This is a genomic window from Streptomyces sp. NPDC006365, from assembly GCF_042870755.1.
Taxonomy (GTDB): Bacteria; Actinomycetota; Actinomycetes; order Streptomycetales; family Streptomycetaceae; genus Streptomyces; species Streptomyces xiangluensis.
The window spans coordinates 171,135-228,332 of record NZ_JBIAHS010000017.1 but is presented as its reverse complement, the minus strand read 5'-3'; the positions used below and the strand labels follow the sequence as shown (position 1 = coordinate 228,332).

45 protein-coding genes and 3 pseudogenes are annotated in these 57,198 nt (G+C 69.1%); 24 read left to right on the top strand and 24 right to left on the bottom strand.

Features of this window, described 5'->3' with window-relative positions:
* From ACFYO0_RS35330 to mshA, 3 genes and pseudogenes are all read left to right on the top strand, one after another.
* Positions 1 to 233, top strand: a 233-nt coding sequence (locus ACFYO0_RS35330) for an L-serine ammonia-lyase, iron-sulfur-dependent, subunit alpha (protein WP_388684445.1), incomplete at its 5' end; no start/stop codon positions are given.
* A gap of 127 nt (positions 234 to 360) precedes the next feature.
* Positions 361 to 477 (top strand): annotated as a pseudogene (locus tag ACFYO0_RS35325) (formate dehydrogenase accessory sulfurtransferase FdhD); the annotation flags it as partial.
* A gap of 104 nt (positions 478 to 581) precedes the next feature.
* Positions 582 to 1,950, top strand: a pseudogene (gene mshA / locus ACFYO0_RS35320) (D-inositol-3-phosphate glycosyltransferase).
* A gap of 125 nt (positions 1,951 to 2,075) precedes the next feature.
* Here the strand turns inward: mshA and ACFYO0_RS35315 are convergent.
* The 3 genes from ACFYO0_RS35315 to ACFYO0_RS35305 are packed head-to-tail and all read right to left on the bottom strand — an operon-like array spanning position 2,076 to position 3,452.
* On the bottom strand, positions 2,076 to 2,219 hold the full coding sequence (locus ACFYO0_RS35315; RefSeq protein WP_388684442.1) for a hypothetical protein: 144 nt from the start codon (positions 2,217 to 2,219) through the stop codon (positions 2,076 to 2,078).
* Between the two features lie 34 nt (positions 2,220 to 2,253).
* Positions 2,254 to 3,114, bottom strand: coding sequence for a bifunctional methylenetetrahydrofolate dehydrogenase/methenyltetrahydrofolate cyclohydrolase (locus ACFYO0_RS35310; protein ID WP_388684462.1), 861 nt, complete (start codon positions 3,112 to 3,114; stop codon positions 2,254 to 2,256).
* A gap of 59 nt (positions 3,115 to 3,173) precedes the next feature.
* On the bottom strand, positions 3,174 to 3,452 hold the full coding sequence (locus ACFYO0_RS35305) for a glycine cleavage T C-terminal barrel domain-containing protein (RefSeq protein ID WP_388684440.1): 279 nt from the start codon (positions 3,450 to 3,452) through the stop codon (positions 3,174 to 3,176).
* 281 nt (positions 3,453 to 3,733) lie between these two features.
* On the opposite strand from ACFYO0_RS35305, the gene ACFYO0_RS35300 reads away from it, so the two are divergent.
* The 4 genes from ACFYO0_RS35300 to ACFYO0_RS35285 all read left to right on the top strand — a co-directional run bounded on the left by ACFYO0_RS35300 (position 3,734) and on the right by ACFYO0_RS35285 (position 11,303).
* On the top strand, positions 3,734 to 6,238 hold the full coding sequence (locus tag ACFYO0_RS35300) for an FAD-dependent oxidoreductase (protein WP_388684437.1): 2,505 nt from the start codon (positions 3,734 to 3,736) through the stop codon (positions 6,236 to 6,238).
* Between the two features lie 49 nt (positions 6,239 to 6,287).
* Positions 6,288 to 7,058 (top strand): electron transfer flavoprotein subunit beta/FixA family protein, encoded by a 771-nt coding sequence (locus ACFYO0_RS35295; RefSeq protein ID WP_388684434.1) that lies wholly within the window; start codon positions 6,288 to 6,290, stop codon positions 7,056 to 7,058.
* Positions 7,055 to 8,044: an electron transfer flavoprotein subunit alpha/FixB family protein gene (locus ACFYO0_RS35290; RefSeq protein ID WP_388684432.1), complete on the top strand. Its 990-nt coding sequence runs from the start codon at positions 7,055 to 7,057 to the stop codon at positions 8,042 to 8,044. Before ACFYO0_RS35295 ends, ACFYO0_RS35290 begins: the two co-directional genes overlap by 4 nt.
* Positions 8,045 to 8,414: 370 nt before the next feature.
* Positions 8,415 to 11,303, top strand: coding sequence for a (Fe-S)-binding protein (locus tag ACFYO0_RS35285; RefSeq protein WP_388684430.1), 2,889 nt, complete (start codon positions 8,415 to 8,417; stop codon positions 11,301 to 11,303).
* A 135-nt stretch (positions 11,304 to 11,438) separates the two neighbouring features.
* Here the strand turns inward: ACFYO0_RS35285 and ACFYO0_RS35280 are convergent, their stop codons facing one another.
* The 8 genes and pseudogenes from ACFYO0_RS35280 to betA all read right to left on the bottom strand — a co-directional run bounded on the left by ACFYO0_RS35280 (position 11,439) and on the right by betA (position 21,349).
* Positions 11,439 to 11,570: a hypothetical protein gene (locus ACFYO0_RS35280; protein ID WP_388684428.1), complete on the bottom strand. Its 132-nt coding sequence runs from the start codon at positions 11,568 to 11,570 to the stop codon at positions 11,439 to 11,441.
* Between the two features lie 192 nt (positions 11,571 to 11,762).
* A complete protein-coding gene (locus ACFYO0_RS35275; RefSeq protein ID WP_388684427.1) occupies positions 11,763 to 12,434 on the bottom strand; it encodes a GntR family transcriptional regulator in 672 nt (223 codons plus the stop codon).
* 619 nt (positions 12,435 to 13,053) lie between these two features.
* Positions 13,054 to 14,031 (bottom strand): ABC transporter substrate-binding protein, encoded by a 978-nt coding sequence (locus ACFYO0_RS35270; RefSeq protein ID WP_388684424.1) that lies wholly within the window; start codon positions 14,029 to 14,031, stop codon positions 13,054 to 13,056.
* A 13-nt stretch (positions 14,032 to 14,044) separates the two neighbouring features.
* Entirely contained in the window at positions 14,045 to 15,574 is a 1,530-nt protein-coding gene (locus ACFYO0_RS35265) for an ABC transporter permease (protein WP_388684459.1), read from the bottom strand.
* Between the two features lie 485 nt (positions 15,575 to 16,059).
* Positions 16,060 to 17,148 carry a glycine betaine/L-proline ABC transporter ATP-binding protein gene (locus ACFYO0_RS35260; RefSeq protein WP_388684423.1) on the bottom strand — a complete coding sequence of 363 codons (1,089 nt, stop codon included), beginning with the start codon at positions 17,146 to 17,148 and terminating at the stop codon, positions 16,060 to 16,062.
* Positions 17,149 to 17,168: 20 nt separating this feature from the next.
* Positions 17,169 to 18,638 (bottom strand): aldehyde dehydrogenase family protein, encoded by a 1,470-nt coding sequence (locus tag ACFYO0_RS35255; RefSeq protein WP_388684420.1) that lies wholly within the window; start codon positions 18,636 to 18,638, stop codon positions 17,169 to 17,171.
* Between the two features lie 242 nt (positions 18,639 to 18,880).
* Positions 18,881 to 19,339: pseudogene (locus tag ACFYO0_RS35250) on the bottom strand (5,10-methylenetetrahydrofolate reductase); the annotation flags it as partial.
* A gap of 339 nt (positions 19,340 to 19,678) precedes the next feature.
* Positions 19,679 to 21,349 (bottom strand): choline dehydrogenase, encoded by a 1,671-nt coding sequence (betA, locus tag ACFYO0_RS35245; protein WP_388684417.1) that lies wholly within the window; start codon positions 21,347 to 21,349, stop codon positions 19,679 to 19,681.
* A gap of 191 nt (positions 21,350 to 21,540) precedes the next feature.
* Between betA and ACFYO0_RS35240 the strand changes: the two genes are divergently transcribed.
* Complete coding sequence (locus ACFYO0_RS35240; RefSeq protein WP_388684416.1) at positions 21,541 to 22,287, top strand: IclR family transcriptional regulator; 747 nt, start codon at positions 21,541 to 21,543, stop codon at positions 22,285 to 22,287.
* Between the two features lie 69 nt (positions 22,288 to 22,356).
* On the opposite strand, the gene ACFYO0_RS35235 is transcribed toward ACFYO0_RS35240, so the two are convergent.
* From ACFYO0_RS35235 to ACFYO0_RS35215, 5 genes are all read right to left on the bottom strand, one after another.
* A complete protein-coding gene (locus ACFYO0_RS35235) occupies positions 22,357 to 23,490 on the bottom strand; it encodes an aromatic ring-hydroxylating dioxygenase subunit alpha (protein ID WP_388684413.1) in 1,134 nt (377 codons plus the stop codon).
* A gap of 129 nt (positions 23,491 to 23,619) precedes the next feature.
* Positions 23,620 to 24,783, bottom strand: coding sequence for an NAD(P)/FAD-dependent oxidoreductase (locus ACFYO0_RS35230; protein WP_388684411.1), 1,164 nt, complete (start codon positions 24,781 to 24,783; stop codon positions 23,620 to 23,622).
* Positions 24,780 to 25,142: a bifunctional 3-phenylpropionate/cinnamic acid dioxygenase ferredoxin subunit gene (locus ACFYO0_RS35225; protein ID WP_388684410.1), complete on the bottom strand. Its 363-nt coding sequence runs from the start codon at positions 25,140 to 25,142 to the stop codon at positions 24,780 to 24,782. The genes ACFYO0_RS35230 and ACFYO0_RS35225 overlap by 4 nt, the downstream gene beginning before the upstream one ends.
* 306 nt (positions 25,143 to 25,448) lie before the next feature.
* On the bottom strand, positions 25,449 to 26,084 hold the full coding sequence (locus ACFYO0_RS35220; protein ID WP_388684408.1) for an MBL fold metallo-hydrolase: 636 nt from the start codon (positions 26,082 to 26,084) through the stop codon (positions 25,449 to 25,451).
* Positions 26,081 to 27,166 carry an S-(hydroxymethyl)mycothiol dehydrogenase gene (locus ACFYO0_RS35215; protein WP_388684407.1) on the bottom strand — a complete coding sequence of 362 codons (1,086 nt, stop codon included), beginning with the start codon at positions 27,164 to 27,166 and terminating at the stop codon, positions 26,081 to 26,083. Before ACFYO0_RS35215 ends, ACFYO0_RS35220 begins: the two co-directional genes overlap by 4 nt.
* A 127-nt stretch (positions 27,167 to 27,293) precedes the next feature.
* On the opposite strand from ACFYO0_RS35215, the gene ACFYO0_RS35210 reads away from it, so the two are divergent.
* From ACFYO0_RS35210 to ACFYO0_RS35195, 4 genes are all read left to right on the top strand, one after another.
* Positions 27,294 to 28,397, top strand: coding sequence for a LysR family transcriptional regulator (locus ACFYO0_RS35210; protein ID WP_388684405.1), 1,104 nt, complete (start codon positions 27,294 to 27,296; stop codon positions 28,395 to 28,397).
* A gap of 147 nt (positions 28,398 to 28,544) precedes the next feature.
* Positions 28,545 to 30,905 carry an arylsulfatase gene (locus tag ACFYO0_RS35205; protein ID WP_388684402.1) on the top strand — a complete coding sequence of 787 codons (2,361 nt, stop codon included), beginning with the start codon at positions 28,545 to 28,547 and terminating at the stop codon, positions 30,903 to 30,905.
* Positions 30,906 to 30,991: 86 nt separating this feature from the next.
* Positions 30,992 to 31,795, top strand: coding sequence for a formylglycine-generating enzyme family protein (locus tag ACFYO0_RS35200; RefSeq protein ID WP_388684457.1), 804 nt, complete (start codon positions 30,992 to 30,994; stop codon positions 31,793 to 31,795).
* A 71-nt stretch (positions 31,796 to 31,866) separates the two neighbouring features.
* Positions 31,867 to 32,838 carry an ABC transporter substrate-binding protein gene (locus ACFYO0_RS35195; protein ID WP_388684399.1) on the top strand — a complete coding sequence of 324 codons (972 nt, stop codon included), beginning with the start codon at positions 31,867 to 31,869 and terminating at the stop codon, positions 32,836 to 32,838.
* A 138-nt stretch (positions 32,839 to 32,976) separates the two neighbouring features.
* Here ACFYO0_RS35195 and ACFYO0_RS35190 read toward each other — a convergent pair whose 3' ends face one another.
* Both ACFYO0_RS35190 and ACFYO0_RS35185 read right to left on the bottom strand, forming a co-directional pair.
* The gene (locus ACFYO0_RS35190) at positions 32,977 to 34,554 is read right to left on the bottom strand and encodes a multicopper oxidase family protein (protein WP_388684397.1); all 1,578 of its coding nucleotides are present in this window, start codon (positions 34,552 to 34,554) and stop codon (positions 32,977 to 32,979) included.
* A gap of 75 nt (positions 34,555 to 34,629) precedes the next feature.
* Positions 34,630 to 35,082 carry a hypothetical protein gene (locus ACFYO0_RS35185; protein WP_388684394.1) on the bottom strand — a complete coding sequence of 151 codons (453 nt, stop codon included), beginning with the start codon at positions 35,080 to 35,082 and terminating at the stop codon, positions 34,630 to 34,632.
* A gap of 538 nt (positions 35,083 to 35,620) precedes the next feature.
* Here ACFYO0_RS35185 and ACFYO0_RS35180 point away from each other — a divergent pair.
* The 3 genes from ACFYO0_RS35180 to ACFYO0_RS35170 all read left to right on the top strand — a co-directional run bounded on the left by ACFYO0_RS35180 (position 35,621) and on the right by ACFYO0_RS35170 (position 38,762).
* On the top strand, positions 35,621 to 35,914 hold the full coding sequence (locus ACFYO0_RS35180) for a heavy-metal-associated domain-containing protein (protein ID WP_388684391.1): 294 nt from the start codon (positions 35,621 to 35,623) through the stop codon (positions 35,912 to 35,914).
* Positions 35,915 to 36,480: 566 nt separating this feature from the next.
* A complete protein-coding gene (locus ACFYO0_RS35175) occupies positions 36,481 to 37,926 on the top strand; it encodes an MFS transporter (RefSeq protein WP_388684389.1) in 1,446 nt (481 codons plus the stop codon).
* A gap of 479 nt (positions 37,927 to 38,405) precedes the next feature.
* Positions 38,406 to 38,762: an NADH-quinone oxidoreductase subunit A gene (locus ACFYO0_RS35170; RefSeq protein WP_388684386.1), complete on the top strand. Its 357-nt coding sequence runs from the start codon at positions 38,406 to 38,408 to the stop codon at positions 38,760 to 38,762.
* A 41-nt stretch (positions 38,763 to 38,803) separates the two neighbouring features.
* Here the strand turns inward: ACFYO0_RS35170 and ACFYO0_RS35165 are convergent, their stop codons facing one another.
* Positions 38,804 to 39,340, bottom strand: a complete 537-nt coding sequence (locus ACFYO0_RS35165) for a hypothetical protein (RefSeq protein WP_388684385.1) — start codon at positions 39,338 to 39,340, stop codon at positions 38,804 to 38,806.
* Here ACFYO0_RS35165 and ACFYO0_RS35160 point away from each other — a divergent pair.
* From ACFYO0_RS35160 to ACFYO0_RS35130, 7 genes are read left to right on the top strand one after another with little or no spacing between them, the layout of a single operon-like run.
* On the top strand, positions 39,326 to 40,150 hold the full coding sequence (locus ACFYO0_RS35160; protein WP_388684383.1) for a hypothetical protein: 825 nt from the start codon (positions 39,326 to 39,328) through the stop codon (positions 40,148 to 40,150). The two genes, ACFYO0_RS35165 and ACFYO0_RS35160, sit on opposite strands and share 15 nt — an antisense overlap.
* Complete coding sequence (locus ACFYO0_RS35155) at positions 40,143 to 41,087, top strand: complex I subunit 1 family protein (protein ID WP_388684380.1); 945 nt, start codon at positions 40,143 to 40,145, stop codon at positions 41,085 to 41,087. Before ACFYO0_RS35160 ends, ACFYO0_RS35155 begins: the two co-directional genes overlap by 8 nt.
* Positions 41,088 to 41,137: 50 nt before the next feature.
* Positions 41,138 to 41,698, top strand: coding sequence for an NADH-quinone oxidoreductase subunit J (locus ACFYO0_RS35150; protein ID WP_388684377.1), 561 nt, complete (start codon positions 41,138 to 41,140; stop codon positions 41,696 to 41,698).
* Entirely contained in the window at positions 41,698 to 41,997 is a 300-nt protein-coding gene (locus ACFYO0_RS35145) for an NADH-quinone oxidoreductase subunit NuoK (RefSeq protein ID WP_388684455.1), read from the top strand. The genes ACFYO0_RS35150 and ACFYO0_RS35145 overlap by 1 nt, the downstream gene beginning before the upstream one ends.
* Positions 41,994 to 43,841: an NADH-quinone oxidoreductase subunit L gene (locus tag ACFYO0_RS35140; protein ID WP_388684375.1), complete on the top strand. Its 1,848-nt coding sequence runs from the start codon at positions 41,994 to 41,996 to the stop codon at positions 43,839 to 43,841. The genes ACFYO0_RS35145 and ACFYO0_RS35140 overlap by 4 nt, the downstream gene beginning before the upstream one ends.
* Before the next feature lie 5 nt (positions 43,842 to 43,846).
* The gene (locus ACFYO0_RS35135) at positions 43,847 to 45,352 is read left to right on the top strand and encodes a NuoM family protein (RefSeq protein ID WP_388684453.1); all 1,506 of its coding nucleotides are present in this window, start codon (positions 43,847 to 43,849) and stop codon (positions 45,350 to 45,352) included.
* Complete coding sequence (locus ACFYO0_RS35130) at positions 45,349 to 46,767, top strand: NADH-quinone oxidoreductase subunit N (RefSeq protein ID WP_388684374.1); 1,419 nt, start codon at positions 45,349 to 45,351, stop codon at positions 46,765 to 46,767. Before ACFYO0_RS35135 ends, ACFYO0_RS35130 begins: the two co-directional genes overlap by 4 nt.
* 64 nt (positions 46,768 to 46,831) lie before the next feature.
* On the opposite strand, the gene ACFYO0_RS35125 is transcribed toward ACFYO0_RS35130, so the two are convergent.
* Entirely contained in the window at positions 46,832 to 48,313 is a 1,482-nt protein-coding gene (locus ACFYO0_RS35125) for an MFS transporter (protein WP_388684372.1), read from the bottom strand.
* Positions 48,314 to 48,422: 109 nt separating this feature from the next.
* Here ACFYO0_RS35125 and ACFYO0_RS35120 point away from each other — a divergent pair, with 109 nt between their 5' ends.
* Complete coding sequence (locus ACFYO0_RS35120) at positions 48,423 to 49,088, top strand: TetR/AcrR family transcriptional regulator (RefSeq protein WP_388684370.1); 666 nt, start codon at positions 48,423 to 48,425, stop codon at positions 49,086 to 49,088.
* 81 nt (positions 49,089 to 49,169) lie between these two features.
* Here the strand turns inward: ACFYO0_RS35120 and ACFYO0_RS35115 are convergent, their stop codons facing one another.
* The 4 genes from ACFYO0_RS35115 to ACFYO0_RS35100 all read right to left on the bottom strand — a co-directional run bounded on the left by ACFYO0_RS35115 (position 49,170) and on the right by ACFYO0_RS35100 (position 54,092).
* A complete protein-coding gene (locus ACFYO0_RS35115) occupies positions 49,170 to 50,585 on the bottom strand; it encodes an acyl-CoA reductase (protein ID WP_388684368.1) in 1,416 nt (471 codons plus the stop codon).
* Positions 50,582 to 51,925 carry a hypothetical protein gene (locus ACFYO0_RS35110; RefSeq protein WP_388684365.1) on the bottom strand — a complete coding sequence of 448 codons (1,344 nt, stop codon included), beginning with the start codon at positions 51,923 to 51,925 and terminating at the stop codon, positions 50,582 to 50,584. Before ACFYO0_RS35110 ends, ACFYO0_RS35115 begins: the two co-directional genes overlap by 4 nt.
* A gap of 10 nt (positions 51,926 to 51,935) precedes the next feature.
* Positions 51,936 to 52,685: an ABC transporter ATP-binding protein gene (locus ACFYO0_RS35105; RefSeq protein ID WP_388684363.1), complete on the bottom strand. Its 750-nt coding sequence runs from the start codon at positions 52,683 to 52,685 to the stop codon at positions 51,936 to 51,938.
* 168 nt (positions 52,686 to 52,853) lie between these two features.
* Positions 52,854 to 54,092 carry an ABC transporter substrate-binding protein gene (locus ACFYO0_RS35100; protein ID WP_388684361.1) on the bottom strand — a complete coding sequence of 413 codons (1,239 nt, stop codon included), beginning with the start codon at positions 54,090 to 54,092 and terminating at the stop codon, positions 52,854 to 52,856.
* 143 nt (positions 54,093 to 54,235) lie between these two features.
* Between ACFYO0_RS35100 and ACFYO0_RS35095 the strand changes: the two genes are divergently transcribed.
* Positions 54,236 to 57,061: an ATP-binding cassette domain-containing protein gene (locus ACFYO0_RS35095; protein WP_388684358.1), complete on the top strand. Its 2,826-nt coding sequence runs from the start codon at positions 54,236 to 54,238 to the stop codon at positions 57,059 to 57,061.
* The last annotated feature ends 137 nt before the right edge of the window (positions 57,062 to 57,198 follow it).

The following is a 57,198-nucleotide window of genomic DNA, read 5'->3' as shown; positions in this document are numbered from 1 at the left end:
GCCTCACCTGCGACCCCGTCGGCGGCCTCGTCCAGATCCCCTGCATCGAACGCAACGGCATGGCCGCCGTCAAGGCGGTCACGGCCGCGAAGATGTCCATGCGCGGCGACGGCTCCCACAAGGTGTCCCTCGACAAGGTCATCAAGACCATGAAGGACACCGGCGCCGACATGTCGGTCAAGTACAAGGAGACCGCCCGCGGGGGCCTCGCCGTCAACATCATCGAATGCTGAGCGGGTCGGCGAACGCAGCCGATCCATCGGCAGGAAGGCAACCGGGAGTAACGGCATGGGACGAGTCACCGAACGTCGGCAAGTGCGGCGGATCCGGGACGGTGCTTTCGGCGTCCGGCCGGACACGCTGGTCGCCGATGGCTCGGCCCCGTCCTCCCTCGCCGTGGACCTGGCGGCGGAGACCGGACTCACACTCATCGGCTTCCTGCGTGGCAAGCCCATGAACGTCTACGCGGGCGAGTAGCGCGTGGTCCAGCCGTCGGCGCCACCACGGACGTCGGATGTCACACTCCCGGCGTCCCGACGACCTCACCGACGCGCGCAGCGAGCACAAGGAGGGCTCACGAGGTGAGCCAGTACGTTCCCTGGCCCGGAGGGCTCCACGACCGTACCCACACCGGCCCCCTCGTCGGTCCGCCCCGGCCGCGGCCGCCGACGGCCCAGCGCCGCCCCCGTCGCATCGCGATGCTCAGCGTGCACACCTCGCCGCTGCACCAGCCCGGCACCGGGGACGCGGGCGGGATGAACGTCTACATCGTCGAGCTGGCCAGGCGCCTGGCCGCTGCCGACCTGGAGGTGGAGATCTTCACCCGGGCCACCTCCGCCGCGCTTCCGCCGGTCGTCGATCTCGCGCCCGGCGTTCTCGTGCGGCATGTGGACGCGGGCCCTTACGAGGGCTCGGCCAAGGAAGACCTGCCCGCTCACCTCTGCGCCTTCACACACGGTCTGATGCAGACGTGGGCCGACCGGCGCCCCGGGCACTACGACCTGCTCCACTCGCACTACTGGCTGTCCGGCCACGTCGGGCGGCTCGCCGCCGAGCGCTGGGGCGTCCCGCTCGTGCACACCATGCACACCATGGCCAAGGTCAAGAACGCCTCCCTCGCCGCGGGGGACAGACCCGAGCCGGCAGCCCGCGTGGCAGGTGAGGCGCAGATCGTGGCAGACGCCGATCGGCAATACCGGCGCCGAGGCGGCCGAGCTGATCCGTCACTACGACGCCGACGCCGCGCGGGTCACCGTCGTCCACCCGGGCGTGAACCTTGACCGCTTCCGGCCGGATGCCTCCGGCGTCGAAGCCGGCCGGACGGCGGCCCGTGTGCGCCTAGGGCTGCCACCCGACGCGCTGGTCCCGCTGTTCGCGGGCCGCATTCAGCCCCTCAAGGCGCCGGACGTGCTGCTGCTCGCGGTCGCCCGGCTCCTTCAAGAGCGGCCACAGCTGCGCGAGCGGCTCGTTGTGCCGGTGGTGGGCGGACCGAGCGGATCCGGCCTGGCCGAGCCGGAGGGCCTGCAGAAGCTGGCGGCACGGCTCGGCATCTCCGATGTGGTTCTGTTCCGTCCACCTGTCGAACAGGCTCAGCTCGTGGACTGGTACCGGGCGGCGTCCGTCCTCGTCATGCCGTCATACAGCGAGTCCTTCGGCCTGGTGGCGCTCGAGGCGCAGGCCTGCGGCACACCGGTGATCGCGGCCGAAGTGGGCGGCCTGCCGGTGGCCGTGCGGAACGAGGTCAGCGGCGTGCTCGTGCCGGGTCACCACCCGGCCGACTACGCGCGGGCGCTGGGCCGCTTCGCCGACGATCCGGCGCTCTCGACACGGATGGGAGAGGCCGCCGCCCGGCACGCCCGGTCCTTCGGCTGGGAGACCGCGGCCTCCGCGACCGTGGACGTGTACACAACGGCGATGGACCAACGGCAGTATTCACGCCCTCTGTTCTGAGCGGCCGGCTCACCTCACACTGACAGGATTCGAGCGCACTGAGCGCTGTGGGAGCCTCTGAGAGGCTCACACAGCACGGACCACGGCCACGGCCATCCGCATCGAGGGCGTTCAATCGAGGGCGTTCAGACGTATTCCGTCGCCGCGTCGAGCAGCCAGTCCGCCAGACAGCCGACGATGACGAAGTCGTACGAGCGCTTGGGCTCGGGCGTGCGCCACAACCAGTCGGGATGCCCGGGGAGCTCGGCGCCGGGGGTGCGGGGCCTCATCGGACGTCGCCGGCCAGGGGGATGCCCAGCGCGTTCATGCGGTGTTCGCGTTCCTCTCCGCGGCCTCGACGACATTGGCGAGCAGCATGGCCCGCGTCATGGGCCCCACGCCCCCGGGCATGGGCGCGAGCCATCCCGCGACCTGGGCGGCCTCCGGATGCACATCGCCGACCAGCCCGTTGTCGGTGCGTGTGATCCCGACGTCCAGGACCGCCGCGCCGGGGCGCAGCATGTCCTTGGTGATCAGACCGGGCGAACCGGCGGCCGCGACGACGATGTCCGCCTCGCGTACGTGCCAGGCCAGGCCTTTGGTACCGGTGTGGCAGAGGGTGACGGTGGCGTTCTCGGAGCGCCGGGTGAACAGCAGTCCGATGGGGCGGCCGACGGTGATACCCCTGCCGATCACGCACACACGCGCTCCGGCGAGCGGCACCTCGTACCGGCGGAGCAGTTCGACGATGCCGCGCGGGGTGCACGGCAGCGGGGCCTCGACGCCGAGGACGAGTCGGCCGAGGTTGACGGGGTGCAGGCCGTCGGCGTCCTTGGCCGGGTCCATGCGTTCCAGTACGGCGTTGGCGTCGAGGTGGCGCGGAAGCGGAAGCTGGACGATGTAGCCGGTGCAGGCCGGGTCGGCGTTGAGTTCGTCGATGACGTCCTCGACCTGCCGCTGGGTGGCGTCGGCAGGCAGTTCGCGGCGGAAAGAGGCGATGCCCACCTGTGCGCAGTCCCGGTGCTTTCCGGAGACATAGGCGTGGCTGCCGGGATCGTCACCGACCAGGACGGTGCCGAGCCCGGGCGGGCCGCCGACACCGGCGGTCAACTTGGCCACGCGCTCGGCCAGTTCGCGACGGATGTCGGCGGCGGTCGCCTTGCCGTCGAGCAGCTGTGCTTTCACCGGCGGTGTTCCTTCCCTCGAAGTCGACACTGTGAGCTGGCCACGGAGGCGGGACATGGTCAGGCCGAACAGGGGTTCCGCGGCGACGACCGTCTCGACGCTCTGGTCGAAGTAGCCGATGTGCACGGTGGTGCCGGAGGCGGCGAGTTCAACCACGCGCAGGCGATGTCCTTGGCGATCGTGCGGCCGTAGACGGCGCTGGTGACGTAGCCCACCACGCAGTCGCCGTACACCGGCTCCTTGCCCGTGACGACCGCCCGTAGGTCGTCGATGCCGGGACTACGCCCGGAACACGGCGCCTCGGAGCTGGTCGCACCTCGATGTACAACACCGCTCATCAGCGGCTGACATCTAACTGATATACAAGTGAAGTGAAGCCTGGCAGATCACACCTGTCAAGGACCGCCGGCTCCCTTTTCTCGCTCCGCCGGAATGGGCCCGACTCGCCCCGGGACGCGACGACGGGGAGCCGCATGGCCGGTCGTCGGGCGCGGCCAGTCCACCGCGTGAGGGCTGCTCGAGGAAGTTCGGCAGATTGCCCCTTGACCCATCGACTGCCTGCCATATAGCGTGCTTACAACTAGTATATCAGTTGCGTGTCACCTCGAGGGAGGTCATCATGGCAGAGGTCCCACAACAGGCGAAATGCGTCGTGATCGGCGCCGGCATCGTCGGCAACAGCCTGGTCCACCACCTGGCCCGGCTCGGCTGGCGCGACATCGTGCAGATCGACAAGGGCCCGCTGCCCAACCCTGGTGGCTCGACGGGTCACGCCTCCAACTTCATCTTCCCCGTCGACCACTCCCGCGAGATCACCGACATCACGCTGGACTCGATGCGGCAGTACAAGGAGTTGGGCGTCTTCACCGAGTCCGGCGGCTTCGAAATCGCGCGCACCGAGGAGCGCATGGAGGAGCTGCGCCGCCGGATGTCCAGCGCCAAGGCCTGGGGGATCGAGTCCCAGCTGGTCGACCCCGCCTTCGTCAAGGAGAAGGTGCCGTTCATCGAGGCCGACCAGTTCATCGGCGCCTTCTGGACCCCGAGTGTCGGCGTCGTCGACTCACTGCGCGCGGGCACGATCATGCGCGACGGCGCCCTCGCGAGCGGCGCGCTGACGAGCGTGCCCAACGTCGAGGTCGTCGGCATGGACGTCGAGGACGGGCGGATCCGCCGGGTGCGCACGAACAAGGGCGACATCGAGGCCGAGTACGTCGTGATCGCCTGTGGCGTGTGGAGCCCGAAGATCGGCGACATGGCCGGCATCAGCATCCCGCTGACCCCCGCCGTCCACCAGATGATCTCCGTCGGCCCCTGCCCACAGCTGAGCGGGCTGCCTGGCGAGATCAACTTCCCGATCGTCCGGGACATGGACACCTTCTGCTATGAGCGCCAGCACGGCGCGGACATGGAGGTGGGGTCCTACGCCCACCGGGCGATCCTGCACGAGCCGGAGGAGATCCCGAGCATCGAGCAGTCCAAGCTCAGCCCCACCGAGATGCCGTTCACCTCCGACGACTTCGACCCGCAGCTGGAGCAGGCCTACGAGCTGATGCCGGAGTTGCTGGGCGCCGAGGGCGCGGAGATGCGGTACGCGATCAACGGCCTGCTGTCGCTGACCTGCGACGGCAACCCGATCCTCGGTGAGAGCCAGGTGAAGGGGCTGTGGACGGCGGCCGCGGTGTGGATCAAGGAGGGCCCGGGCGTCGGCCGCGCGGTCGCGGAGTGGATGACCCACGGCCACAGCGAGATCGACCTCGCGCACAGCGACATCGCCCGGTTCTACCCCCACCAGATGCGCCGCGAGCACACCCGGCTGCGCACCACCGAGTCGTTCATCAAGACCTACGGGATCGTCCACCCCGCCGAGCAGTACGAGTCCGACCGCGGGCAGCGGCTCTCCCCGATGCACGCGTCGCAGAAGAAGCTCGACGCGGTCTTCTTCGAGGCCGTCGGCTGGGAGCGGCCGCAGTGGTACGAGTCCAACGCCGACCTCCTCGAGGTGTACGGCGACCGCGTGATGCCGCGAGAGCACGAGTGGGACGCGCGTTGGTGGAGCCCGATCGTCAACGCCGAGCACCTGCGGATGCGTGAGGCCGCGGGCGTCATCGACCTGACCGCCTTCGCGATCTTCGACATCACCGGTCCCGGCGCTCTGGACGCCGTGCAGCGCACCTGTGTCGCGCAGTGCAACGTGCCGGTCGGCAAGGTGATCTACACCCCGGTGCTCGACGCCAAGGGCGGGTTCCGCTCCGACCTCACCGTCATGCGCCTGGGGGAGGACCACTTCAGGGTCGTCACCGGCGGCGCGCACGGCATGGCGGACAAGAAGTGGTTCGCCGACCAGCTCGGCGACGACGCGTCCCTGGAAGACCTCACCGACCAGGTCTCCACGATCGGGCTGTGGGGCCCGCGGGCCCGCGACATCCTGTCGCGGCTGACCGATGCGGACGTGTCCAACGAGGGCTTCGGCTTCCTCGGCTGCCGCGAGATCGACCTCGACGGCATCACCGTGCTGGCCTCCCGGATCTCCTACGTCGGCGAACTCGGCTGGGAGCTGTACGTCCCCTTCGACCAGGCCGCCGCGGTATGGGACAAGCTCCTCGCTACGGGCGCGCCGTACGGCGCCCGCCCGGTCGGCATCGGCGTCTACGTGACCACCGGGCGCATCGAGAAGGGCTACCGGGCCTTCGGCCACGAGCTCGACGCCGAGCGCACCATCGTCGAGGCGGGCATGCAGCGGCCGAAGGTGAAGGGCGCCGACTTCGTCGGCAAGGAGGCCTACCTCGAGCAGCGCGCCGGTGAGCCCGCGGCAGTGCTGTGCACGTTGGCCGTCGACGACCACACGTCGGCGTCCGGGGTGAAGCGATACATGCTCGGCGGCGAGCCGATCACGACCCGCTCCGGCGAGGCACTCGTCGACGGGCACGGCCACCACCCCTATGTCACCACCGCCGGCTCGGCCCCGTCACTGGGCAAGCACCTGCTGCTGGCGTACCTGTCGCCCGAGCAGGCGCGGGTCGGCAACGAGCTCGCGGTCTCCTACATGGAGGAGCTCTACCCCGTGACCGTCATCTGCAACGACGCGACGCCCCCCTTCGACCCGGACAACGAGCGGATCCGCTGATGGCAGGGCTGTCAGTGGTCGAGCCTGTCGAGACCCCGAGAGGTGAACGATGACGAACGTACTGGTCTGCATCAAGCGGGTCCCTGACTCCTCCGGTGAGATCCTGCTCACCGACGACCAGCAGGGGGTCGACGGGAGGTACGTCGGCTTCACCGTGAGCAACCACGAGAGCTGTGCGGTCGAGCTGGCGGTCCAGACCGCCGAGGCGACCGGCGGTACGGTCACGCTGCTCACGATCGGCCCTCCCGAGGCCACCGAGCAGCTGCGGGACACACTGGCACTCGGCTGCCACGCCGCCGTACTCGTGGAGGCGGAGCCGGCCCGGCTGGGACCGGCCGACGTGGCCCGGGAGATCGCCTACGTCGTGCGCGAGAAGGAGACCGCGGGCACGACGTACGACCTGATCCTGCTCGGCAACGACGCCGCCGACAGCGGCGACTTCCAGGTGGGCATCCGGCTGGCCCACGCGCTCGGCCGGCCGGTGGTCAACGGCGTGTCGACGGTCGAGGTGGCCGACGGCAACCTGACCGCCCGCAGCGACGGCCCCGACGGCGAGGAGACCTACTCGCCGCCACTGCCCGCGGTCGCCACCGTACTCGAGGGCGGGGTGGAGCCGCGCTATCCGACGCTGCGGGGCCGGATGGCGGCCAAGAAGGTCGAGATCGAGACCCGGCCCCTGTCGGCCGAGCCCGCCGGAGCGAACCGGGTGCAGTTGCTCCTTCCCCCGCCGGCGCCGTCGACGGTCGAGGTGCTGGGCGAGGGCACGGATGCGGCCACGACGGTCGCGGACCTCTTTGAGAAGCTGGGGGTGACCCGATGATTCTGGTACTGGTCGAGACCGAGAACGGCACCGCGAGCGAGATCTCTCTGGAGACGCTCGCCTTCGCCCGGTCGCTGTCGGCCGAGGGCGGCGGCATCGCCGTCCGCGCGGTCGTGGTCGGCGAGGTCGAGGACCGCGACGCCCTGGCAGCCGAACTCGGCGCCCACGGCGCGGCCGAGGTCCACCAGGCGCTGGGCGAGGGGTTCGCGTCGTATGCCGGGGCTGCCTGGGCGGCGGCACTGCAGGCGATCCGCGAGTCGACCCGCTCCGTCGTGGTCACCGCCGCGGGCTCGCCCCGGGGCAACGAGGTGCTGGCGCACCTGGCTGCCCGGCTCAGCGTGCCCATGGCCGCCAACGTGGTCGCGTTCCACGGCCTGGCGCCGTTCGTGGTGACTCGGCAGGTGGTCGGCGGGGCGGCCCTGGAGGAGATGAAGCTCGACCAGCGGCCCGCGGTCTTCTCCGTCGCCGGCCACTCGTGGACCGCGTCGCCGGTGGCGGACGCGTCGCCCGCCGCTTGGGTGGAGGTGACCCCGGAGGTGACCGAGTCCGACCTCCTGGCGCGGGTCGTGTCGACAGGCACCAAGGAAGTTGACCACTCCGGCTCGCTGAAGTCCGCCAGGGTCGTCGTGGGTGCCGGGCGCGGGGCGGGTGGTCCGGACGGCTTCGGCGCGGTCGCCGAGCTCGCCGAGCTGCTCGGCGGCGTGGTCGGGGTGTCCCGGGTGGTCACCTCACTGGGCTGGCGGCCGCACCACGAGCAGGTCGGCCAGACCGGCTCCCGGATCAGCCCGGACCTGTACGTCCCCTGCGGGATCTCCGGTGCCATCCAGCACTGGGCCGGCTGCGCGTCGTCGAAGACGATCCTCGCGATCAACACCGATCCCGAGGCGCCGATGATGACCAAGGCGAACTACGCCGTCGTGGGGGACATGCACGAAGTCCTCCCCGCGATCGTCGAAGAGCTCAAGTCACGTGGGGTTACCGGGTGAGGCGCGTGACCGACGGCTGCTGAGTGACCGGCCGCAGCGGGAACCGAGGATCTCGCCGCCGCCACGAAGCAGTTCATCGCCCTGGAGCGAGGCTGCGGCGCCTGCAAGGGATGCCGCAGCCTCCTCCGCTCTGTCACCACGGGAGGGCCGGATCAGCGTCCACGGATCCGTGCCCACGTGGAGTTGCGCCGGCCGGCGCAACTCCACGTCCGGTCGCCGAGACCGCGTCGGCGGCACCTGGCGACACCTGGCGTAACCTGCGCCACGAGCTGGACCGCATGCACCTGGTCACCCTGGCCACCCCCTGCGGGCGGGTCGCGCAACGCTCCGCCGACCCCCGGCCAGAAGACCATCCTTGAGGAGCCCTGTTATGCAGATCTTCGCCCTGGTGGCGTCGCTGGCGCTCACGCTGGCCGCCCTGTTCGTCCTGGTCCCCGCTGTCCGGAGCATGCTCCGGGTGATCCGGATGGGCCAGCCCGTGAGCCCGAGCCGCACCGACGATCCGGTCGCTCGTACGGTCACCATGCTCAAGGAGACCGTGCTGCACACCCGGATGCTCCAGTGGACCTGGGTCGGCATCATGCACTGGTTCGTGTTCGCGGCGTTCCTCTTTCTGAGCACCGCGGTGGTGGGCGCCTACTTCCAGCTGTTCGACCCCGAGTGGGCATGGCCGATCGTGGGCCACTGGTATCCCTTCGAGTGGTTCAGCGAGTTCATCGGCGCGCTGAGCACGGTCGGCATCATCTGGCTGATCGTCTACCGGCAGAAGCACCACCCCCGCAGCGAGGGCCGTGGGAGCCGGTTCTTCGGCTCGACGTTCTGGCAGGCCTACTTCGTGGAGTACCTGGCCCTGCTCGAAGGTGCGGCGATCCTGTTCATCCGGGGCGCGGAATACCACCTCGTCGACCCCGAGCACGCGACCCGCGCCCACTTCCCCCTCTCTTCCTGGATCGGTGAGGCGCTCTACCCGGCCGGCCAGGGCGCCAACGAGAACCTCGTCTACTTCATCGCGTTCTTCAAGATCGCGCTGGCGATGGTCTGGCTGATCGTCATCGGCCGCAACCTGACGATGGGCATCGCCTGGCACCGGTTCACCGCCTGGTTCAACATCTGGTTCAAGCGTGAGTCCTCGGGCGGTACGGCGCTGGGCGCGGTCAAGCCGCTCACCGTCGGCGGCAAGGCCGTCACCCTGGACGACATCGACGATCTCGACGAGGAGACCACGCTCGGCGTCGGAGCGATCGAGGACTTCTCCTGGAAGGGCCTCCTCGACTTCACCACCTGCACCGAGTGCGGTCGCTGCCAGTCGCAGTGTCCGGCCTGGAACACCCAGAAGCCGCTCTCGCCCAAGCTGCTGATCAAGGGCCTGCGCGAGCACACCTACCTCAAGGCCGCGGCCCAGGCCGGACACGCCGAGCGGGCGCTCATCGGCAAGGGCGACGCGGGCGAGGGGTCCTACAACCCCGATGGCGGCGACTTCGTCATCGACGCGGACGCGCTCTGGTCGTGCACGACGTGCGGCGCCTGCGTCGAGCAGTGCCCGGTCGACATCGAGCATGTCGACCACATCGTCGACATGCGCCGCTACCAGGTACTGATCGAGTCGAACTTCCCCGCCGAGCTCAACCAGCTCTTCAAGGGCCTTGAGAACCGGGGTAACCCCTGGAACATGGCGGCGAGCGCGCGCATGGACTGGGCCAAGGGCCTGCCGTTCGAGGTCAAGGAGGTCGGCAAGGACCTGGAGTCGCTGGAGTCGGTCGACTGGCTGTTCTGGGTCGGCTGCGCCGGCGCCTACGAGGACCGGGCCAAGAAGACCACCCGGGCGGTCGCCGAGCTGCTGCACATGGCCGGCGTTTCCTTCGGCGTACTCGGCAACCGCGAGACCTGCACCGGCGACTCGGCCCGCCGCTCCGGCAACGAGTTCGTCTACCAGGCCCTGGCCCAGGAGAACGTCGAGACCTTCAAGGAGTTCAAGGTCAAGAAGGTCGTCGCGACCTGCGCCCACTGCTTCAACACGCTGAAGAACGAGTACAAGGCCTTCGGCATCGAGCTCGAGGTCGTCCACCACACCCAGCTGCTCAACCGGCTCGTACGCGAGGGCAGGCTGACCCCGGTCGCCACCGGGAACGGCGCGAACCAGCGGTCGATCACTTACCACGACCCGTGCTACCTCGGCCGGCACAACCAGGTCTACAGCCCGCCGCGCGAGCTGCTGTCGGCGCTGCCGGGCGCTTCGTACGTCGAGATGGAACGCAACTCGGAGCGGTCCTTCTGCTGCGGGGCGGGCGGCGCCCGCATGTGGATGGAGGAAAGCCTCGGAGAGCGGATCAACATGAACCGCACCACGGAGGCCGTCGACACCGGTGCCGACCAGATCGTGGTCGGCTGCCCGTTCTGCCGGGTGATGCTCTCCGACGGAGTGTCTGCGCTCCAGGCCAAGGACGGGGCCCGCGAGGAGGTCGAGGTCCTCGACGTCGCACAGATGCTGCTCGCCTCGGTCAAGGGTGAGGCCGCGGCCAAGGCCGAGAGGCCGCCCGCCGGTGCTCCCGCCGCCCCGGCTGCCCCGGCTGCCCCAGCCGCTGCTCCTGCCGAGCCCGCCGCCTCCGGCGCCGCCGGGGCGTCGCTGTTCGACGAGTCACCCGCCGAACCACCCACGAAGCCGATCTCCGCCGGGTCACTGTTCGACGAACCCACCACCGCACCCACCACTCCCCCCACCACAGGCGGCTCACTCTTCGACGAAGCACCCACCGAACCACCCACGCAACCCGCCTCCAGCAGGTCACTGTTCGACGAACCCACCACCGCACCCACCACTCCCCCCACCACGGGAGGGTCGCTCTTCGACATCGAGGAGAAGCCGGCCACCGCCGGCACGGCCGACGCCGATGAGACCATCCTGACCGGCGGCGGGTCGCTCTTCGACATCCCGGCCGACGAGGCGCCTGCGCCCGCGACCACCGGGACACCGGAGCCGGCAACCCAAGCAACCGCGACACCCACGCCGCCAGGCTCCCTCTTCGACATCGAGGAGAAGCCGACCACCGCCGACACGACCAACCCCGATGAGACCATCCTGACCGGCGGCGGGTCACTCTTCGACATCCCGGCCGAGGAGGCGCCTGCGGCTCCGGCGCCGACCCCGGAGCCCATCGAGGAGCCGGTGGCACAGCCCGAGCGGAAGGCCGAGGCTGCGCCGGAGGCCGAGCCGGAGCAGCACGAGGCCCCGGAGGAGCCAAAGGGCCTCTTCGACGACTGATCGCTCCGACCCGACCAGAGACCGCGTGCCCCCATGCCGGATTCCGGGCATGGGGGCATTGCTCTTCCTGGACTTACGCGGCAGCCGAGCGGCTGACCAGGTCCTGGACCCGGCGGCCCGGCTGGCGCTCAGCGGTCAGCGGTCAGCAGCCAGGCCGGTGGTGACGAAGAAGTCGTCGGGCTCGTTGCCTTCCGGGTGGCGGACGATGACCAGCCGGAGCAGGTCGTGTTTGTTGACCTGGTACGAAAGCGCGTCACGGACCAGCACCAGCCACCCCCAGTACACCCGCGCAGGTCGTCGCCCTGGTGCGGGGCCGACCGCGTTTCCAGGTGCGAGGCGGCGTGCCTGCGCAGAGAGCAGCGGGTGCCCGGCAGGGCGGCGCCGCACGGCGTGGCATAGGCGCCCGCCCGCACAAGTGGAAGTCTCGGTCCGGCGGCCAACCCGCGAGCTCGCGGACGGTCAGAGCACTCCGCGGATCTCACGCGCAAAGCCGGCGATGTGCTCGCGGGTGAGGCGCTCGGCGCGGTCGGCGTCGCCGTCAGCGACGGCGTCGAGCAGGTCCGCGTGCTCGGTGATGTGGTGTGCAAGGTCAGGAAGCCGATCGATGACCAGACACCAGATGCGGGTGGCGAGGTTGTCGTAGCGGATCAGCACGTCCTCGAGGTGTGGGTTCCCGGCCGCCTTGTAGATGAGCCGGTGCAGCGACATGTCCATCCGCATCATTGTGGTGCGATCACCGCGAGGGCTCTCGAGGCTCCTCACCTCGTCCGCTTTGGCTCGCAGCGCGTCGCGCATGGCGCCACTGGCGTGGACGGCGGCCCGCCGTGCCGCGAACGGCATGAGCTGCTCGCGGATGTCGGCGATCGCGCCGAGCTCGGTCACGTCGATGATGGTGGCGAATGTGCCCCGGCGCGGATAGGACACCACAAGATGGTCGGTCTCAAGTCGCTTGAGCGCCTCGCGAACGGGTGTGCGTCCGACGCCGATCTCAGCAGCAAGCTGGCTGTCGTTGATCGGCTCGCCGGGCCGGATGTTGAGCATGACCAATCGATCCTGAAGGCGCTCGTAGGCCAGGTCGGCCAATGACATCGGCGCCGAATCAGTCACGGGGGAGACCTCGGGGCTGCTCATCTTTTCGGCCGTCTCTTCCTTCGCGTGGGCTGCTGGCATCAGCATCCTACTCTGACATACTTCAAATATATCAGCCTGCCGCGGCGGTCGGTGTTGGCCAGCACATACACGGAGGGCTACCCGGGCCGCCTACTGCGGCTGCTGTGGGCACATGGCAGCGCTCGCTCCAGAACCTTGCACAGGCCGCCCCTGCGGCGGAGGTTGCCTGTGCTGCCGGACGAGGACCTGGTCACTGCCCTCCCCCCAGGTGGCATCCTGCCGCAGTGCCGGATGCTCGTGGGCCCTGTGGCAGGAGCGCAAGCTCGCAAGCTTGGCCTCCCAGGCTCCCACACCACCTCTGCCCAGCACCCAACCAGGAGGAATCCGACCTCACCACTCGATCAGGATCCTCCCTGGGAATGAAACTGCACCCATCGCCGAACCCCCGGCTGCTGCTTACGCAACATGCTTCGGGTTGCGCACTCAATGCGCCTGGCGCACAGAGGGGCGTCAAGAGGGTCCGAGACGCCGGAAAATGGCCCCGGACACGGGCCGTACACGGCAATGCCCGGGGGCGGAGAGCACAGGTGCGCTCCGCCCCCGGGCACGCTCGACCGGTTTCCGGCTCTGCCTTCCGGGGCTACTTGATCCAGGCGTCCACCTTGTCGCGGTTGGCCTCGACCCACTTCTTCGCCGCCGCCTCGGGGGCCATCTTGTCCACCGCGATGTACTTGGCCACGGTGTTCTGGTCCTCGTTCGTCCAGGTGAAGTTCTTCACCAGGTCATAGGCCGGGCTGCCCGACTCGGAGAACTTCTTGCTGACGATCTTGTCGAGCTTGTACACGGGGTAGTCGCAGTTGACCTTCTCCGTGTCGGCGTCGCAGCCCTCCTTGTAGTCCGGCAGCTTGACCTTGGCGAGCGGCACCTCGGACATGAACCACTGCGGCTCGTAGAAGTAGCCGATCATCCATTCCTTGTCCTTCTCCGCCTTGCGGAAGGCCTGGATGAGCGCGGTCTCACTGCCCGCGTACACGACCTTGAAGTCCAGCTTCAGGTTCTTCACCAGGGCCTCGTCGTTGGTGACGAACGACGGGTCACCGTCGAGGAGTTGCCCCTTGCCTCCCGACTCGGAGGTCTTGAACTCGGCCGCGTACTTGTTGAGGTTGTTCCAGTCGAGGATGTCCGGGTGCTCCTTGGCCAGCCACGGCGGTACGTACCAGCCGATGAGGCCTTCGTTGCCGGTCGGGCCGGCGTCGACGGCGGTCTTCTGGTCGGTGATGTACTTCTTCTTCAGGTCGTCGTGACCCCAGTTCTCGACGACGGCGTCGACCTCGCCCGTCCCGAAGCCCTGCCAGGCGATCTCTTCCTTCAGGTCCTTCTGTGTGACCTTGCAGTCGAGGTCGTTCTCCGCGACGTAGGCGAGGACCGCCGCGTTGGCCTCGTAACCCACCCACGGGTTGACCGCGAGGTTGAAAGTGCCGCACTTGCCGGCGCCGCCAGAACTGCCGGACCCCGAGGAGCTGTCCTCGACCGTCGCACCGCCGCAGGCGGTGAGGGTGAGGCCGAGGGCCGCTATGCCGGCCGCGCCGACTCTCCACTTGTTTGCTTGCCTTGCCATGGTCAGTTGCTCCTTATGCGCCGCTGGTACGCCGCGCCGCTGCCTGAGTGATCCGGTCGAACATAACGCCGAGAAGGACAATGGCCAGCCCCGCGGCAAGCCCCTTCCCGTACAGCTGCCCCTGCGAGAAGCCGGCCACGACGTCGTAGCCGAGGGCGCCCGCGCCTACCAGGCCGCCCACAACAACCATCGACAGCACATAGATCAGGCCCTGGTTGGTGGCGAGGGTCAGGGCGCTGCGTGCCATCGGCAGTTGAACCTTGGTGATGATCTGCCAGGTGTTGCACCCGGCGGAGGTGGCCGCCTCCACGGTGGTCTCGGGGACGTTCCGCACCCCGTCCGCGACGATCTTGATCGCGACCGGTGTCGCGTAGACCACGGCGGCGACGATCGCGGTGAAGCGGGTGGCGCCGAACAGCGCGAGGAACGGCACCAGATAGACGAACGGCGGCATGACCTGGGCGGCGTCGAGCGTGGGCCGCAGTACGCGGTCCACCCGCAGGCTGCGTCCCATCCACACCCCGAAGCCGATGCCGAGCGCCATCACCAGCACGGTGGCGACGACGGTCGACGCCAGCGTGGTCATGCTGTCCGACCACACGCCCGTGCCGACCAGCAGGCCCACACAGATCGCCGCCGTGAGCCCGGCGCGCCAGCCGCCGAGAACCACGCCGAGCCCGATCAGCGCCGCGCCGACCAACCACCACGGGGAGTCGGTGAGCAGCGCCTGGAAGGGGTTGAGCAGCCCATTGGTGAGGACGTCGCGGAAGGCGTTGGTGAGGCCTGACAGGTTGTCCTGCGTCCAGGTGGTCGCGGTGTCGGCGGCTCGGGCGATGGAGCTGCCGATGTCGCCCTCGCCGGGGAACTCCGCCGCCCACAGATAGGTGTGCGACATGTAGATCAGGACAACGGTGGCCACCGCTCCCGCTCCCAGCAGTGGCCGCCGCCAGGTGAGGAAGCGGCTGCCGGAGCGCCGGGCCGGATCCTCTCGCCCGCTCGCCGCGGTCGTGACCCGGTCGAGGACGATGGCCATGACGACGATGGCGAGCCCCGCGTTGAAGGCTGTCCCGACGTCGAGCGACTGAAGGGCGCTGACGACGGTCTTGCCGAGGCCGGGCGCGTCGATCAGGGCCGCGATGGTCACCATGGCCAGGGCGGCCATGATGGTCTGGTTGATGCCCATCACCACGGTCCGCTTGGACATGGGCAGCAGGACCTTCAACAGCGACTGCCGCCGTGTCGCGCCCAGCGAGTCGGCCGCCTCGACGGTCGTCTCCGGTACGGAGCGGATGGCGTGGGCGGTGATGCGGATCGTCGGCGGCGCCGCGTAGATCAGCGTGGCGATCGTGGCGGAGGCCGGGCCGATCTGGAAGAACAGGGTCAGTGGGGCCAGGTAGACGAAGGTCGGCATGGTCTGCATGAGGTCCAGGAAGGGCGTCACGATCCGGTTGAACCGGTCGGACAGGCCCGCCCACACACCCAGCGGGATCGCGAACAGCAGCGCCACGAAGACCGCGGAGAGGGTGAGCGCCAGGGTGTCCATGCTCTCCTGCCACAGGCCCTGCAGCCCGAGGAAGGTGAAGCCCGCCATGGCCAGCAGGGCGACCCGCCAGTTGCCGACGGCCCACGAGACATAGCCGGCGATGCCCACGACGCCCAGCCAGCCGATCTGCGGAACCGGGCGGCCCTCGGGCGGCTGGGAGATCAGCCCCTGGACGAAGGTCACCAGGTTGTCGATGACCAGGCGGATCTCGTTGAAGAAGTAGAGGAAGAGGGGGTTGGAGTTGCGGTTGGCGCCGATCGAGTCGTTGACGTCGTTGAACCAGCGGTGCAGATCGGTGAGGTCCGCCGCCGCCACGGTCAGAGTGTGCTTGCCGCGCAGCACGGCGAACAGCACCAGCCAGACGACCAGGATCGCGGCGACCACCATGCGCCGGCTGACCGTGCGTGCGCCCGTGGTGGGCGTGGCTTTCTCTGCCTGTTCCTCTGTCTTCTCGGGTTTCTCGGGTTTCTCTATGGCGACAGTCATCACATGTCGCCTTCCTGCCCGGCGACGACGGCGAGGATCTCCTCGTCGCCGACGATGCCGAGCAGCTTGCCGTTCTCGACGACCTTGACCGGCTTGTCTGCCGCGAGCACCGCCCGGGTGGCCTCCTTCACCACGACGTCCGGGCCCATCTCCGGGCCGTCCAGTTCGTCGCCGTCCTCCAGGGGCCGCATGATCCACCGCAGGGTGAGGACGTCGCCGCGCGGCACGTCCTTGACGAACTCGCGCACGTAGTCGTCGGCGGGGGCGCCGACCAGTTCGTCACCCGTGCCGCACTGGACCATCTTGCCGTCGCGCATGATCAGGATGCGGTCGCCCAGCTTGAGCGCCTCGGAGAGGTCGTGGGTGATGAACACCATCGTCTTGCCGACCTCGTGATGCAGACGGATGACCTCGTTCTGCATGTCACGGCGGATCATCGGGTCGAGTGCGGAGAACGGCTCGTCGAAGAAGAGCACGTCGGGATCGCCGGCCAGCGCCCGGGCGAGGCCGACGCGCTGCTGCATACCGCCGGAGAGCTGGTCAGGGTAGGAGTTCTCGTATCCGGACAGGCCGACCAGTTCGACGACCTCCAGGGCCCGCTTGATGCGTTCGGCCTTGCCCATCCCGCGGATCTCCAGCCCGAACGCCACGTTGTCGACGACGCGGCGGTGGGGCAGCAGACCGAAGTGCTGGAAGACCATGGAGAACTTGCGGCGGCGCAGTTCGCGCAGGCGCCCCGCGTCCGCGCCGCGGATGTCCTCGCCCTCGAAGACGATCTCACCGGCGGTGGGTTCGATCAACCGGGTCAGACATCGCACCAGCGTGGATTTGCCGGAGCCGGACAGTCCCATGACGACGAAGACCTCGCCCGGGGAGACCTCGAAATTCACATCCCGCACGGCGGCGGTGTTCCCGGTGCGGTCCATGAGCTCGCGCCGGGAGAGACCGCACAGCTCCTCGGACTCCGGTACCCGCTCGGCTTTCGGCCCGAACACCTTCCACAGCTTGCGCACGGATATGACCGGCGTGCCGTCCGAATCCTGGGGCGTGCCGCTCCTCTGCGGTGCCTCGGTCTGTGTTGGGGTCACGATCGACCTCTCTTCGGCGTTCAGCCGCGAAACCAGTACTGCGGCCTGGGTTGGATGTTCTGCCAGATGTGCTTGGGCTCTCGGTACTCGTCCAGGCCTGTCGGTCCCAGCTCCCGGCCCACGCCCGAGTGCCCGAATCCACCCCATTCCGCTTGCGGCACATAGGGGTGGTAGTCGTTGATCCACACCGTGCCGTGACGCAACCGCCGGGCGATCCGCTGAGCCTTGCCGGCGTCCTGCGTCCAAACGGCTCCGGCAAGGCCGTACTCGGTGTCGTTGGCTATGTGTACGGCGTCGTCCTCGTCTGTGAAGCGCTCTACGGTGAGCACGGGTCCGAAGGACTCCTCGTGCACCACACGCATGTCCTGTCGGCACTCGTCGAGGAGGGTTGGCGGGTAATAGTAGCCGCTCGCGAGGGTGGGGTCGTCGGGCCGTTCACCGCCGCAGCGCAGTACGGCGCCCTCGGCGAGGCCCGCTGCCACATACGCCTCGACCTTCTCCAGATGCTGGGCGGAGATCAGCGCGCCGGTCTCGGCATCGGGGTCGAAGGGACCACCGAGGCGAATCTGCCGGGCGCGGCGGACGACCTCGTCCACGAAGGCGTCGTGCAGGGAGTCCTCGACGATCAGGCGGGCACCTGCCGAGCAGACCTGCCCGGAGTGCAGGAAGACGGCCGTGAGGGCGAAGTCCACGGCCGTCTCGAAGTCGGCGTCGGCGAAGACGACGTTGGGATTCTTGCCGCCGAGCTCCAGCGCCACCTTTTTCACAGTCGCCGCGGCCGTGGCCATGATCCGCTTGCCGGTCTGCAGGCCTCCGGTGAAGGAGACCATGTCGACGGCGGGATCTTCGGAGAGCGGTGCGCCCACTTCGGGCCCGGCACCCAGGACGAGGTTGGCGGCGCCGGCGGGGAGACCGGCCTCCTGAAGTGCCTTCATCAGCAGGATCGACGTGGAGGGGGTGAGCTCGCTCGGCTTGAGGACGATGGTGTTGCCGGCGAGGAGGGCGGGGGCGACCTTCCAACTGGCCTGCAGCAACGGGTAGTTCCAGGGAGTGATCAGTCCGCACACGCCGATGGGCTCGTAGACGACGCGGCTTACGGCGTCGTCGCGGCCGGTGTCGATCACGCGGCCGGCGTCGGTGCCGCCGAGCCCGCCGTAGTAGCGGAAACAGGAGACGACGTCGGCGATGTCGTACTCGCTCTCCACGAGCCGCTTGCCGGTGTCCAGCGATTCGGCCCGGGCGAACTCCTTGGCGTCGCGCTCGATGAGGTCGGCGGTGCGCAGCAGCAGCGCGCCGCGCTCCCGCTCGGGGGTGCGCGGCCAGGGCCCCTCGTCGAAGGCACGGCGGGCCGCGGCGACAGCCGCCTCGGTGTCGGGACGAGACCCTTCCGAAACGGTCGCGGTGAGCGTGCCGTCAGCGGGACAGCGGATCTCGCGATGGCCTCCGGCCAGCGGTTCCCGCCATTCGCCGTCCACATACAGGTCTGCCACGCGCCCAGCCCTTCACCAGAAATGCGTTGCGCATCATGCATTCAATTGCTTGTGGTGGAACACCATGGCGAATGCGCACACACGCGTCAAGAGGTTGAAGATGACGATTCCGCAAGGGGCCGGTCGGCCCCTGCGTTACCGGTTCCGTCCCGCCGACCAGGCATGCCGCATCTCGTATACGATTTTCGGCGCACCGCCGCGGTCAGAACGGGTGCAGGAGGAAGGCGATGAGCGCGGAGCGTTCAGCCGCCCAGCCGGTCCAGCAGCGCGCGGCGCCACCGCTCCGTTTCGGCGATCTGGTTGAAGGAGAACAGGTGCAGACCCGCCACCCCCGCCGAGGGTGCGGTGAGGACCCTCTCCGCGCGGGCCAGCAGCCTCTCGGGGGAATACCCTCCGGGTGCCGCGAAAGCTACGAACCACGAGGCGTGCTTCGTCAAGAAGCGCGTCGACTCCCCCACCCCGATCTTCGTGGCCATCGACAGCAGCTTCGCCCGCTGCACAGGCCCCGCAATGCCCACATGGACCGGGAGGGTGACGTCCCGACGCCGCATCCGGGCGATCCACTCCCCCAGCACACGCGAGTCGACGTGTGTGAAGGGCCTGCCCAGCTCCACCAGCCTGCGCAGCACCGGAAGAGTGCCATGGGAGGTGCCGACCGACGGGTTGGAGTCGTCGGCCGGGACGAACACGTCGTCGATGCCTTCGCGGGCAGCACCTCTTGACGCCCTCGCCTGCCCGGGGGCAGGCGATTCCGGTCCGTAGCGCTTCGCGGCACCACCATGGGTTCCTGCTTCACGGGCCCTTGCCGGTCTCCGAAGAGATCGGTCTTACATGGGCCTCCACAAGCGTTACTTTCCGCCCGTCCGGCGGTAGATCCGCCAACCCTGTTGTCGGACAAGGCGACTTCAACAACGGCGCCGCACTCCTTCGGGCCGCTGAGGGCAAGATTCCCCCCACCTCCAGCCTGAAGAGTGGAGCGCTGGGCAAACGTTCGACAGCGGACGCCCGATGGCGGCGCCCGCCTTCGGCGCCCAAGGCGCCTACCCCGCCTGCTTCTGTGCGTCGCGATGGCGGTAGTACGCGGCCTTGGACGGCGCCGGCGGTTCCTTGCCGAGGATCAGGTCGGCGGCCTTCTCGGCGATCATCATCACCGGCGCGTAGATGTTGCCGTTGGTGACGTAGGGCATGACGGAGGCGTCCACCACCCGCAGGCCCTCCAACCCGTGCACCCGCATGCTGGCCGGGTCGACGACGGACATCTCGTCGGTGCCCATCTTGCAGGTGCAGGAGGGGTGCAGGGCGGTCTCGCCCTCCTTCGCGACCCAGTCGAGGATCTCCTCGTCCGTCTCCACCGTCGGACCGGGCGAGATCTCACCGGCGTTGTAGGGAGCGAGCGCGGGCTGGTTGAGGAGCCTGCGCGCCACGCGGATCGCCTCGACCCACTCGCGGCGGTCCTGCTCGGTGGACAGGTAGTTGAAGCGCAAGGCGGGGTGCTCGCGCGGGTCCGTGCTCTTGATCTTCACCGAGCCGATGGCGTCGGAGTACATGGGGCCCACGTGCACCTGGTAGCCGTGACCGCCCGAGGGGGATGAGCCGTCGTAGCGGACCGCGACGGGCAGGAAGTGGAACATCAGGTTGGGGTAGTCCACGTCCTCGTTGCTGCGGGCGAAGCCGCCGGCCTCGAAGTGGTTGGTGGCGGCCGGGCCCTTGCGGAAGAGCCACTGCAGCCCGATGAAGGGGGCGCGCCACTTCGCCATGTACGGCTGCATGGAGACCGGCTGCTTGCAGCCGTATTGGATGTAGACCTCCAGGTGGTCCTGCATGTTCTCGCCGACGCCCGGGAGGTCGTGCACGATGTCGATGCCGAGGGCCGACAGCTCCTCGGCGTTGCCGACGCCGGAAAGCTGCAGCAGCTGCGGGGAGTTGATCGCGCCGCCGCACAGGATGACTTCCTTTGCGCGGACCTGCTGGAGCGCGCCCCGGCCGCGCCGGTACTCGACGCCGACGGCGCGCTTGCCCTCGAAGAGGACGCGGGTGACGAGGGCGCGGGTCTTGACCCTGAGGTTGGGTCGCTTCATCGCGGGCTTGAGGTACGCCTTCGAGGCCGACAGACGACGTCCGCGGTGAACGTTGCGGTCGAACTTGGCGAAGCCTTCCTGCCGGTAGCCGTTGACGTCGTCCGTGGGCGCGTATCCCGCCTCCTCGGTGGCCTTGAGGAAGGCGCCGAAGAGCGGGTTGGTCGCCGGGCCGCGTTCGAGGACGAGTGGTCCGCTGTGACCACGGAACTCGTCGTCCGGGTCGGCGGCAAGACAGTTCTCCATCCGCTGGAAGTACGGCAGACAGTGCGCGTAGTCCCAGGACTCCATCCCGGGGTCGGTCGCCCAGCGTTCGTAGTCCATGGGGTTGCCGCGCTGGAAGATCATGCCGTTGATGCTGCTGGAGCCACCGAGCACCTTGCCTCGCGCGTGATAGACGCGCCTGCCACCCATGTGGGGTTCGGGCTCGGACTCGTACTTCCAGTCGTAGAAGCGGCTGCCGATCGGGTAGGTCAGCGCCGCGGGCATGTGGATGAAGACATCCCACGGGTAGTCAGACCGGCCGGCTTCCAGAACCAGCACCCGGTTCGCCGGGTCCGCGGAGAGTCTGTTCGCCAGTGCGCTGCCGGCCGATCCGCCGCCGACGATGACGAAGTCGTAGTGGGAGGGAGCCATGGTGCCTCGTCTCGCTCGCGCCGTAGATACGCGAGCATGCTAGCGACAGTATCGCTATACGCACCAGGTTGCGATGCGCGCAACCTCATTTCGTCGCCGTTACTTGCAGTGGCGTTGTTTACTCTGGGTATAGTTGCGTTGTGAGCAACTACAACATTGATACCGGAACCTCAAATTCACATGCTGGCGGAGTGCAGTCGGTCGATCGCGCCATCAGCGTCCTAGAGATCCTGGCTCGCCGCGGCGAGACAGGAGTCAGCGAGGTGGCGGCCGAGATCGATGTTCACAAGTCCACCGCGTTCCGCCTGCTCGGCGCCCTGGAGGCGCGCGGCCTGGTGGAGCAGGCGGGCGAGCGCGGCAAGTACCGTCTCGGCTTCGGCATCGTGCGGCTGGCCGGAGCGGTCACGGGCCGCATCGACATCACCCAGCAGGGCCGCCCGGTCTGCGAGGACCTGGCCGAGGAGATCGGCGAGACCGTCAACATCGCCGTGCTGCAGGAGCATTACGCGGTCAACCTCTACCAGGTGCGCGGCCCCGGGGCCGTCACCGCGCAGAACTGGGTCGGCCAACTGACCCCGCTGCACGCCACCTCGAGCGGCAAGATCCTGCTGGCCTACCTCCCCGCCAAGGAACGCGCCACGGTGCTGGCCGTGTCCGGCCTGAAGAAGGTCACCAAGCACACCATCACCGCGAAGACGAAGCTCGAGAAGAACCTCGTCGACATCCGGGAGAGTGGCTACGCCTGGGCCCTGGAGGAGCTGGAGCTCGGCCTCCACGCCATGGCCGCTCCGATCCGCAACCGGGACGGAGAGGTCGTCGCGGCACTGAGCGCCTCCGGGCCCGGGTACCGGCTCACCAAGGAGCGCCTGCACGAGCTCGCTCCCGTGCTGATGAAGGGCGCGGACGAGATCAGCCACCGCATGGGGTACCTGGGCTGATCGGCCCGTCCGCCACCGGCACCGCCCGCACCGCTTACGGTCAGGCGCGGGCCGCGCATGCGACAGTCGCTACTGCGACTGCTGTGTCCCCAGGCGCTCGTGCACCCAGTCGTGGAAGGCACCGATGTGGTGCTCGCTGGGCACCAGCACGCCCCCCTTGGCGTACATCCGGGAGTTCATCGCGGGCTGGGTGCGCTCGCAGGCGTCGAAGTCCTGCCGGTTGACCCGGTCGAAGAGCTCCACGGACCGGCTGACGTCCTTGCCGCTCTCGACGACATCGGGGAGATAGAGCCAGTCGCACTCCACGATGGTGCGGTCGACGGCCACCGGGTACATGCGGTGGAAGATCACATGGTCGGGGACGAGGTTGATGAAGACCTGCGGCCTGACGGTGATCGCGTAGTAGCGGCGGTCCTGGTCCTCGGCGACGCCCGGAATGCGGTCCAGGCCCTCGCTGCCGTCGACGGTGAAACCCTGGACCTCCGCACCGAACTCGGCGCCGTGACCGACGTAGTACTGAGCGGCGAAGCCGTCGGCGAACTCGGGGAGCACCTCGGTCAGTTCGGGGTGGATGGTGGCGCAGTGGTAGCACTCCATGAAGTTCTCGATGATGAGCTTCCAATTGGCCTTGACGTCGTACACGATCCGCTTGCCGACCGAGAGGGCCGCGATGTCGTAGCGCCCGATCGCCTCGGCGTCGCCGAGGCGGCTGACGACGTCGCCGATGACGTCCTCCTCGAAGGAGGGCGGGTTCTCCGCCAGGCAGACCCAGACGTAGCCGAGCCATTCACGGACGGCGACGCTCACGAGGCCGTACTCGGTACGGCCGATGTCGGGCATCTTGGTGAGGTTGGGCGCCGCCACGAGCTTGCCGTTCAGGTCGTACGTCCAGGCGTGGTACGGGCACTGGAAGGCCCGCTTGACCTCGCCGCTCTGCTCGGTACGGATCCTGGCTCCGCGATGCCGGCAGACGTTGAAGTAGGCCCGGACGGAGTTGTCCCTGGCGCGGGTGACCAGGATGCTCTCGCGACCCACGTCGACGGTCCGGAAGGCGCCGGGCTTCGCCAGGTCGGACGCACGCGCGACGCAGAACCACATGGTCTCGAAGATGTGCGCCTGCTCCTGGGCGAAGATCTCGGGATCGGTGTAGGAGGAGCCGGGGAGGGTGGCGATCAGGCTGTTTGGCAGGCTGGTCGAGGTCACGGTGCACTCCTCGGGGACGTCGTGGAAGGGTCATTCACGCGCCGGGATGACCGACTCCGGACGGCGTTGTGTATGGAGCAACGCTGCGTGCCATGTGAAACCGCAGCATGGGATGCCCAAGGGGCGATGTCAAGAGGTGGTGCGGGAGAGCTGCTTGCGCCAGCGGGTGAACAGCCGCGGCTGGTTCATCCCGAGCGCGGCGACCGGCTGACCGGCACATCGGTAGACGGCCAGGACGTTGCGCTCGTCCGCCGTGCCTTCCTCGATCGTCACGCTGTCGGCTCCGGCCGCATGACCGGCGAACTGGATCTTCACGCCGTACTGGTCCGACCAGAAGTACGGCGGCCGGGGCACGCCCGGTTCCATCGCGCCGCCCGCCAGCAGCGTGGCTACGGCGGCGTCGGGGCGCTCCCTGGCGCCGGTCCAGTGTTCGACGCGACGATGGACGCCCGCACGGGGGTCGTACCAGTTGGCGCAGTCACCGACCGCGACCACACCGGCCAGGCTGGTGCGGCCGTCCGCACCGCACTTGACGCCGTTGTCGAGCTCGATGCCGGATCCTTCCAGCCACTCGACGCATGGCCGTGCGCCCACACCGATCACGACGATGTCGGCGGGGACGCTGCGGCCGTCCTCAAGCAGGACGGCATCCACACGGCGTTCCCCGCTCAGCCCTTTGACGCCCACGCCGCACAACAGCCGTACGCCGTGGTCCGCGTGGAGAGCGGAGACGATGGCACCCATGGCCTCGCCGAGCGGTCCGGCGAGCGGCGTCGGGGCGGCCTCGACCACCGTCACGTCGAGCCCGAGGGCGTAGGCGGTGGAAGCGACCTCGGCACCGACGAATCCGCCGCCGATCACCACCAGCCGTCCGCCACCCGCCAGTTCGTCCCGTAGCGAGCGGGCGTCGTCCAGGGTGCGCAGGACGTGCACTCCTGCCAGGCCCTCGGAGCCGGGCAGGGTGCACGCGGCGGCGCCGGTCGCGACGACGATGCCGTCGGCGCGGACCTCCCGGCCGTCGGCGAGCCGGATGGCGCGGTTCGTGCGGTCGAGTCCGGTGGCGCGAACGCCGAGCAGCCACTCGGCCTGCAGGTCCTCGTCGTCCGTCTCCAGCACGAGTTCCGCTTCGCCGATGGTTCCGGCCAGGAACTCCTTGGACAGCGGTGGCCTGTCGTACGGGCGGTGGAGTTCGTCTCCGATGAGGACCAGCCGCCCGTCGTAGCCCTGTTTCCGCAGTGAGCGCGCCGCTGACAGCCCGGCCAGCGAGGCGCCCACCACGGCCACCGTCCTCACGTTAGGGCTCCGGCGAGCTTGCGCGCGACGCAGTGCGGCAGGTTGGGGGCGGACGTGGACAGCTGCACGTAGACCATGCCGTTGTCCACGACGACCTCGTGGGTCCGGACGGGGAGCTTGGCCGGCGGGGCGTCGACCTCACCGGTCTTCAGGTTGAACTTCGAGGCGTGCAGGGGGCACTCCACCCAGCAGTCCTCCACCCAGCCGTCGGCGAGCGAGGCGTCCTGGTGGGTGCACGTGTCGTCGATGGCGAAGAACTCGCCGTCCTCGGTGTGGAACACCGTGACCGGCGGGTCGATCTCGAGTCGGAAAGCCTCTCCTCGCGGGAGATCCGCCAGGGGACACGCGGGAATCATCATGACCACCTCGGTGCGTATAGCGAAACGGATTGCGGTAAGCGCAACATCAGTCTGGAGTCGGCCAGAACCCTTGTCAAGGCGTTCCGAGGGCCGTTTGAGCCGTCGATCTGAGTTGCCCATCACACAACTTCACACGCGATGAGAAACAAGCGCGAGAGAAGGCACAACGGCTGGACCACCCCCTTCGCCCCGGTCAAGGGGGGTGTCCCAGCCGTTCGCCCCCACTCCCGGGTTGGACAGGTGCACGCACGCCCGCTCTCGGCCGGGATGGCCGAGGGCGGGCGTGCACTGTTCGACGGGCGGCGGTCAGAACCCGCGGTCGATCCACTCCTGAAGGTGCGGGGCCTCGGCGGCGATGGTGGTCGTCTCCCCGTGGCCGGTGTGTACGACGGTGGCGTCCGGGAGAGGCAACAGCCGGTACCGGATGGAATCGACGATGGTCGGGAAGTCGCTGTACGACCTTCCCGTCGCCCCCGGGCCGCCCGCGAACAGGGTGTCACCGCTGAAGAGGGCCCTCAGGACAGGCGCGTACAGACAGACCGCACCCGGGGCATGGCCGGGGGTGTGCAGCACGGTCAGCCCGACACCGGCCACCGTGAGGACCTGGCCGTGGGCCAGGTCGCCGTCGGGCATCCGGTCGGGATGGGTCTGCTTCCACAGCGGCAGGTCGTCGCCGTGGAGCAGGATGGGGGCGCCGGTGCGCGCCGCGAGTTCGGGTGCGGCACCGATGTGGTCGTTGTGGGCGTGGGTGCACACGATGGCGCGCAGGGTGCGCCCACCGAGGGCTTCGGCGATCGCCTCGGCGTCGTGGGCGGCGTCGATGACGACCGCCTCGCTGTCGTCGCCGATGATCCACACGTTGTTGTCGACATCCCAGGTGCCGCCGTCGAGCGTGAACTTGCCCGAAGTGACGAGATGTTCGATGCGGGCGCCGGACGTCACAGGACCACCACCGAGCGCAGCACGTCGCCACGGTGCATCCGCTCGAACGCCTTCTCGACCTCGTCCAGCGCGATGGTCTCCGTGACGAAGGCGTCCAGGTCCAGGCGGCCCTGCAGATAGAGGTCGATGAGCATCGGGAAGTCCCGGCTCGGCAGGCAGTCGCCGTACCAGGAGGACTTCAGCGCGCCGCCCCGGCCGAAGACGTCCAGCAGCGGCAGTTCCAGCTTCATCTCCGGGGTCGGCACACCGACGAGGACGACCGTGCCTGCCAGGTCGCGGGCGTAGAACGCCTGCTTGTACGTCTCCGGGCGGCCGACTGCCTCGATGACCACGTCGGCGCCGAAGCCGCCGGTCAGGTCACGGATCGCCTCGACCGGGTCGGCGTCCTTGGAGTTGACGGTGTGAGTCGCCCCGAGCTTCTTGGCGTTGTCCAGCTTGAGGTCGTCGATGTCCACCGCGATGATCTTCGCCGCGCCCGCCAGGTTCGAACCGACGACGGCCGCGGCCCCGACGCCGCCACAGCCGATGACCGCCACGCTGTCACCGCGTCCGACATTGCCGGTGTTGATGGCGGCGCCGATGCCCGCCATCACGCCACACCCCAGCAGACCGGCAGCGGCCGCCGACGCGGCCCGGTCCACCTTCGTGCACTGCCCCGCCGCCACCAGCGTCTTCTCCGCGAACGCGCCGATGCCCAGCGCAGGCGACAGCTCCGTGCCATCGGCCAAGGTCATCTTCTGCTTCGCATTGTGGGTGCTGAAGCAGTACCACGGCCGTCCGCGCAGGCAGGCCCGGCACTGCCCGCACACCGCACGCCAGTTGAGGATGACGAAGTCACCGGGCGCGACGTCGGTGACCCCTTCTCCCACCGACTCCACGACACCCGCGGCCTCGTGGCCCAGCAGGAAGGGGAAGTCGTCGTTGATACCGCCCTCGCGATAGTGGAGATCGGTGTGACAGACCCCGCAGGCCTCGATCTTCACCAGCGCCTCTCCCGGGCCCGGGTCGGGCACGGTGATCGTTTCCAGGCTGACGGGGGCGCCCTTCCCCCGCGCGACAACAGCACGGACCTGGTGAGTCATGGCCACTCCTTGGCTGGTACTGAATCATGTGTTGCCCATTACGGCACACACTTCATGTGCCGCAACACAGCATCGTGGAGTGCCGGCCGGGGGGTCAAGGATCTCGGCTTCGACAGGGATCCCCGCCGTGCACGACGAAGCCACCGTGCTCGAAGATGTCGTCGCTGTGCGCGGCGCCGGCGCCGGCGCCGTCGTGAGCGTCGTCGACGTGCCGCACGGTGCACTTCCAGTCGGCAGTACTCGTCAGTTCCCCACGGGCCGCGGGCCGGCAGCCCTGCGATCCCGGATTCCGAGATTCCGACCGACAGACCGACCGACGATAGTGTTACCTGGAATTAACGGAGATCCCATGGAACGACGCCAGCTGGAATATTTCATCGCCGTGGTCGAGCACGGCGGATTCACAGCCGCGGCCATTGCGCTCCACGTCGCACAGCCCTCGCTGTCCCATGCGATCCGGTCTTTGGAGCGTGAATTCGGCGGAAGCCTGTTTCACCGCCTCCCGCACGGCGTCGCACTCACCGCGGCGGGTGAGGCGCTGGTCCAGCCGGCGCAGCAGGTCCTGCGGGACCTGTCCACGGCCAGTTCCCTGGTCCGTGAAGTCCTCGGGCTCAGCGGTGGCCGGCTCGACATCGTTGCGCAGACAACCCTTTCGGTCGATCCGCTCGCCGGCATGCTGGGGCGCTTCCATCGCGCGTATCCGAAGGTTTCCGTGCGCGTGGTCGACCCGGAGCGCGGACCTGACGTGGCGCTCATGGTCGCGGCCGGCCAGTGCGAACTCGGACTGGTGGACGCTTCGGTGGCCACAACGGACCTCCGCGGGCTCGACCTGCCGGAGCAGGAGATGCACGTCGTGCTGCCCCCGGACCACCCACATCCGGGAGGCAGCACGATCACCTCGCGTGAACTGGCCGCGCTGAACCTGATCGTGACGCCCCCGGGCACCGAAACCCGGGCAGCCCTGGACGACGTGTGCACCGCGCTCGGCGTAACACCTCGGATCGTCGTGGAGACCGCCCATCGCGCGATGATCGTGCCGCTGGTCCTCTCCGGCGTCGGCGCCTCATTGCTGCCCACCTCCATGGCCAAGGACGCCGAGCTCCGCGGCGCTCGGATGCTGTCCAACCGTCCGCGGCTGCTGCGCCATGGCCGGCTGGTCTGGCGGTCGGGCCCGCTGTCGCCCGCTGCCCAGGCGTTCGTGGACCTGGCAGCCTCACCTGACCAGGAATGACGCCGGGCCCTGCCGGTATAGAAGTTTTCTATTGCCTTGATTCAAAACCGGTTCAGGAGGATTCGAGGTTCCTTATTGACCGGCGTCGGATCGCCTGTCACTTTTGCCGGGAAAAGAGCGGGTGGCATTATCCCGACGGAGAATTACATGACCGATTTCGACGCCGGACGGCACATACTCCCCCGGCCGGACACTCATCGGCCCCTGACGACCGCCATGGACGTCCACGAACAGGAGACCGCCTTCACTCCCATCGGTCCGGTTCCTCCGCCGGAGGGCGCACCGAACGTGGTGATCGTGCTCGTCGACGACCTCGGGTTCGGCACCTCCAGCGCGTTCGGCGGGCCGTGCGAGATGCCGGCCGCGGAACGACTCGCCGAGGGCGGCCTGCGCTACACCCGATTCCATGTGACGGCGCTGTGCTCGCCGACCCGGCAGGCCCTGCTGACCGGACGCAACCATCACTCGGTCGGCATGGGCGGCACCACCGAGATGGCCACAGCGGCCCCCGGGTACAACGGATTCCGGCCGCGCAGCGCGGCGACCATGGCCCAGATCCTGCAGGGCAACGGCTACAGCACGGCGGCCTTCGGCAAGTGGCACCAGACCCCACCGCGGGAGATCAGCGCGGTCGGGCCGTTCGACCGCTGGCCGACCGGGGAGGGATTCGACACCTTCTACGGGTTCATGGGCGCCGAGATGAACCACTGGTACCCCCTGCTGTACCAAGGCACCACCCCGGTCGAGCCGGACCGCCGGCCCGAGGACGGCTACCACCTCTCCGAGGACCTCGTCGACCACGCCATCGACTGGGTTCGTACGCAGCGCACCCTGACCCCCGACCGGCCGTTCTTCACCTACCTCGCGCTCGGCGCCGCGCACGCGCCTTTGCACGTCGGCCCGGAGTGGCGAGAGAAGTACCGCGGCCGCTTCGACCACGGCTGGGACCAGCAACGCGAACTGACGCTGCGGCGGCAGAAGGATCTCGGCGTCGTACCCGAGGACACGGAACTCGCGAGCTGGGCGGAAGGCGTCCCGCACTGGGACGAACTCACCGGCAACCAGCGCCGGCTGGCAGCCAGGTTCATGGAGACCTTCGCCGCCTTCACCGAACACGCCGACGTACAGGTCGGCAGGTTCATCGACGCCGTGGAGGAACTCGGCGAGCTGGACAACACGATCGTCCTCTACATCCTCGGCGACAACGGCGCTTCCGGCGAAGGCGGCATCGAGGGGACGATCGTCGAGCACCGGCTCGGCCACGGCATCGTCGACGACCCGGACGAGATGATCGACCACCTCGAGGAGATCGGCGGCCCGCACAGCTACCCGATCGCCCCCGCGGGATGGGCGCTCGCGCTGAACACCCCCTACCAGTGGACCAAGCAGGTGGCCTCACACTTCGGCGGCACCCGGGACGGCATGATCCTGCACTGGCCCGAGCGCGTCGGGGAACGAGGCGGCCTTCGTCACCAGTTCTCCCACGTGATCGATGTGCTGCCGACGATCCTCGACTGCGTGGGCGTCCCGGCGCCGTTCAGCGTCGACGGGGTGACGCAGCAGCCCATCGAGGGGACGAGCATGCGGCGGACACTCACCGATCCCCAGGCGCCCGAGCATCGCCGCACGCAGTACTTCGAGATGTGCGGCAACCGCGGCATCTACCACGACGGCTGGATGGCGGTCACCCGGCACGGCATCCCCTGGGAGATGATCCCGGACAAGAACCGGCGGTTCGCCGACGACGTGTGGGAGCTCTACGATCTCGACCACGACTGGAGTCAGGCCCACGACCTCGCCGCCGAGTTCCCCGAGAAGCTGCGCGGCCTGCAGGATCTCTTCCTGATCGAAGCCGCGAAGTACCAGGTCTTCCCCCTGGACGACCGGGTCACCGAACGGGAGAACCCCGCTGTTGCCGGCCGTATCGATCTGCTCGGAAACCGGAAGTCCGTGACCTACCGCGGAGGAATGCGCCGGTTCACCGAAGAGACCACACCCAACATCAAGAACCGCTCGCACAGCATCACCGCGGACATCGACGTGCCGGACACGGCGGCCGAGGGCGTACTCATCGCGCAGGGCGGCCGATTCGGCGGCTGGACCCTCTATGTCACCGGTGGAAGGCCGGCCTACGCCTACAACTACTTCGGAATGAGCCTGTACACCGTTCGCGGTGACCGGTCCCTGACACCGGGACGGCACGAGGTCCGGCTCGAATTCGACTATGACGGAGGCGGACTCGGCAAGGGCGGAACCGCCGTGCTCCTGGTGGACGGCGAGAAGCACGCGACCGGCCGGGTCGACCGGACGATCCCCTACTACTTCTCCTTCGACGAGACACTCGACGTAGGAGTGGACCTCAGTACACCGGTGACCGACGAATATCCCGCCCTGGACAACGAGTTCACCGGGACCATTCGCACAGTCCGCATCGACCTGGACCTCCCCACCGACGGATCGTCCGAATTCGACGGTGGACTGCACCGGCGCGTCATGGGGGCCCAGTGAGCTGCTGCACGCCCTCCGGCGGCCGGGGGGCGGACCGGCCACCGGCACGGCGGACCGCCGCCGTCCTCAGGGCGGACACCGACGGCATGGTGACCGTTCCCACCGGCGAGTTCTTCATGGGCAGCGAGGACGCGCTCGCCTACCCCGCCGACAGGGAAGGCCCGGTGCGGACGGTGCACGTCAACGCCTTCTCGATCGACGCCTGCACGGTGACGAACGCGCGGTTCGCGCGCTTCGCCGCCGAAACCGGGTACCGGTCCTCCGCCGAGCGGACCGGCTGGTCGTTCGTCTTCGCCGGTCTGCTCCCGGACGACTTCCCGCCGACCCGCGGAGTGGTGGGCGCGCCCTGGTGGCGCCAGGTCGAGGGCGCCGACTGGCGTCATCCCGACGGACCGCACTCCACGTGGGAGGACCGCGCGGATCACCCGGTCGTCCACGTCGACTTCCACGACGCCCACGCCTACTCCTCCTGGGCCGGCAAGCGCCTGCCCACCGAGGCGGAATGGGAACGCGCCGCCCGAGGGGGACTGCACGGCAAGGTGTTCCCCTGGGGCGACGAGCTCGAGCCGGGCGGTCGCCCCCGGATGAACGTGTGGCAGGGCGACTTCCCCAACCGGCACCCGACGGCCGACGGCTGGTACGGCACGTGTCCGGTCGACGCCTACGAGCCCAATGGCTTCGGCCTGTACAACGTCACCGGCAACGTCTGGGAATGGTGTGACGCCCCGTTCTCCCGGGCGGACGACGGGGGGCAGCGCGTCGCCAAAGGCGGCTCCTACCTGTGCCATGCGTCGTACTGCCGCCGCTACAGGGTCGCCGCAAGGCAGGGCCTGCCCCCGGACTCGGCAACCGGCAATGTGGGGTTCCGGTGCGCCCTGGACATGGCTTGATCCCTGCATGGCCCGTGTTCAACTCGATCACCAGGCGACGGCTCACGCGCCGACGCAATAGGAGCAAGACCATGGCAGAGCAAGCAAGACAGTGGCGCGTCGCCTCGGCGGGCCTGGCGGTCCTCAGTCTCACCCTCACCGCCTGCGGAGGCGCGAAGGTCGGTGAAAGCACCACCGGGTCGGACAGCAGCTCGGGCAAGTGCGGCACCTTCAATCTCGCGGTCAACCCCTGGGTGGGCTATGAAGCGAATGCGGCGGTCATCGGCCATGTCGCGGAGACGAAGCTCGGCTGCAAGGTCACCAACAAGGACCTGAAGGCGGAGATCGGCTGGCAGGGCTTCGAAACCGGCGAGGTCGACGCCATCCTCGAGAACTGGGGCCACGAGGACCTGAAGAAGAAGTACATCACCAAGCAGAAGACCGCCGTCAGCCTCGGCCCGACCGGCCTCAAGGGCATCATCGGCTGGTACATCCCCCCGTGGCTCGCGAAGAAGTACCCGGACATCACCAACTGGAAGAACCTCAACAAGTACGCGTCCAACTTCAAGACATCCGAATCGGGCGGCAAGGGGCAGCTGCTGGACGGCGATCCGTCGTACCAGACCAACGACGAAGCCCTGGTGAAGAACCTGAAGCTGGACTTCAAGGTGGTGTACGCGGGGAGCGAGACCGCGCTCATCCAGGCTTTCCGGGACGCCGAGCAGAACAAGAAATGGATGATCGGCTACTTCTACGAGCCGCAGTGGTTCCTCTCGGAGATACCACTGGTCCATATAGAACTGCCCAAGCACACGGCGGGCTGTGACGCCGATCCCGCGAAGGTCGCATGCGACTATCCCGTCTTCGACCTCGACAAGATCGTCAGCACCCGGTTCGCCAAGTCGGGCAGTCCGGCCTATGACCTGGTGAAGAACTTCAAGTGGACGAACGAAGACCAGAACACCGTGGCGAAGTACATCGCGCTGGACAAGATGTCGCCGGAAGCGGCGGCGAAGAAGTGGGTCGAAGCGAACCCCGACAAGGTCGAGGCCTGGCTCGGCTAGGAGCGGGTAGAGGCGTTCCACGTCGTGACAGGGCGCGCCACACGCCAGGCCGTCGTTCGGTGCCTGAACGGCAGGGGCAGGCGCCGAAGGAACAGCGCCCGCCCCTGGTCCGCGAATTGAAGATGGGGCACGTGAACGTCAGGCCGGATAGGCCACGTTCGCCATCATCCCGGCCTCGCCGTGGTACGCGTTGTGGCAGTGCAGCATCCACTGGCCCGGGTTGTCGGCGTCGAAGAAGACGGACAACTTCTTCTTCGGCAGCACGATCGCGGTGTCCTTGCGGGGACCGGAGGTACCGATCTGGTACGTGTGGCCGTGCAGGTGCATCGGGTGCCACATGTCCGTGTCATTGAAGAAGTCGAGCCGTACGCGCTGACCCTCCTCGATCATGATGGGGTTCGCTTCGGGGTTGCCCATGTCGAAGGGCTTGCCGTTGATGGCCCAGTTGTACTCGGCCATGCCGCCGGTCAGCTTGAGTTCGTGCGTTACGTCGGTCCTGGCGGACTTCAGGCGTACGTCGTCGTCGGCGCGGAGCTGGGAGGCCGTCATGATGAGGCCGTCGAGTTCCTTCGGGCGGACGGTCGGCTTCGGGGCGCTTCCCGAGCCCGTGCGCACCAGGGCGAAGCCGTTCGCGTTCTTGCCCTCGGCCACGGCGACGAGCGGGAAGGCCCCGTCCCCGAGGGTGACGAGGACGTCGTAGCGCTCGCCCATGCCGACGAGCAGGGCGTCCACCTCCTGGTGCTGGACCGGGAAGCCGTCGGTGTGGGTGATGGTGAGCTTGTGGTCGCCGAGGGCGACACGGTAGGCGGTGTCCCCGCCCGCGTTGATGATCCTCAGCCGTACCTTCTTGCCCGGCCTGCCGGTGTAGACGGACGGGTCGGCCGCCACGCGGCCGTTGATGAGGTGGTGCGGGTACTTCACGTCGCCGGCGTCGCCGCCGAGCAGGTCGCTCTCGGCGCCCATGAGCATGAACTTCATCGACATACCGCCGGAGGAGGAGGCCGAGGGTGACGCGGAGTCACCCATGTCCATCCCGCCCATGTCCCCCATGTCGTGGCCCTCCATGCCGCCCATCCCCTGCCTGACCTCCGCGAAGACCTCGTCAGGGGTGCCGGTGACCCCGTCGACCCAGTCGTCGAGGAGGACGACCCACTCGTCGTCGTACGCGAGGGGCTCCTTGGGGTCCTCGACGATCAGCGGAGCGTACAGGCCGCGGTCGAGCTGGACGCCGACGTGCGGGTGGAAGAAGTACGTGCCCGGGTGGTCGGTGATGAACTTGTACGTGAAGGTGGAGCCGGCCCGGACGGCACTCTGGGTGGCGGGCGGCACGCCGTCCATGTCGTTGCGCAGCGCGATGCCGTGCCAATGGATCGACGTGGGTGTCTTGTTCGGAAGCTGGTTCGACAACTCGGCGACCAGGGTGTCGCCGACGGAGAGTCGGATCTCCTTGCCCGGGGCACGGCCGTCGAAGGCCCAGGTCCTGGGCATGACGCCGCCACCCAGGTCGATCATGGCCGGTGCGGCGGTCAAGGTGACCTTCTGCTGGCGTCCGGTGCTCTTGCGCCTCTTCTCTGTGGCGGCGACCGCCGAGGCGTTGGGGTTGATCAGGGCGTTGCCGCTACCGGAGCCACTCGCATTGGTGCAGGCGGTGAGTGCTCCGGCGCCTGCGGCTCCCAGCCCGGCGAGCAGGACGGAGCGGCGGTTGATGCTGTTCATCGTGTTGTGTCCTCTGTTTCGAAACTGCCGATGCGGTCACGGAGGGACGGCACATCGCGTGCCGTCCGGCGCGGCCTATATGCGCAGTTGCGAGAGGACGGACAGATCGGGCGGGGAACGGCCGACCGTACTGGCGGGGACACGCCCTGCCACGGCACGCTCCAGGTCCGCGGGCGAGCAGAACGCGCTCCGGCCTGGCTCGGCCAGTTGCACGGAACCGACGCTCGCCGTGGTGCAGTGCTGCATACCGGGCATGGCGCAGGCGCCGGAATCGACGCCGTGCGCGGACGATTCCGCCGCGGACGGTGTCGCCTCGCCCGCCATCACATGACCCGTATGCGCCATCGCATGAGCTGCGTGGGCGGGAACCGGCATGCGGGCAGAGCCGGACATGGGCGAGGCGGTCGTCATGGACGTCATGGACGTCTCGTGGTGGACGAGCACGGCCAGCGCGACGCACAGGGTGAGGAACACCCCGTACGCCCAGCGGACGGCCGTGCCGCCACTGCGAGCCGCCTGTATCGCCATGAGTTCCACCTGTGCCGTGCTGACTGGTCACCGGAGTCGCATATTACCCCCTGGGGGTAAATACGGCTTCACGGCCCGATGCGATCTTCATCGGCCCGACAGCCCTCCGTTCGACGACTCCGCGGGCGTCGCCCACCGAGTCCACAGTTCTCCCGAGACGTGGCCGTGGGCGGTGCCAGCACTTGCGTGCCACTTCCTGTCGCACCGCCCACGGCCACGCTCATTGTCCGGTCGCGTGCGAGCACGGCCGGGGCCTCCGCGCCGTCGAGGCGGCAGCGGAAGCACGAATCAGCTTAGTACTGCTTGGGACGCTCGGGGTCGCCCGCGACAGAGAAGGGGAGGCCAGAAGGGGAGGCCAAGGGGCTTCGCGGACTCACCTGCTGAGCGCACATGAGTGGCGGGTGGGTGTCATCGCAGGCCGCAACACCCTTTTCATACCCCTAGGGGGTATTGGTATAGTGTTGGCGTCACGGACGGGCCGGGGGACAACACCCCACCCGGAAACCAATCCACCACCCACACTCCGAGGATGTAGCAAATGACCACCCAGACGAACTCCAACTCCGGCTCCTGCTGCGGCTCCTGTGGCTCCGGCGACGCGGTCGCCGTCCAGGGCGTCGGCCTCACCACCACCTATAAGGTGACCGGGATGACCTGCGGCCACTGCGAGAGCTCGGTCTCCCAGGAGATCTCCGCCCTGGACGGCGTCACTGCGGTCAAGGCCGTCGCCAAGACTGGCGAGGTCACCGTCACCTCCGCCGCCCCGCTCGACGAAGACGCCGTCCGCGCCGCCGTCGACGAGGCCGGTTACGAGCTCGTCGGCCGCGCCTGACAGCCCCCTCCGGGCCCCACGGTCCCGAACTCGCATATCGCCCCCCCCCGGGCCGGGACGTACCGCTCCGCCGATACGGACGCCCTACGTCCCGGCCTCCCCCTGACGCCCGGCCCGATGAGGCCGGGCGCCTCAATGTCGAGCCCGTCACCCGCGCCGGCCTCCCGACTCGTCGACTCAGTCCCCGAGCGCGCCGGAAGCCCTGCCCAAGAACGACAAGTTCGTGGAGGTCGGCCGCTTCATCGACGAGGGCGGCAGCAACGACCGGGGCATACAGACGTCAACCGATGACCCTGGAGCAGTCACCGGACACAACGAGCCGCAACCTCAGACACAGCCCCAACACCCGCTTGAGCAGGACGACTTCGGCAGATCCCACCCCGCATAGAGACCTGCAGGGGCGGCTCGAGGTTGCCAGCGACAGCGCTCCGGTACGCATACACGGAGCATACCCCCGAGGGGTAAAAGAGAACCGCACCAAACCCCCCTTGCATACCCCCCACCCGTATGCTAACTTGCCTTCCCGTCATACCCCCTGGGGGTATATCGAGAGGAAGGAAAACCTCATGTCAACCGTCAACCCCCGGCGCTGGTGGGCATTACTCGTGCTCGCCACCGCCCAGTTCATGGTGATCATGGACACCTCGATCATCGGCGTGGCCCTGCCCGAGATGCAGCGCGATCTCGGCTTCTCTCAGGGCGATCTCCAGTGGGTGTTCAACGCGTACGTCATCGCCTTCGGCGGCCTACTGCTCCTCGGCGGCCGGCTCTCCGACCTGCTCGGCGCCCGGCGGATCTTCGTGAGCGGCTGGACCGTACTGATCGCAGGCTCCGTAGTGGCCGCTGCCGCGACGACGGCATGGGTGGAAGTCCTGGGTCGCGCCGTCCAGGGCGTGGGCGGCGCGCTCATCGCACCCGCCTCCATGACCCTGCTGATGATGCTCTTCAGCCACGACCCGAGGGAACTCGGCAAGGCCCTCGCGCTCTACGGCGCGGCGGCCCCGGCCGGCGGCACGGCGGGCGTCTTCCTCGGCGGCGTCTTCACCGAATGGGCCAGCTGGCCCTGGGTGTTCATCATCTACATCCCGATCGGCGTCGCCACACTGCTGGCCACCGGACTGTTGCCGTCGGTCGCGAGTCGGCGCGGCGCCATCGACGTTCTCGGTGCAGCGTCCGTCACGGCCGGTCTGGCGCTCGCGGTGTTCGCCGTCGTCCGCGCCCCCGAGGTCGGCTGGGGCGCGGGTCAGACCGTCCTGGAGCTGATCGGCGCCGCCGTACTCCTCGGGCTGTTCCTCGTCCTCCAGCGCTCGATCAAGGCGCCGCTCATGCCTCTCGGTGTATGGCGCACCCCTGGCCTCGCCCCGTCGAACCTGGCGATGACGCTGCTGGGCGCGGCCTGGATCCCGATGTGGTATTTCCTCAACCTCTACCTCCAGCAGGTACTCGGCTACGGGGCCTTCGCCAGCGGCGCCGTGCTGCTGCCGATGACCGGCCTGCTGATGCTCTTCATGACGATGGTCACCGCACGACTGCTCGGCCGCTTCGGCCCGAAGCCGCTGATCGTGGGAGGTCTGTTCGTCCTCGCCGCGGGCCTGCTGTGGCTGGCCGCAGTCGAGCCGACGGGCACGTTCGTGGTGGACGTGCTGCCGGCCTCGCTGGTGGCCGCGCTCGGCATGTCGCTGGCGTACATCCCGGCGATGATGGCCGCCATGTCGGGCGTACCCCAGGAGCAGGCGGGTCTGGCCTCCGGCATCGTCAACACCACCTACCAGGTGGGCTCCGCCCTCGGGCTGGCCGCGCTCACCGCGCTCGCCACGTCGCAGGGTGCGGGGGAACTCGGCGACCTTTCCGCCCTCACCGACGGATTCAGCGCCGCGTTCCTGGCAGCCGCCGCCATCGCGGCCGCCGGCGGCCTGCTGACCGCACTGCTCATGCGCGGCAGCAGGTCCACGAACGGCCAGGGGGCCCACGAACCCACTGCCCGGCCGCAGGACGAATCCGTGACCATCTAGGAGGCCGTTGAAACTGTGTGATCTCGTCGTGGAAACGGGCGACTCGACGGCCACCGCACGGTCCTTCAGAAGGGCAGCACCCTTCGAGGGACCGAGCGGTGGCCGCAAGCGTTCGCGGTCACGTTCGAACCCTCCGAGGCCGCGCCGCTCGAGCACCCCCGAACCGCTCGCGCCCTCGGCGCGGGAGTGCTGTCCGCCTGCGCGGTCGACTGTCAGCCACCCCCGGCATTACCCCAAGGGGGTATACTGTCGTCTCGTCGTGTCAGCGTTACTCATCTGGCGCCCCTCGCCTGTGGGCACCGGCTCTGGAGGGCTGGCACGGCGTACGCCAAATCGTTGACGGACACGACCACTGGAGGCAGTTGAGGCCGGGACGAGACACCTCGTCAGCCCCGGTGTCGTAAGTTCCGCACGTCACGGCTGGCCGACATGCCGCCGCCGGGGTAACCGGCTGGGGCAATCCTCGACAGGGAGTCCGTGTGCAGACATCCGACTGGCAACCGGTCCTGCTCCTCCTCGTGCTGGTCGTCGCGGCCGTCGTGCTGCTCCATGCCGCGTCCATTGCGCTGCGGGCGATCCGCGCGCCGCTGCACACCGGACCGTTCAGCGGAGGGCTCGAACCACAAGAGCATCCCCTCTCCCGGTTCCACGTGCGCTGGTATCCGGTCACGATGGTCTTCCTGGCCTTCGACATGGAGATGTTGTTCATGTATCCGTGGACGAAGGTCGTCTCGGCCGTCGGTACGACCGCGGTCATCGAGATGTTCCTCTTCCTGGGCATCCTGCTCGCCGGTGTCGGTTACGCCTGGCGGGAGGGGGCTTTCCGGTGGAGTTGAGGCACAGGTTCTTGCGAACGGCCGTTTCCCGGCCGGGAGTTCTACTGGCGGTGTCCCCTGGAACCACGCGCGAGCGGCTCGCCGTCGAGGCGGAGCTGGTGCGTCGGGGATGGCCGTGTGTGAGCGCGCCCGCGGAGGCTGATCTGCTCGTGGTCCTGGGTGGTCACCACGCCGGGCAGAACGACGAGGAGAGCGCCTGGGCAGCGAATCTGTGGCGCGCGATCCCGGCGCCCAAGGCCCGCGTACCCATCACGGACGCCGGGCAGGTCGCCGACGCTCTCGATCGCGGACTCGCCGAGCTTCGGCGCGGGGAACCGCCACGTCACCATCACCACGAGGACGACGCGCACGACCATCGCGACGGGCAGGGCAAGGCCGAGCACACCGCGCATGACACGCATGAGAACCCCGGAGCACCCGAAGGTCACGACCGCCACGCCGGTCACGAGGATCATCACGGTGAGCACGAGGGCGACGAGGGGCACGCCGGCGGACACAGCAGTGACGACATGCACAGCGGGCATGACATGCATGGCGGTCACGACATGCATGGTGATCACGACATGCACGGCGGCCATGACGGCCACGCCATGGGCGTCGTGGACGGTCTGCCCATGGCCGATCGCGCCGACGACCGCGACGGGCTGAGGCTCGACCGGCTCCACGTGCCGCTCGGGCCGGCCCTCGTCGACTGGCCCGCCGGCCTCGTCCTGCGTGTGGCTCTGCAGGGCGACATCGTCCAGCAGGTCAGCGTGGAGGCGAAGGGGTCCGCTTCGCCGCATCCACCCTTCTGGAACGAGCCGTGGCTGCGGGCGCTCAGGGGCGAGCGGGTGTCCCAGGGGGAGGCTGCGAGGCGGCTGTGTGCCGCGCATCTGGACAGTCTGGGCAGGTTCTTCGCTGTGACGGGGTGGGCCGGCATGGCCGCCCGCTTCCAGCGCGGCCGGGATCGTGCCCTGGCCGGAGCCGACGCCGCGGAACTCCGCGATCTGCTACGTCCCCTGATCCGTCGGGCGGAGCGCTCGCGGACCCTGCGGTGGCTGACCGCCGGGCTGGGACCCCTCACCGCTGAGCACGCGCGGCACCTTGGGGTCACGGGCCCTCCCCTGGTCGCCGGCGGAGATGCGTACGACCGGATGCGCGCGTGGCTCGATGCCGCCTGGCGCAGTGCGGCCGAGTGCGACGACACCGAGGCGCTGGACACGGCCCAGGTCATCGGGCCGCGCGGGCGGGTCGACGGACCGGTGCCTCCGTCACGGGCGCTGCTGGATGCTCTGCCCGGCTTGCTGGAGGGCGCGGAGTTCGCCGGCGCGCGGATCATCGTCGCGAGTCTCGACCCGGACCTCGACGAACTCGCGCACGTGCCGGCGGTGGGGATGGCCCATGGCTGACAGCGCACCGCTGTGGGCGGTCTTCGTCCTGCCTGTTCTCCTGCTCTCGGTCGCTCTGGTGACGGCCGGATTCGATGCCGTGCTCGCGGCCGGTGCCCGGGGCGGGCGAGCACGGTCCCTGGGTGAGGCGGCCGTCCGCGCGGCGGTTCCCGTCCGGGAGGTGCTGCGGCAGTTCGTGCAGCAGCCACGGCGCACTCGGGCCTCCGATGTGCCGCTGGCCCGGATCGGGGCGGCTCTCCTCCCCGTCGCCGCGATGCTCGCTGCCGTCGTGCTGCCGCTCGGCTTCCGGTCGGTGAGCGATCTGCCGGAGGGGATCGTCTGGTTCAACGCGATGGAGGCGTTGGCCTGGGCTGCGGTGTGGCTGGCGGGCTGGGGGCCGAACTCGACGCTCTCGCTCATCGGCGGTTATCGCTTCCTCGCGCAGGGACTGGCGTACGAGCTGCCGCACATGCTCGCGATCACCACCGCAGCGCTCGGGGCCGAGTCGCTTCGGGTCGGTGAAGTCGTGGGCGCACAGGCGGGGTTGTGGTTCGCGGTGTGGATGCCGGCCGCGTTCGGGATCTATCTGCTGAGTGCGATGGCGATGGCGTTCTGGGGGCCGTTCGACCAGCCCGCGGGGCGCGACGTGGCCGGCGGCGTGGCCGCCGAGTTGTCTGGCGCTGACCGGGTGCTCTTCCTCGGTGGCCGGTGGCTGCTGCTGGTCGTGGCCGCGGCGTTCAGCGTGCCGCTCTTCCTGGGCGGCGGATACGGGCCATGGCTGCCCGGCTGGGTGTGGACCATCCTCAAGACCGCTGCCGTACTGGCGTTCCTGGTCTGGGTTCGGCACAGGGTCCCGACCGTGCGGATGGAGCGCTATGTGGAGCTGGCCTGGGTCGTGCTGACTCCGCTCGCCATCGTGCAGGCGCTGGTGGTGGCCGTGGTGGTGCTCAATCGGTGACGTCCTCGAGGTGCACGAGGCCCATGACGAGAGCGAGGTGTCGTAGGTAAATGGATGTCGCGGTCTTCTGGATCCTCGCCGTCCTGGCGGTGATCAGCGGCGCGATGGTGTTCCGCTTCGACTCCATGGCCCGTGCGACGTTCTCCCTGCTGGCCTCGCTGCTGTGCGTCGGTGGGCTCGTCGTGCTGCTGGGGCTCGACTACCTGGGGATCGTCATCGTGCTGATGATGACCATCGAAATGGCCATCATGGCTGTCTTCATGGTGATGTACATGATGAACCCGGCCGGGCTCATGCCGATGACGATGATGCACAACAAGCGGGGTGCGGCCGTCGTCTGCGGCCTCGTCTTCCTGCTCCTCGCCGCGGGGATCCTGTTCGCTCCTTGGCCGGCCCGGCGAGGGAAGGCCTCCGCCGATCCCACCATGGAACTCGGCATGTCCCTCATGGGCCCGCAGATGCTCACCATGATGACGCTGGGTATGGCGCTGTTCGCGACGATCGTCGCCACAGTGGTGCTGGCCACCCGCCGGGGACGCTACGACCGGCTCGGCGACGATCTGCGGGCACATCGCGCGGACGATCCCGTACGGGGCGGTGTCGGCCGGTGATGGAACTGTTCCTGCTGCTGGCCGCCGCGCTGTTCTGCATCGGGCTGTTCGGGGCGCTCACCCAGCAGTCGATCGTGATGCTGATGATGGGCCTGGAACTGATGCTGGGCGGGGTCATCCTGGGCGCCGCGACCGCCTGGCACTACATCGCCCCGGCGGCCACAGACGGACAGGTCCTGATCGTCCTGGCCGTGACGGCGATGGCCCTGGAGATGGCGATCGGCTTTGCCGTCGTCACCGCACTGTTCCGGTCGCGGGAGGTCGACATGACCGACATGGCGGCGGAGTTGAAGGAGTGAGCGCCCTGTTGTGGGCGCTGGTCGCCCTGCCGCTCGGCGCCGGTGTGGTGCTGCTCGTGATGGGGCGCCGGGCCGATCGCGCGGCACCACCTGTGGCTGTCGCCGTGGCGGCCGTTGCTCTGGGCCTCGCCATCGCCGCAGCCTTTCGGCACCCTGCCGTCGGGGCACCGCTCCTCGACGGGCTTCCGGTGCGACTCACGGTGGACGGCCTGTCCGGTCTGATGGCGGTCACGGTCACCGCGGTCACGCTGGCCGTACTCCTCTTCAGCGCCGCCGAGTTCGGTACCGGCGAGGCGCGGGCGCGCTTCTTCGGCCTGATGCTGCTGTTCGCCGGGAGCATGCTCGTCACGGTCACCGCCGCGACTCTCCCGGTCCTGCTGATGGCGTGGGAGATCATGGGCGCCACCTCGTGGGCGCTGATCGGCTACTGGTGGCGGGACCCGAACCGTACGAGCGCGGCAGACACCGCATTCCTCACCACCCGCGCCGCAGACCTCGGTCTGTATCTGGCGGCAGGTGCCGCACTCGCGAGCGGCCGGGATACGACACTGTCGCTCGAGGGACTCGCTCGCGCCGACGATCCCTGGCTGTCCGTCATCACCGCGGGCGTCATCGCCTCCGCCTTCGGCAAATCCGCCCAACTGCCCTTCAGCTTCTGGCTCTCGAAGGCCATGCAGGGCCCCAGCCCGGTCTCCGCGCTGCTGCACTCCGCGACCATGGTCGTCGCGGGCGCGTACCTGCTGCTGCGGACCGGGCCACTGCTGGACGCATCCGGCTGGGGCGACGATGTGGTCGCGTGGACGGGCGCCGCCACCGCGCTCTGCCTGGGACTGGTCGCGGTGGCGCAGACCGACCTCAAACAGCTGCTCGCCGCGTCGACCTGTGCCCAGATCGGCTTCATGGTGCTGGCTGCGGGAACCGACGCGACCTCCGGTGGCACGCTGCAACTCATCGCCCACGCTGCGGCGAAGAGCCTGCTGTTCCTTGCCGCCGGGGCCTGGCTGACCGCACTGGGCACCCAACAGCTCCGCGAGCTGCTCGGCGCCGCGCGCCACCACCGGACCGTCGGCTTGGCCTTCACCACGGCCGCCCTCTCCTTGGCCGGGATTCCTCCGCTGTCGCTGTGGGCCGCCAAGGACGTCCTGCTCGCGGGAGCCCTGGAGACCAGCCCTTGGTTGTACGGCGTCGCGCTGGCGGCTGCCCTCTTGTCGGCGGTCTACAGCACCAAGGCCGCCTGGCACCTGTGGCAGCCGGCGGTCCCGCGACCGGAAGCGCGCCGTATCCCGGGCGGCGCCGTGGGGACCTTGGCCCTGCTGGCCCTGGCCTGCCTCGCGCTGACACCGGTGGCCTTCCCACCGCTGCGTGACAGTGTCGGGCGCGTACTCGCGTCCGCGGGTCAACCTGACCCGCACGTCTGGGAGTTCGTGCTGTCCGGGGTTCTCGCTCTGCTGGCGGCCGCGGTCACCTGGACCTGGGGCACGCGCCCCCTGCCCTTGCCCGCACGGGCGAAGTCGGGCTTCGCGGACTGGCTGCTTCTCGAGCGTGCCGCTCATGTACTCCTGGTCGGTCCCGTGATGCGGCTCGCACGCGCCGCCGCTGCCTTCGACGATCGTGTCGTGGATCGCGCCGTCGACGGTTCGGCCGCGGCTGCCATGCGGTTCGCCCGCTGGACGGACGGCGTCCTGGAGCGTGCCGTCGACGGCACGGTGGCCTCGGTCGCTGCCGGTACGCGTGCGCTCGGCCAGTGGGCCCGCCGCCCGCAAACGGGCCAGCTGCACCAGTACCTCGCCCAGGCCGTCGCCGCCTTCACCGTCCTCGCCGTCGTGATCGTCCTCGTGAGGTGACCCACTTGCTGACCGCCCTCGTCTTCGCGCCCACGGCCGTCGCCCTGCTGCTGTTCGCACTCCCCCGCCGTACGACTCCGACGGTGTTCCGCACTGTCTGGGTGGCGGCGTCGGCTGTCGAGCTCGCCCTCGTCATCGCGATGTGGATCGGGTACGAGGCCGACGGCGGCATGCAGTACGAGGAGCAAGCCCGCTGGATCCCCAGCGCGGGGGTCGGCTACCACGTCGGCGTGGACGGGCTGTCGCTGCCGCTGCTCGCCCTCACCTGCCTGCTGTTCCTGGCCTGCGCGCTGTACTCCCTGCGGGAGAACCGTCGCATCCGGGAGTTCGCCGCGCTGTTCCTCTTCCTGGAGACCACCTGCCTGGGGCTCTTCGCGGCCCTCGATCTGATCCTTTTCTTCGTCTTCTTCGACCTGTCCATCGTGGCGATGTACTTCGTCATCGCCGGCTGGGGCCACCGGCAGGCGGCCCAGGCCGCGCTGAAGTTCTTCCTCTACACCTTCATCGGTTCGCTCGCCCTGCTGCTCGGCTTCATCGGCCTGTACCTGGCGGCCTCCCCGCACACCTTCGACATGGTCGAACTGACCGAGCAGAACCCGCTCGCCGGACGCTCCGTCTACGGCGCCCTTGTGTTGCTCGCGGTGGTCGTCGGGCTGGCGGTGAAGACCCCGACAGTGCCGTTCCACACGTGGCTGCCGCCGGCCCACGTCGAGGCGCCCGCGGCCGGTTCGGCGATCCTCGCCGGAGTGCTGCTGAAGATGGGCACATACGGTTTCGTCCGCATCGCCATGCCCATGCTCCCCGAGGTCTGGCGACGCTACGCCCTCGTCCTGGTCGTCATCGGCGTCCTCTCGGTCCTCCACGGCGCCCTGGTCGCCCTCGCCCAGACCGACTTCAAACGGATGGTCGCCTACACCTCCGTCAACCACATGGGCTACATCGTGCTCGCCGTCGGCGCCGCCGCAGCGACCGCGGACAGCTCGGAGCAGGCCCGCTCCCTCGCCGTCACCGGTGCGGTGACACAGATGGTCAGCCACGGGCTGCTCACCGCCGCGCTGTTCCTCCTCGCGGGTGTGCTGTACGAGCGTGGGCGGACGTACGACATGGCGGCTTACTCCGGAGTCGCCGCGGTGGCCCCCCTCTTCGCGGCCATGACCGGCATCGCGGCCTTCGCCTCACTCGGTCTGCCCGGATTCTCCGGCTTCATCGCCGAGTTCCAGATCTTCACCGGCAGCCTCGGGCCACGCCCGCTGGCCACAGCACTCTCGGTACTCGGCATCCTCCTCACCGCCGGGCTGTTCCTGCGCGCGCTGCGACAGGTCTTCACGGGCCCGCTGCGCCTTCCCGACACACCCGGCACGCCGCGCGCGTTCCCCGACATCCGCGCGCACGAGAGCCTCGCCATCGTCCCGCTCCTCGCCCTGGCAGTCGTCCTCGGTGTGGCACCCCGCTTCCTGCTCGACGTCATCGAACCGGCCTCCCGGTCCGTCCTGGAGCTGCTCGCCCGATGACCGAGATGAACGAGAATCCCCTCGACCTCCTCCCCGAGGTACTGCTCGCCGCCTCAGCCGTCCTCGGGCTGCTGCTCGGCTCCTGGCTGCCCCGTGCCCGGCAGTGGATCGTGGGGCTGTTGGCCGCCCTCGCCTGCGTGGCCGGGATCGTGGCCGCGGCCGTGGCAGCCGCGGGGCCCGTCCTGACCGCCTTCGGAGATGCCTTCGCCGTCGACCCGGTGACGAGCACATCCCGGATCGTTGTCCTCGGCGGCATGCTCCTCGTGCTCGGCGTCTCCTTCCGTCCCATGCGCGCGGATCCCAGGGAAACGGAGTTCTATGTCCTGGTGCAGCTGGCGGCCCTCGGCGCACTGATGATGGCCGGGGCACAGGACCTGCTGCTGCTCGCCGCCGGGTATCTGCTGGCGAGCATCCCCGCCTACACCCTCGCCGGGTTCCGCAAGGACGGACCGGGCACCGAGGCAGCCCTCAAGTACTACGTGATCGGCGCCCTGTTGGGCGTACTGATGCTCACCGGCATCACGGTCCTGTACGCGACCGGACGCGGCACCGCGTATCCCATGCTCGCCGAGGCGTTCCGCGACGCGCCCAGGGCACTGGTCGCCACCGGCACGACAGGGCTTCTGGCAGGCGTGCTGTTCAAGGCCGGAGGTGTACCCGCGCACTTCTGGGTTCCAGACGCCGTGCAGGGGAGCAGCCCGCCGGTAGCCGCGCTCCTCACCACGATCCCCAAGATCGGCGCCATCGCCGCACTCTTCCGCCTCGGCGATGTCGTCTTCGCGGACAGCACCCTGCCATGGCCCGCACTCGTCGCCGTACTCGCCGCCGCCTCCATGACTCTCGGCAACCTCGGCGCGTTCTTCCAACAGGACGTCAAGCGGCTGCTCGCCTACTCGACGATCAGCCAAGTCGGATACCTCCTCATGCCGGTCGCCGTCGCCGGACGCGCGGACCTCGCCCAGCAGGCGCTGCTGTATTACCTGGCGGCATACGCGGTGACCAACCTCGGTGCCTTCGCCGTGGTCTGCGCCCTCCCCCGAGCCCAGTCGCTGGACGACTACCGAGGGCTCGCCAGGGAACATCCGCTGCTCGCCGCGAGCCTCGTTGTCTGCCTGCTGGGACTTGTCGGTACGCCACCGACCTCTGTCTTCCTCGGCAAGCTCGAAGTCTTCAGCGCCGCCTTCGACGGCGGCTACGCCTGGCTGGCCGTTCTGGCTGCCGTCAACACCGTGGCGTCGCTCTTCTACTATCTGCGTTGGATCGTGCCCGCGGTATCCCGGAGCGAGTCCTCGCAGCCTGCCGTGGGTGATCAGGCGGCTCGCTTCGTCGCGTACGCCGCCACGGTGGTCTCGCTCGGACTCGGTCTGGCCGGGGGGCCAGTGCTTGATGCGTTGGCAGGACCGATCAACCGCTGACATGGAAGGCGGCCGGATCGCTCCGGCCGCCTTCGACAGCTTCCGCACAGCCCAGAAGGCCTCCTCAGTGCGCCATGACCGGCCCCTGCGCCGGGTCCGGGCGACCCGCCGGCAACAGCAGCGCGCCGAGGGCGGCGACCACGGCGGCAGTGATCGCACATGCGGTGAAGGCGTCGTCGAAGCCGCCGGTGCCCACTGCCGCACCCTGGCCACCGCCCTCCAGGCTCGCCCCGGCGATCGTCGAGATCACGGCGACGCCCAGCGCCGCGCCCAGCTCGTGCGACGTACTCACCAGGCCGGAGGCAAGCCCCATGTCCTGGTGCGGCAGTCCGTTCATCGCGGCCGTGGTGGCGCAGACGAACGCGGTACCGAGAGCGAGCGACAACAGCGCGAAGCCGGGGACGAGCTCGGTCCAGACACCGCTGTCCGCGTCCAGGCGGGTCAGCAGGGCGGCGCCGACTGCGGTCAGGGCGAAGGCGACGGCCCCGACCGGCCGCCAGCCCAGCCGGGCCACGAGGTGGGACGCGGCATGCGCCCCGAGAGTGATGGCCACGGCCACCGGCAGGAAGACGAGCCCCGTCTTCAACGCGCTGAAACGCAGGACGTGCTGTACGTAGAAGGAGCTCAGGAAGAAACTCGCGATGAGCAGTCCGGAGGCGGCCAGCATGACCACGCTGCCGCCGACGAGCGACCGCCGCGCGAAGATCACAAGACGTACGAGCGGCTCACGCACCCGGCGCTCGACCGCCACGAAGGCGACCGCCGACAGCGCGGCACCGACCAGTGGCACCCAGGCGCCCGGCGCGTCGAAGCCGTGGTCGCGGGCCTGCACCAGCCCGTAGACGAGCAGGCCTGGCGCGGCGGTGAGGGTGAGCGCGCCCGCGAGATCGAGGGAGCCGCCCGTGCCCGAAGGAGCCACCAGGTCACGGGATGTGCCGAGCAGGGCCGGGACGCCGAAGAGCGCGACGAGCCCCACCGGCACGTTGATGAAGAACACCCACTCCCAGCCGGGCCCGGAGACGAACACGCCGCCCAGCAGCACACCGACGGCGGATCCGGCTCCCCCGATCGCGGCCCAGACACCGAGCGCCTTGTTGCGGTCGGGCCCGTGGAAGAGGGCCGTGACGAGGGCCATCGCTGCCGGTGACATCAGCGCCGCGCCGACCCCTTGGACCGAGCGCGCGGCGATCAGCGTTCCGCCACCGGCCGCGAGCCCGGAGGCAATGGAAGCGGCGGTGAACACCGTCAGTCCCGCGAGGAAAGCACGCAGCTTCCCGATCGCGTCCGCGAGACGTCCGCCGAGGAGCAGCAGACTGCCGAAGAAGAGCGTGTACGCGGTGACGACCCAGGTGAGTCCCGAGCCGTCGAGACCGAGGTCCTCGCCGATGGTCGGCAGGGCGACGTTGATGACGGTCACATCCGCGATCAGCATGAACTGGGCGAGGCAGAGCAGGGCCAACAGCTTCCAGCGGTGCGGGTGTTGGGCCGGAGCGGCCGCTCCGTGCGCGTGCGGATCCGAGTGGGCCGTTTCCGGTACGTGACTCATGACGGGACTCCCGAATCGTCGGAGGAGGGACCTGCAATCATGAACTGCACAGTACAGTTCAAATCAACTGTACTCAACTGTTCAGTTCATTTCCCATTAGGATGCCGTCATGGGCAACGAGGCGGCCACCACCAAGCGCCCCCCTTCGGGAGTGCGTGCCGAGCAGAAGCGCGCGGCGATCGTCACGGCCGCGCGCGAAACCTTCCTCCAAGAGGGGTTCGCGGCGGGCGTGGACCTCATCGCCGCCAGGGCGGGCGTCTCCAAGGTGACCATCTACAACCACTTCGGCAGCAAGGAGGCGCTGTTCACCGCCGTCATCGCGGACACCCTCGACGCCCCGCTCGGCGAAACCCTGCTTGCCGCGATCGATCAGCTCGCCGACGCCGACGACCTGCACACGGCGCTCACCGAGGCGGCCCAGTCCTGGGTCGCGAGCGTGCGGGACAACCCCGACGTCCTGGCCATGCGCAACCTGGTCGCCCGCGAACTGCACCGCTTCCCCGACCTCGGCGCCGCCTGGCGGCACCAGCCTCCCGGGAGCCACCACCCGGCCGTGGCGGGCGCACTGGAACAACTCGTGGCGAAGGGCCGCCTCGCCATCCCCGACCTGGAAGTGGCGATCCTCCAGCTCTACTCACTGCTGCTCTATCCGCACCTGGTCTTCAGCACGTACGGCACCGAGATCGACGCCGATCTGACGGACCGGCTGACCGCACAGGGAGTGGGGATGTTCCTGGACCACTACACGCCGCCCGCCCCGGATACGGCGTCCTGAGGGAGCCGGAGCAGACGGTACGGGCTGCCTCGTGGCCCTCAGCAACAGTCGCCCCTTCCATACGGGTCGCCGTCTGCCGCGTCACTCGTCGTTCACCCAGCGCATGAGCCGCTGCAGCGGGTAGAAACCGTCGTGGGAGAGGCCGGGCGACATGCCGCCCGCCCTGCCGAGGGACACCACTCGCTGAACCCCGGCGCAGGCAAGTGCGTCGCGCACTTCCGCCTTGCGGGCGTCCGGGTACACGCCCACCGTCTGCGTGGCGACCCCGGCGTGCGTGACGGCGTCCGGCAGCGCGGCAACGGGAACGACGTTGACGATCTTTCCGTCGGGGTGGAAGTCCACCGGTTCGGGAGAGCGGATGACCAGGCCCCGGCCGTCGTAGCCGCCCCACACCCGGTAGTCGGGCGCCATGGAACGCAGTACGTCGATCTCCTCACGGAGTTCCGCCGCGACCCGCGGACCGTCGGCCGCGCTGAACTCCCGGGCCACGCCCAGGCGTTCGCACAGCAGCGCGGCGTAGCGGTCGGCCTCGTCCTCGGAGCCCTCGACGAACTGGAAGCGGCTGGCCACGCACGCCTGCTGGTTGAAGAACGTGGCGTCCTCGGCGCCCGCATCGGCAGCCTGCTCCAGGGCCGCCGCTGAGGCGAACGCTTCCCGGCCGATCAGCGAGATGGAGGTCTTGGGGTCGAAGGAGACGAGCTCGAATCCCGGACCCACGTACTTCAGGGCGCCACGGATGGTGGCCTCACCGCCCCAGGCGACCAGCTTGTCGAAGAACTGCGGGCGGAACAGCACGCTCTCCACGGCCTGGTCGCCGCCTCGCCAGTACACCGCGGAGAACGAGCGCACCACGGGGTGGCCGGGGGCCACCGAGGCCATCGTGCGCAGAATCGCGGTAGCGGTGAACAGGTCGTTCGATGGCAGCTTCAGCAGGTTGACGCCCTTGGTGAGGGCTCCGCGCACGACGGACATCGCCGCGACGCCGGGGGCGTTGCCCGCGATGATGTGCACCAGGCGCGGGGGGAACGCGCGCGTGGCCGCGATCCGGCCCTCGGGCAGCCGCACCTCGCGCCAGCCGTCGAGCACGTCCGCTCCGCCGAGTTCGTGGTCGATCTGGGCGTACAGGGCGGGCCGTTGGAAGCTGCGCCACAGTACGGCGTAGGCGCGTTCGAGCACTTCTCCGGGCAGCGGGCTGACCCGGGCCATGCGGTCAAGGGCTTCGGCCAGCAGGCCGTCCCGGTCCGCCTTCAGGGCCTCGCCGGTCTCCACCAACAGGTCGACGATCTCCGCGACGGGTACATGGAAGGCGGGTCCGGGATCGGTACGGGGCCACACCAGGCGGTCCAGGTCGAGGGCCGGCGCGGTGAAGGGCGCGTCCGGCCGACCGTGAGTGATGTGCGAGCCCGGGTCGACCTCGCCGCGGAGTACGTGGACGACGGCCACCGGACTGCCGTCGACCTCCGGCGAGGGTGCTCCGTGCAGCGTCGTGCCGCTCATCCGTGGATCATCCCCCGCACGTAGGAGTCGAGTGTCGCCGCGCAGGTGATCTTGTCGTCGCCGCCGAGGTCCCCGTAGCGCTGAATGTCCGGCAGGACGACCGGTCCCGCTCTGCCGCAGTCGCAGGGCGAGAAGTCCACGAAGACGCGGTCGCCGCTGATCAGTCCGCCCCAGCGTCCTGACAGGGAGACGTCCAGGAAGGCGAACCGCCCCTCCACGACACCGTGTTCTGCATTCAGCAGTCGCTCGCCCGCCTGGTCCAGGACCAGCGGGATCACCCATGGCGGCACGTGGTAGCGGCCCTTCTCGCAGGCAGGGCAGGAGCCCTGGAGCTCCGTCATGCCGTAGCTGCGCACGCGTCGTACGCCCTCGTAGAAGGCGGCGAACTGCTGCTGGTAGTCGTCGGGCAGCGCCCGGCCCTTGTTGCCGCCGCCGCTGAGCACCAGTGAGTCCGGATGGAGGCTTCCGTCGGGTACGCCGCGGGCCCGCAGTGCCTGGATCAGGGTGAACTGTTGGTTGTTCATCCCGGCGATCAGCAGCGGTTCGTCGCGGTGGGCGGCGATGTCGTCGACGATCCGGGTCACGGCCGCGCTCAGCTCGTCCTCGCGGGCCTCGGACGTGGTCTCGAACGAGCTGATCTCCTGCGGGGTCGCGGTGCCTTCCGCTATCCGGCGGCGCAGCACTGCGCTGCTCATCAGCTCGGACACCCGCAGTGGGTCCTCGGTCAGCAGCCGCGTCTCGCCGGACCGTGCGAAGACCTCCGCGTGCCACCGGAAACCGTCGATGGAGCGCATCGGCCCGCTCGCCGGAGCGAGCAGATAGCCGCGCCGGGTGGGCTCCGGCGGGAGCGGGTCGGGCCAGCAGGTGAGGTGCTCCAGGATGTCGTGGAGGAAGTCCAGGTCGCTCGCGTCGCAGTTGAGGAAGGAGACCTTCCCGGACGTACCGCTGGTGATGTACGGGCGGTGACCGGCAGCCGTGATGCGTTCGGTCCACTCGTCGATGTCGCGTACGCCCTCGATGTCCACGTCGCCCGGCTCGACCACCGAAACGGTCGAGTACCAGCGCAGCAGCCGGTCCCACCGGCCGGCGGTGATGAGGGAGACGGGGTACGACTTGTAGCTGGTGTGCGAGAAGAGCAGGGGGACGAGGTCTTCGAAGCCGGTGAGCTCATGAACTCCGGTCTCCTCCGCCCGGCTTCGCAGCAGCGGGATACGCTCGCAGTGGGCGGCGAAGGCCTCCCGCGCGGCTTCGAGCTGAAGCTGCCGTAGCTCCTGGGCGGGTTGGTCGAAGGTGTCGCCGGAGCCGGCCAGGGCCCGGACCTGCTCGCGTGCGCTGGTCACAGCACTCACCTCAATCAGTGTCGATCGCTGTCTTTTCGGCGAGGTAGGACGACTCGATGGCGTCCAGGTTTCCGCGTAGTTCCTGCGGGGTGCCGGTCATGACGACGCGGCCCCGGCGCAGGACGTACACGCGGTCGGCGATGTCCAGCACCTTGCGTACGTGTTGTTCGACCAGCAGCGCGCCGAGACCCCGGTCGGCGGCTTCACGCACCGCGCGCAGCAGACGCTCGACGACCAAGGGGGCCAGACCGAGCGACAGTTCGTCTGCGAGGAGAAGCCGCGGTTCCCGGCACAGGGCCCGGGCCAGCGAGAGCATCTGCTGTTCGCCGCCGGACAGCATCCCCGCGCCGGTTCCCAGCCGCTTCTCCAGCTCCGGGAAAAGTTCCAGGGCCCGGGTGGTCTCCACCCGGCCGACCCGCAGGTTGTCGGCGGTGTCGAGGCGGGTGAAGACCGCGCGCTCACCGACGTAGGCGAGGCCCTCGCGGGCACGGCGGTGCAGTGGCGCCCGGCTGGGCTCCCCCAGCCAGGACACCTCGCCGCTCATCGGGGCCAGGTCGCCCGCGAGGACTCGGAGTGTCGTGCTCTTGCCCGCGCCGTTGGGGCCGAGCAGCGCGACGACCTCGCCGGGGCGTACCTCGATGTCGAGGTCGCGTACGACGGGCTGGGTGCCGTATCCGGCGGACAGGGCGCTGGTCGCAATCAGTGGCCCCGAGGGTGCCTCGGGGGCTGCGCCGGGGTGATGGTGTTCGACGGTGGACACGGTCTTCTCCTTTCTGGAGTGTGCTGATTGCCCGCGAGGATGCGGGCTTCGCGGAGGCGGTGACGTCTTCCGCCGCCGCTGCGGTCTGCGCGGCCTTCACCCTCGCCGTGGGCCTCCGGAGGTGCCGCGGCCTTCACAGCCGCGGCGCACTCCTCTCCCCCGGGACCGTCAGCCGGCCGGTGTCGTGAGCGCCTCGCGGACATCGACGAAGGTCGAGCCGGACTCGGCCCACTCGATCTTGCCGTCCTTCAGCACCAGTTCGGTGGCGGTGGTGTTGTGGATGCGGTTCAGGCCCGGAATGGGCAGGGCCGTCGACGACAGCCAGTCCAGCTTCGGGGTCAGTCCGCCGGTGTCGACGCCCTTGGTCGTGTTGAGCTCTTCCACCAGGGCCTTGGAGGTGATCTTCGGCAGCTGTCCGGCAGCCTCGGTGAAGACCTTGAACGCCACCCAGGTCGTGGCGTTGGCGCCGTTGGAGAGGTCGACGTCCTTGCCCTTGGTGGCCGCGACCCCGTCCTTCCAGGCGGCGTCGGAGATGGGCGGGTAGTACCCGGTGATGGCGGCGCCGTTCAGCGGGCTCGAACTGCCTCCGGTGCTCTGGGCCAGCTCCGGGGTGAGGTTGCCGACGACACTGCCGACCTTGGTCTTGTCCCCGGACTGCAGGTACGCCTTCACGAACAGGTCCGAGTGCGTGCCCAGGATGACGCTCACGCAGTCGCTGCCCTTGGTCGCGGCGGCCACCTGCGGAGCGAGGTCGGTGGCGGTGAGGGGCACCTTCAGGTCCTTCGGCGCCTTCGCGCCGGCGGAGGTCGCGCCCAGCGTGAGGAACTTGATGACGATCGCGGCGGCGGCGACGTCGTACCGCACACCGGAGATCTTCTTGCAGCCCTCCTCCGCGAGCTGCTGGCCATGGGCGGTGAAGACGGTGGGCGTGCCGCCGTTGACCGGGAACGAGAGGGGGTTGGAGAACTCCGCGGCCGAGACGCCGGTCCCGCCGATGTAGGGGATGCCGGCCTTCTCCAGGATCGGCATGTAGCGGTCCCCGGCGAGGCTGTAGGAGCCGACCACGGCGACCACGCCGTCACTGACCGCCTTCTGGGCGCAGTTCTCGGCCTCGTCGGGGTCGCCCTTCTCGTTGCAGGTGATGACCTCGAGCGGCCCGCCCTTGATGCCGCCGTTGTCGTTGATCCATTTTTCGTACGCCTGGGCGGTGATGCGCACGCCGGGCTGGGCGCTGCCCTGGGTGTTCTCAGGTGCCCACACCATCACCTTGACCGGTGCGCCGGTCAGTGAGGAGGCCGAGGCGCTGTCGGCAGACTCCTCTCCGCCGCCGCAACCGGCGGCCAGCAGCACTCCGGTCATCGCGAGACAACTCGCTGCGGCGGTTCTGCGTCGGCGTGAGTCGTTCATGATCCCTCCGCGGGGATGTGGGGTCCCCCTGCTCGAGCTGAGTCGAGAGCCTGGGGAGCCCGGATGGGCGTTGTCGAGATGGCGAACAGCATGGAGGGAGTCGATTGGTTAGAGAAGTACTCTTGCCGAAATTATCTAAATAAATGTTCTATCTAGTCTTGCCGGGGCATCCGGCGTTCGCTTCTCATGGAGCCCTGGAGGTTCATCTGGTGGACGACATCCTGCGCTTCGCGCTCCTGGGCCTCGGCCTCGGTGCGCTCTATGCGCTCACCGCGCAAGGCATCGTGCTGATCTACCGAGGCTCCGGCGTCCTGAACTTCGCGCACGGCGCGATCGGGATGGCCGCCGCCTATGTGCAATGGGAACTCGCCGTGCAGCACGGCGTGCCCTACTGGACCGCCGTCGGGTGCGGGGTACTGGTGGCCGGGACGCTGGGGGTGCTCACCCATCTGCTGGTGATGCGCCCGCTGCGCAGGGCCTCCTCGCTGGCCCGGCTCGTCGGCACGCTGGCGGTGTTCATCGTGCTCACCGCCGCCGCTGTCAAACGCTACGGCGACAGTGTGGAGCTCGTGCCCGGCAAGCTGCCGACCGAGTTGCTGACGGTTGCCGGGGCGACGGTGTCCGAGGACCGGATCTGGCTGCTCGGCATCGCGATCGTCATCACCGTCGCGCTGCATCTGCTCTACAAGCGCAGCATGTTCGGGCTCGGCACCACGGCGGTCGCGGAGAACCAGAGCGCCGCCTCCGCACTCGGCTGGTCGGCGGACCTGATCGCCGCCGCCAACTGGGGGCTCGGCTCGGCGCTCGCGGGGCTGACCGCGATCCTGATCGTGCCGGTCATCGGTCTGTCGGTCACCGGCCTCACCACGCTCCTGCTGAGCGCGCTGGCCGCCGCCCTCGTCGGACGGTTCTCGTCGTTCCCCGTCACCCTGACGGGCGGCCTCGTCATCGGCGTCGTACAGTCCGAACTGACCCGCTTCGGTACCCACGTCACGGGGCTGGCCGCGTCGGTGCCGTTCCTGGTCATCGCCCTGGTACTGGTGGCGCGCGGCCGGGCGCTGCCCCTGCGTGGCACGTTCCTCGACCGGCTGCCCGCGCTGGGCAGCGGACGGGTGCGGCCGGTGGCACTGGCCGTCACGGTCGCGGTCGCGCTTCTCCTGGTGGGCGTGTCCTCGCCGCTGTGGGCGGACGCGATCACCAACACCCTGGTGCTGTCGCTGATCATCCTGTCGATCGTGGTGGTGACCGGTTACGCGGGGCAGGTCTCCCTGGCCGCCTACGCGCTCGCCGGGACCGGCGCCTTCATCGCCGGGCACGCGGTGGCCGACTGGGGCTGGCCTTTCGAACTCGCCCTGCTCGCCGGTGTGCTGGGGACGGTCCCGATAGGCCTGTTGTTCGCTCTGCCCGCGGTCCGCACCCGGGGTGTCAACCTCGCGATCATCACGCTCGGTCTCGGCACCACGCTGGAGGTCATGGTGTTCCAGAACACCGACCTCGCCACCACCCCGGGCAGCGACGGCATCGCCGTCGGCCATCAGACGCTCTTCGGCCTCGACATCTCCGGCGTGGACCATCCCCAGCGGTACGCGGCCCTGGTGCTGCTGCTGTTCGTCGGCGCCGCGCTGGTGGTCGCCAACGTCCGGCGCAGCCGGACCGGGCGCCGACTGATCGCGGTCCGGGCCAATGAGCGGGCCGCAGCCGCCCTCGGCATCGGCGTCCGCGCCACGAAGCTGTACGCGTTCGGGGTGTCCGCGGCGATCGCCGCACTCGCGGGGGTGCTGACCGGGTTCCGCTCGACCTCGGTGGTCTTCACCGACTTCGCGAGCTTCGACTCCATCACCGCACTCGGGCTCGCCGTCATCGGCGGTGTCGGCTTCCTCGTCGGCCCGCTCTTCGGCGCCACGTTCGCCGCCGGCACGGTCGGCGCGCGCTTCGGGGACCTGGTGCTGCCGGGCCTGAGCGAGTGGATGCCACTGATCGGCGGGGTGATTCTGCTGCTGACACTGGTGGGGAACCAGGACGGGATCGGTCAGGAACTCGGCAAGCAGGCGGCCGGGGTGTCGCGCAGGCTGAACCGGCACCGGGACGGGCGGCTGTCGGTGGACGCGACCACACCCCTTGAGCACCTCGCTCCGGAGGCACCCGACGTACAACGCGCGGCGCCACTCCTGCTCCAGGTCACGGACCTGACCGTGCGCTACGGCGGTGTCACGGCCGTCGACGGCCTCTCGTTCGCCATCGAGCCCGGCCACATCGTCGGCCTCATCGGCCCCAACGGCGCGGGCAAGACCTCCGCCATCGACGCGGTCACCGGATTCACCCGGCCGGCGTCCGGCAGCGTCAGCCTCGGCGGCCGGGACGTGACCGGCGTTTCGGTTCACCGACGCGCGCAGGCCGGGCTCAGCCGGTCCTTCCAGTCGCTGGAGCTCTTCGAGGACATGACCGTCCTGGACAACCTGTACGCCGCATGCGACCGTCCCGGCCCGGGGGCGTACCTCATGGACCTGGTACGCCCCGGAAGCCGTCCACTGCCCGCCCAAGTCCTGGTGGCTGTCCGGGAGTTCGGCCTCGAGGGCAGTCTCGAACGGCCGGTGGGCGACCTCTCGTACGGGGAGCGCCGGCTGCTGGCCATCGCCCGCGCGGTGGCGACGTCGCCGTCCGTACTCCTGCTCGACGAGCCCGCCGCCGGGCTGTCGGACGACGAGACCCGGGAACTGGCCCGTCTGGTCCGCAGACTCGCCGAGGACTGGGGCATGGGTGTGCTCCTCGTGGAGCACGACGTCGACATGGTCATGAGCGTCTGCGACCAGGTCGTCGTTCTCGACTTCGGACGCCGGATCAGTGTCGGCACTCCGGACGAGGTACGCCGCGATCCTGCCGTACGGGCGGCCTACCTGGGCGATCTGTCGCCGGAGGAAGCGGCCGGCGAGACCGTACCGGGGGCGGAGGGGGACCCGGTCAGCGCATAGTGCACCGCACAGAGCGCGGTGGGGGGGGGGGGGGGGGGGGGGGGCGGCCGGCCCCCCCCCCCCCCCCGGGGGGCCCCCCCCCCCCCCGCGCCGAGCGCCCCCGGCGCGGGGGGGGGCGCCGCCCCCCCCGCCCCCCC

Bases quoted from the DNA above. Each gene is read 5' to 3' on its own strand.
- ACFYO0_RS35175 (WP_388684389.1), top strand. From the start codon at position 36,481: ATGTCAACCGTCAACCCCCGGCGCTGGTGGGCATTACTCGTGCTCGCC.
- betA (WP_388684417.1), bottom strand. From the start codon at position 21,349: ATGGCTCCCTCCCACTACGACTTCGTCATCGTCGGCGGCGGATCGGCC.
- ACFYO0_RS35120 (WP_388684370.1), top strand. From the start codon at position 48,423: ATGGGCAACGAGGCGGCCACCACCAAGCGCCCCCCTTCGGGAGTGCGT.
- ACFYO0_RS35130 (WP_388684374.1), top strand. From the start codon at position 45,349: ATGACCGAGATGAACGAGAATCCCCTCGACCTCCTCCCCGAGGTACTG.
- ACFYO0_RS35265 (WP_388684459.1), bottom strand. From the start codon at position 15,574: ATGGACACCCTGGCGCTCACCCTCTCCGCGGTCTTCGTGGCGCTGCTG.
- ACFYO0_RS35165 (WP_388684385.1), bottom strand. From the start codon at position 39,340: ATGGCCGCCGTGCATGTCGTGATCACCATGCATGTCGTGACCGCCATG.
- ACFYO0_RS35225 (WP_388684410.1), bottom strand. From the start codon at position 25,142: ATGATGATTCCCGCGTGTCCCCTGGCGGATCTCCCGCGAGGAGAGGCT.
- ACFYO0_RS35125 (WP_388684372.1), bottom strand. From the start codon at position 48,313: ATGAGTCACGTACCGGAAACGGCCCACTCGGATCCGCACGCGCACGGA.
- ACFYO0_RS35300 (WP_388684437.1), top strand. From the start codon at position 3,734: ATGGCAGAGGTCCCACAACAGGCGAAATGCGTCGTGATCGGCGCCGGC.
- ACFYO0_RS35215 (WP_388684407.1), bottom strand. From the start codon at position 27,166: ATGACTCACCAGGTCCGTGCTGTTGTCGCGCGGGGGAAGGGCGCCCCC.
- ACFYO0_RS35315 (WP_388684442.1), bottom strand. From the start codon at position 2,219: ATGAGGCCCCGCACCCCCGGCGCCGAGCTCCCCGGGCATCCCGACTGG.
- ACFYO0_RS35150 (WP_388684377.1), top strand. From the start codon at position 41,138: ATGGATGTCGCGGTCTTCTGGATCCTCGCCGTCCTGGCGGTGATCAGC.
- ACFYO0_RS35115 (WP_388684368.1), bottom strand. From the start codon at position 50,585: ATGAGCGGCACGACGCTGCACGGAGCACCCTCGCCGGAGGTCGACGGC.
- ACFYO0_RS35270 (WP_388684424.1), bottom strand. From the start codon at position 14,031: ATGGCAAGGCAAGCAAACAAGTGGAGAGTCGGCGCGGCCGGCATAGCG.
- ACFYO0_RS35095 (WP_388684358.1), top strand. From the start codon at position 54,236: ATGTTCTATCTAGTCTTGCCGGGGCATCCGGCGTTCGCTTCTCATGGA.
- ACFYO0_RS35185 (WP_388684394.1), bottom strand. From the start codon at position 35,082: ATGGCGATACAGGCGGCTCGCAGTGGCGGCACGGCCGTCCGCTGGGCG.
- ACFYO0_RS35195 (WP_388684399.1), top strand. From the start codon at position 31,867: ATGGCAGAGCAAGCAAGACAGTGGCGCGTCGCCTCGGCGGGCCTGGCG.
- ACFYO0_RS35205 (WP_388684402.1), top strand. From the start codon at position 28,545: ATGACCGATTTCGACGCCGGACGGCACATACTCCCCCGGCCGGACACT.
- ACFYO0_RS35295 (WP_388684434.1), top strand. From the start codon at position 6,288: ATGACGAACGTACTGGTCTGCATCAAGCGGGTCCCTGACTCCTCCGGT.
- ACFYO0_RS35160 (WP_388684383.1), top strand. From the start codon at position 39,326: ATGCACGGCGGCCATGACGGCCACGCCATGGGCGTCGTGGACGGTCTG.
- ACFYO0_RS35145 (WP_388684455.1), top strand. From the start codon at position 41,698: ATGGAACTGTTCCTGCTGCTGGCCGCCGCGCTGTTCTGCATCGGGCTG.
- ACFYO0_RS35275 (WP_388684427.1), bottom strand. From the start codon at position 12,434: ATGAGCAGCCCCGAGGTCTCCCCCGTGACTGATTCGGCGCCGATGTCA.
- ACFYO0_RS35305 (WP_388684440.1), bottom strand. From the start codon at position 3,452: ATGAGCGGTGTTGTACATCGAGGTGCGACCAGCTCCGAGGCGCCGTGT.
- ACFYO0_RS35190 (WP_388684397.1), bottom strand. From the start codon at position 34,554: ATGAACAGCATCAACCGCCGCTCCGTCCTGCTCGCCGGGCTGGGAGCC.
- ACFYO0_RS35180 (WP_388684391.1), top strand. From the start codon at position 35,621: ATGACCACCCAGACGAACTCCAACTCCGGCTCCTGCTGCGGCTCCTGT.
- ACFYO0_RS35155 (WP_388684380.1), top strand. From the start codon at position 40,143: ATGGCTGACAGCGCACCGCTGTGGGCGGTCTTCGTCCTGCCTGTTCTC.
- ACFYO0_RS35285 (WP_388684430.1), top strand. From the start codon at position 8,415: ATGCAGATCTTCGCCCTGGTGGCGTCGCTGGCGCTCACGCTGGCCGCC.
- ACFYO0_RS35100 (WP_388684361.1), bottom strand. From the start codon at position 54,092: ATGAACGACTCACGCCGACGCAGAACCGCCGCAGCGAGTTGTCTCGCG.
- ACFYO0_RS35200 (WP_388684457.1), top strand. From the start codon at position 30,992: ATGGTGACCGTTCCCACCGGCGAGTTCTTCATGGGCAGCGAGGACGCG.
- ACFYO0_RS35290 (WP_388684432.1), top strand. From the start codon at position 7,055: ATGATTCTGGTACTGGTCGAGACCGAGAACGGCACCGCGAGCGAGATC.